This is a genomic window from Paraburkholderia sp. GAS41, assembly GCF_050436545.1.
Lineage (GTDB): Bacteria > Pseudomonadota > Gammaproteobacteria > Burkholderiales > Burkholderiaceae > Paraburkholderia.
Genome location: NZ_JBNDMK010000011.1, coordinates 1 through 57,671 on the forward strand (window position 1 = coordinate 1; position 57,671 = coordinate 57,671).

General features: G+C 62.9%; 51 protein-coding genes (1 of these 51 running past the window's edge). 30 read left to right on the top strand and 21 right to left on the bottom strand.

The window, feature by feature from the left end; all coding sequences use genetic code 11:
• Positions 1-205 precede the first annotated feature (205 nt).
• Both P3T43_RS16630 and P3T43_RS16635 read left to right on the top strand, forming a co-directional pair.
• A complete protein-coding gene (locus tag P3T43_RS16630; RefSeq protein WP_429282135.1) occupies positions 206-910 on the top strand; it encodes a pseudouridine synthase in 705 nt (234 codons plus the stop codon).
• A 167-nt stretch (positions 911-1,077) separates the two neighbouring features.
• Entirely contained in the window at positions 1,078-1,266 is a 189-nt protein-coding gene (locus P3T43_RS16635; protein ID WP_429282136.1) for a hypothetical protein, read from the top strand.
• Positions 1,267-1,304: 38 nt separating this feature from the next.
• Here P3T43_RS16635 and P3T43_RS16640 read toward each other — a convergent pair whose 3' ends face one another.
• Positions 1,305-2,318, bottom strand: coding sequence for an NAD-binding protein (locus tag P3T43_RS16640; protein ID WP_429282137.1), 1,014 nt, complete (start codon positions 2,316-2,318; stop codon positions 1,305-1,307).
• A gap of 67 nt (positions 2,319-2,385) precedes the next feature.
• On the opposite strand from P3T43_RS16640, the gene P3T43_RS16645 reads away from it, so the two are divergent.
• The 3 genes from P3T43_RS16645 (at position 2,386) to P3T43_RS16655 (ending at position 5,463) form a co-directional block, all read left to right on the top strand.
• The gene (locus tag P3T43_RS16645; protein ID WP_429282138.1) at positions 2,386-3,417 is read left to right on the top strand and encodes a CDP-6-deoxy-delta-3,4-glucoseen reductase; all 1,032 of its coding nucleotides are present in this window, start codon (positions 2,386-2,388) and stop codon (positions 3,415-3,417) included.
• Positions 3,418-3,737: 320 nt separating this feature from the next.
• Entirely contained in the window at positions 3,738-4,922 is a 1,185-nt protein-coding gene (locus tag P3T43_RS16650; protein WP_429282139.1) for an acetylornithine transaminase, read from the top strand.
• Between the two features lie 22 nt (positions 4,923-4,944).
• On the top strand, positions 4,945-5,463 hold the full coding sequence (locus P3T43_RS16655) for a GNAT family acetyltransferase (RefSeq protein ID WP_429282316.1): 519 nt from the start codon (positions 4,945-4,947) through the stop codon (positions 5,461-5,463).
• 156 nt (positions 5,464-5,619) lie between these two features.
• On the opposite strand, the gene P3T43_RS16660 is transcribed toward P3T43_RS16655, so the two are convergent.
• From P3T43_RS16660 to P3T43_RS16690, 7 genes are all read right to left on the bottom strand, one after another.
• The gene (locus P3T43_RS16660) at positions 5,620-6,336 is read right to left on the bottom strand and encodes an ABC transporter ATP-binding protein (protein ID WP_429282140.1); all 717 of its coding nucleotides are present in this window, start codon (positions 6,334-6,336) and stop codon (positions 5,620-5,622) included.
• On the bottom strand, positions 6,336-7,112 hold the full coding sequence (locus P3T43_RS16665; RefSeq protein ID WP_429282141.1) for an ABC transporter ATP-binding protein: 777 nt from the start codon (positions 7,110-7,112) through the stop codon (positions 6,336-6,338). Before P3T43_RS16665 ends, P3T43_RS16660 begins: the two co-directional genes overlap by 1 nt.
• Before the next feature lie 19 nt (positions 7,113-7,131).
• Positions 7,132-8,301: an ABC transporter permease subunit gene (locus P3T43_RS16670; protein ID WP_429282142.1), complete on the bottom strand. Its 1,170-nt coding sequence runs from the start codon at positions 8,299-8,301 to the stop codon at positions 7,132-7,134.
• 24 nt (positions 8,302-8,325) lie between these two features.
• Positions 8,326-9,276: a branched-chain amino acid ABC transporter permease gene (locus P3T43_RS16675; protein WP_429282143.1), complete on the bottom strand. Its 951-nt coding sequence runs from the start codon at positions 9,274-9,276 to the stop codon at positions 8,326-8,328.
• A 226-nt stretch (positions 9,277-9,502) separates the two neighbouring features.
• Positions 9,503-10,294: a hypothetical protein gene (locus tag P3T43_RS16680; RefSeq protein ID WP_429282144.1), complete on the bottom strand. Its 792-nt coding sequence runs from the start codon at positions 10,292-10,294 to the stop codon at positions 9,503-9,505.
• 541 nt (positions 10,295-10,835) lie between these two features.
• Positions 10,836-11,795, bottom strand: coding sequence for a 4-hydroxy-3-methylbut-2-enyl diphosphate reductase (gene ispH, locus P3T43_RS16685; RefSeq protein WP_429282145.1), 960 nt, complete (start codon positions 11,793-11,795; stop codon positions 10,836-10,838).
• Between the two features lie 2 nt (positions 11,796-11,797).
• On the bottom strand, positions 11,798-12,253 hold the full coding sequence (locus tag P3T43_RS16690) for an FKBP-type peptidyl-prolyl cis-trans isomerase (RefSeq protein ID WP_429282146.1): 456 nt from the start codon (positions 12,251-12,253) through the stop codon (positions 11,798-11,800).
• Positions 12,254-12,522: 269 nt separating this feature from the next.
• Here P3T43_RS16690 and radC point away from each other — a divergent pair, with 269 nt between their 5' ends.
• From radC to nadB, 4 genes are all read left to right on the top strand, one after another.
• Positions 12,523-13,356 (top strand): RadC family protein, encoded by an 834-nt coding sequence (gene radC / locus P3T43_RS16695; RefSeq protein ID WP_429282317.1) that lies wholly within the window; start codon positions 12,523-12,525, stop codon positions 13,354-13,356.
• Between the two features lie 278 nt (positions 13,357-13,634).
• The gene (gene rpmB / locus P3T43_RS16700; RefSeq protein ID WP_187637179.1) at positions 13,635-13,868 is read left to right on the top strand and encodes a 50S ribosomal protein L28; all 234 of its coding nucleotides are present in this window, start codon (positions 13,635-13,637) and stop codon (positions 13,866-13,868) included.
• 10 nt (positions 13,869-13,878) lie between these two features.
• Positions 13,879-14,046 carry a 50S ribosomal protein L33 gene (rpmG, locus tag P3T43_RS16705; RefSeq protein WP_074263557.1) on the top strand — a complete coding sequence of 56 codons (168 nt, stop codon included), beginning with the start codon at positions 13,879-13,881 and terminating at the stop codon, positions 14,044-14,046.
• A 269-nt stretch (positions 14,047-14,315) separates the two neighbouring features.
• Positions 14,316-15,914 carry an L-aspartate oxidase gene (nadB, locus tag P3T43_RS16710; RefSeq protein WP_429282147.1) on the top strand — a complete coding sequence of 533 codons (1,599 nt, stop codon included), beginning with the start codon at positions 14,316-14,318 and terminating at the stop codon, positions 15,912-15,914.
• A gap of 82 nt (positions 15,915-15,996) precedes the next feature.
• Here nadB and nadA read toward each other — a convergent pair whose 3' ends face one another.
• From nadA to purN, 5 genes are all read right to left on the bottom strand, one after another.
• The gene (nadA, locus tag P3T43_RS16715) at positions 15,997-17,136 is read right to left on the bottom strand and encodes a quinolinate synthase NadA (RefSeq protein ID WP_429282148.1); all 1,140 of its coding nucleotides are present in this window, start codon (positions 17,134-17,136) and stop codon (positions 15,997-15,999) included.
• Between the two features lie 153 nt (positions 17,137-17,289).
• Positions 17,290-18,486 carry a DesA family fatty acid desaturase gene (locus tag P3T43_RS16720; protein WP_429282149.1) on the bottom strand — a complete coding sequence of 399 codons (1,197 nt, stop codon included), beginning with the start codon at positions 18,484-18,486 and terminating at the stop codon, positions 17,290-17,292.
• A gap of 237 nt (positions 18,487-18,723) precedes the next feature.
• Positions 18,724-20,076 carry a mechanosensitive ion channel family protein gene (locus P3T43_RS16725; protein WP_429282150.1) on the bottom strand — a complete coding sequence of 451 codons (1,353 nt, stop codon included), beginning with the start codon at positions 20,074-20,076 and terminating at the stop codon, positions 18,724-18,726.
• A gap of 64 nt (positions 20,077-20,140) precedes the next feature.
• Positions 20,141-21,400 carry an RsmB/NOP family class I SAM-dependent RNA methyltransferase gene (locus tag P3T43_RS16730; protein ID WP_429282151.1) on the bottom strand — a complete coding sequence of 420 codons (1,260 nt, stop codon included), beginning with the start codon at positions 21,398-21,400 and terminating at the stop codon, positions 20,141-20,143.
• Positions 21,397-22,062: a phosphoribosylglycinamide formyltransferase gene (gene purN / locus P3T43_RS16735; RefSeq protein WP_429282152.1), complete on the bottom strand. Its 666-nt coding sequence runs from the start codon at positions 22,060-22,062 to the stop codon at positions 21,397-21,399. The genes P3T43_RS16730 and purN overlap by 4 nt, the downstream gene beginning before the upstream one ends.
• Before the next feature lie 219 nt (positions 22,063-22,281).
• On the opposite strand from purN, the gene P3T43_RS16740 reads away from it, so the two are divergent.
• The 6 genes from P3T43_RS16740 (at position 22,282) to dut (ending at position 29,596) form a co-directional block, all read left to right on the top strand.
• Entirely contained in the window at positions 22,282-23,277 is a 996-nt protein-coding gene (locus P3T43_RS16740; RefSeq protein ID WP_429282153.1) for a bifunctional riboflavin kinase/FAD synthetase, read from the top strand.
• A 175-nt stretch (positions 23,278-23,452) separates the two neighbouring features.
• Positions 23,453-26,290 (top strand): isoleucine--tRNA ligase, encoded by a 2,838-nt coding sequence (ileS, locus tag P3T43_RS16745; protein WP_429282154.1) that lies wholly within the window; start codon positions 23,453-23,455, stop codon positions 26,288-26,290.
• Positions 26,290-26,793 (top strand): signal peptidase II, encoded by a 504-nt coding sequence (lspA, locus tag P3T43_RS16750; RefSeq protein WP_429282155.1) that lies wholly within the window; start codon positions 26,290-26,292, stop codon positions 26,791-26,793. Before ileS ends, lspA begins: the two co-directional genes overlap by 1 nt.
• 28 nt (positions 26,794-26,821) lie before the next feature.
• Complete coding sequence (coaBC, locus tag P3T43_RS16755) at positions 26,822-28,036, top strand: bifunctional phosphopantothenoylcysteine decarboxylase/phosphopantothenate--cysteine ligase CoaBC (protein WP_429282156.1); 1,215 nt, start codon at positions 26,822-26,824, stop codon at positions 28,034-28,036.
• Positions 28,037-28,097: 61 nt separating this feature from the next.
• Positions 28,098-29,099, top strand: coding sequence for an LLM class flavin-dependent oxidoreductase (locus tag P3T43_RS16760; protein WP_429282157.1), 1,002 nt, complete (start codon positions 28,098-28,100; stop codon positions 29,097-29,099).
• A 50-nt stretch (positions 29,100-29,149) separates the two neighbouring features.
• Positions 29,150-29,596 carry a dUTP diphosphatase gene (dut, locus tag P3T43_RS16765; RefSeq protein WP_429282158.1) on the top strand — a complete coding sequence of 149 codons (447 nt, stop codon included), beginning with the start codon at positions 29,150-29,152 and terminating at the stop codon, positions 29,594-29,596.
• A 179-nt stretch (positions 29,597-29,775) separates the two neighbouring features.
• Here the strand turns inward: dut and clpA are convergent, their stop codons facing one another.
• Positions 29,776-32,073, bottom strand: a complete 2,298-nt coding sequence (gene clpA, locus P3T43_RS16770) for an ATP-dependent Clp protease ATP-binding subunit ClpA (RefSeq protein WP_429282159.1) — start codon at positions 32,071-32,073, stop codon at positions 29,776-29,778.
• Positions 32,070-32,384: an ATP-dependent Clp protease adapter ClpS gene (gene clpS, locus P3T43_RS16775; protein WP_144163064.1), complete on the bottom strand. Its 315-nt coding sequence runs from the start codon at positions 32,382-32,384 to the stop codon at positions 32,070-32,072. The genes clpA and clpS overlap by 4 nt, the downstream gene beginning before the upstream one ends.
• Before the next feature lie 648 nt (positions 32,385-33,032).
• Between clpS and cspD the strand changes: the two genes are divergently transcribed.
• Positions 33,033-33,239: a cold shock domain-containing protein CspD gene (cspD, locus tag P3T43_RS16780; protein ID WP_091011243.1), complete on the top strand. Its 207-nt coding sequence runs from the start codon at positions 33,033-33,035 to the stop codon at positions 33,237-33,239.
• Positions 33,240-33,357: 118 nt separating this feature from the next.
• Here cspD and P3T43_RS16785 read toward each other — a convergent pair whose 3' ends face one another.
• The 3 genes from P3T43_RS16785 to icd form a co-directional block, all read right to left on the bottom strand.
• The gene (locus P3T43_RS16785; protein ID WP_429282160.1) at positions 33,358-35,049 is read right to left on the bottom strand and encodes a multicopper oxidase family protein; all 1,692 of its coding nucleotides are present in this window, start codon (positions 35,047-35,049) and stop codon (positions 33,358-33,360) included.
• A gap of 597 nt (positions 35,050-35,646) precedes the next feature.
• The gene (locus P3T43_RS16790) at positions 35,647-36,450 is read right to left on the bottom strand and encodes a hypothetical protein (RefSeq protein ID WP_429282161.1); all 804 of its coding nucleotides are present in this window, start codon (positions 36,448-36,450) and stop codon (positions 35,647-35,649) included.
• A gap of 502 nt (positions 36,451-36,952) precedes the next feature.
• Entirely contained in the window at positions 36,953-38,209 is a 1,257-nt protein-coding gene (icd, locus tag P3T43_RS16795; protein WP_429282162.1) for an NADP-dependent isocitrate dehydrogenase, read from the bottom strand.
• Positions 38,210-38,574: 365 nt separating this feature from the next.
• Here icd and P3T43_RS16800 point away from each other — a divergent pair, with 365 nt between their 5' ends.
• The 11 genes from P3T43_RS16800 to P3T43_RS16850 all read left to right on the top strand — a co-directional run bounded on the left by P3T43_RS16800 (position 38,575) and on the right by P3T43_RS16850 (position 51,553).
• Positions 38,575-39,144 (top strand): pseudouridine synthase, encoded by a 570-nt coding sequence (locus P3T43_RS16800; protein WP_429282163.1) that lies wholly within the window; start codon positions 38,575-38,577, stop codon positions 39,142-39,144.
• A gap of 384 nt (positions 39,145-39,528) precedes the next feature.
• Complete coding sequence (locus P3T43_RS16805; RefSeq protein ID WP_429282164.1) at positions 39,529-39,726, top strand: hypothetical protein; 198 nt, start codon at positions 39,529-39,531, stop codon at positions 39,724-39,726.
• Positions 39,727-39,882: 156 nt separating this feature from the next.
• Complete coding sequence (locus P3T43_RS16810) at positions 39,883-40,389, top strand: DUF192 domain-containing protein (protein WP_429282165.1); 507 nt, start codon at positions 39,883-39,885, stop codon at positions 40,387-40,389.
• A 305-nt stretch (positions 40,390-40,694) separates the two neighbouring features.
• Positions 40,695-42,800: an elongation factor G gene (gene fusA, locus P3T43_RS16815; RefSeq protein ID WP_429282166.1), complete on the top strand. Its 2,106-nt coding sequence runs from the start codon at positions 40,695-40,697 to the stop codon at positions 42,798-42,800.
• 74 nt (positions 42,801-42,874) lie between these two features.
• Entirely contained in the window at positions 42,875-43,411 is a 537-nt protein-coding gene (locus P3T43_RS16820) for a cupin domain-containing protein (protein WP_429282167.1), read from the top strand.
• 259 nt (positions 43,412-43,670) lie between these two features.
• Entirely contained in the window at positions 43,671-45,335 is a 1,665-nt protein-coding gene (locus tag P3T43_RS16825) for an ABC transporter substrate-binding protein (protein WP_429282168.1), read from the top strand.
• A gap of 25 nt (positions 45,336-45,360) precedes the next feature.
• Entirely contained in the window at positions 45,361-46,371 is a 1,011-nt protein-coding gene (locus tag P3T43_RS16830) for an ABC transporter permease (RefSeq protein WP_429282169.1), read from the top strand.
• Complete coding sequence (locus tag P3T43_RS16835; protein ID WP_429282170.1) at positions 46,368-47,231, top strand: ABC transporter permease; 864 nt, start codon at positions 46,368-46,370, stop codon at positions 47,229-47,231. The genes P3T43_RS16830 and P3T43_RS16835 overlap by 4 nt, the downstream gene beginning before the upstream one ends.
• Positions 47,228-49,333, top strand: coding sequence for an ABC transporter ATP-binding protein (locus P3T43_RS16840; RefSeq protein ID WP_429282171.1), 2,106 nt, complete (start codon positions 47,228-47,230; stop codon positions 49,331-49,333). Before P3T43_RS16835 ends, P3T43_RS16840 begins: the two co-directional genes overlap by 4 nt.
• 580 nt (positions 49,334-49,913) lie before the next feature.
• Positions 49,914-50,801 carry a hypothetical protein gene (locus tag P3T43_RS16845; RefSeq protein ID WP_429282172.1) on the top strand — a complete coding sequence of 296 codons (888 nt, stop codon included), beginning with the start codon at positions 49,914-49,916 and terminating at the stop codon, positions 50,799-50,801.
• 260 nt (positions 50,802-51,061) lie between these two features.
• Positions 51,062-51,553: a hypothetical protein gene (locus P3T43_RS16850; RefSeq protein WP_429282173.1), complete on the top strand. Its 492-nt coding sequence runs from the start codon at positions 51,062-51,064 to the stop codon at positions 51,551-51,553.
• A 13-nt stretch (positions 51,554-51,566) separates the two neighbouring features.
• Here the strand turns inward: P3T43_RS16850 and P3T43_RS16855 are convergent, their stop codons facing one another.
• Positions 51,567-52,412 (bottom strand): aldo/keto reductase, encoded by an 846-nt coding sequence (locus tag P3T43_RS16855; RefSeq protein ID WP_429282174.1) that lies wholly within the window; start codon positions 52,410-52,412, stop codon positions 51,567-51,569.
• 254 nt (positions 52,413-52,666) lie between these two features.
• Between P3T43_RS16855 and P3T43_RS16860 the strand changes: the two genes are divergently transcribed.
• A complete protein-coding gene (locus P3T43_RS16860) occupies positions 52,667-53,413 on the top strand; it encodes a GntR family transcriptional regulator (RefSeq protein WP_429267882.1) in 747 nt (248 codons plus the stop codon).
• 7 nt (positions 53,414-53,420) lie between these two features.
• On the opposite strand, the gene P3T43_RS16865 is transcribed toward P3T43_RS16860, so the two are convergent.
• Positions 53,421-54,815: a CoA transferase gene (locus P3T43_RS16865; RefSeq protein ID WP_429282175.1), complete on the bottom strand. Its 1,395-nt coding sequence runs from the start codon at positions 54,813-54,815 to the stop codon at positions 53,421-53,423.
• A 138-nt stretch (positions 54,816-54,953) separates the two neighbouring features.
• Here P3T43_RS16865 and P3T43_RS16870 point away from each other — a divergent pair, with 138 nt between their 5' ends.
• Entirely contained in the window at positions 54,954-56,198 is a 1,245-nt protein-coding gene (locus tag P3T43_RS16870) for a citrate/2-methylcitrate synthase (RefSeq protein ID WP_429282176.1), read from the top strand.
• A 3-nt stretch (positions 56,199-56,201) separates the two neighbouring features.
• On the opposite strand, the gene P3T43_RS16875 is transcribed toward P3T43_RS16870, so the two are convergent.
• Complete coding sequence (locus tag P3T43_RS16875; protein WP_429282177.1) at positions 56,202-56,540, bottom strand: DUF2917 domain-containing protein; 339 nt, start codon at positions 56,538-56,540, stop codon at positions 56,202-56,204.
• A gap of 183 nt (positions 56,541-56,723) precedes the next feature.
• On the opposite strand from P3T43_RS16875, the gene P3T43_RS16880 reads away from it, so the two are divergent.
• Positions 56,724-57,671: the 5' portion of a PLP-dependent aminotransferase family protein gene (locus P3T43_RS16880; RefSeq protein ID WP_429282178.1), read on the top strand. 465 nt of this gene lie beyond the right edge of the window; 948 of the gene's 1,413 nt are visible here — the first part of the coding sequence; it begins with the start codon at positions 56,724-56,726; the stop codon falls past the right edge of the window.

Below are 57,671 nucleotides of genomic sequence, written 5' to 3' on the forward strand. Positions count from 1 at the left end.
CAGGAAGGCACGCCCAATGAAATCCTCACGCGTCCGGCGGACGATTATGTGCGGCGTTTCGTGGAACGGCGCGCAGGCGTGCAGCACTGAGGCGCACGGGTCAGGCGAGGGAATGCGTGCAGCGCCGGGTAGAATGCACGCGAAGTGACGGATCGCAGACTGCGGTCCGTCACCTGCATTTCGCCCCGCCGTTCTCTCGCTCCCCATGAATCTCGAAAGCGTTCTCTTCACTCAGGGTTTCGGCTCACGACGTCAATGCCGCGCGCTGATCGCTGACCAGCGCCTGAGCATCGACGGCGCCGTCCACGCCGATCCCGACGCCGATGTCCCGACCGAGGCGCTCAATTTCACCGTCGACGGCGTGACGTGGCCGTATCGCGCGCAGGCCTATCTGCTGCTCAACAAACCCGCCGGCTACGAATGCTCGCGTGAGCCGCAACATCATCTGAGCGTCTTCAACCTGCTGCCGCCCCAGTTTGCGGTGCGCGGCGTGCAATGCGTCGGCCGCCTCGATCAGGATACGACCGGGCTCCTGCTGCTTTCCGACGATGGCAAGTTCGTCCATGCGTTCACCTCGCCGAAACGCAAGGTGCCGAAGGTCTACGTTGCCACCACCCGCCATCCGCTCGACGACGCGCAACTCAGCGCCTTGCGCGAGGGCGTGCTGCTGCATGGCGAGCCGAAACCGATTGCCGCCGTCGCAGCGCATGCACGCAGCGAGCACGCGCTCGAACTCACCGTGCTCGAAGGCAAATATCACCAGGTCAAGCGGATGGTCGCCGCGGCGGGCAACCGTGTGGAGGCACTGCATCGCGAGCGGATCGGCGGCTTGAGCTTGCCCGCGACGCTCGCCGAAGGCGCGTGGCAATGGCTCGACGAAACCGACCTCGGATCTTTACGGAGCGGGTAAACCGGTATTCGAGGCGCCGCGCCCTGTCCCATCGAGAACGCTGTGTGCCCCGCCCCACAAACGCTAGCGTTAAGGCCCCGATTGCGCTGCGTCGCAGCATGCTCTTCCTGACAAGTCGCCCTATACTCGATTAAACAACCATTACAAAGGTTTCTGGGAGGGGCGCCATGGTCATCAACAATTCGTTCGAGATCCCGGCCGCGATGATTGCGTTTGTCTGCCTTGCCGTGCTTTTCGTCGGTGCGCTGCTGATGGTGATGCACGTTCGGCACAAGTATCATCCGAGCCTGATTGGTGCGCTGATCGGCGCGGTGCTGTGCTTTCTGCTACTGGAAGCGCTGCCCGCTCTCACCTGACAAAAGCTCGCGGCGCCACGGCCTGGCGCCGCCGGATGTCAACGCGTTGCGCTGCGCAGGAAATCCGCCACCGTCGGATAGCGCAGTTGCACGCGCAATTCCCGCTTTATCCGTTCGTTCACAAGTCGCCGCGATTCGCGCATGAACGACATCATCATGGGCTCCATCTGCACCTCGGCCTCCGCACGCGTGATGCGCTGCGGACGTTCGAGCCCGTACGCATCGGCCACCGCGTCGAAGTACTCGCCCATTTTCAGCATCGTATCGTCCGACACGTGGACCACCCGCCCACGCCGTCCGAGCCGCATCATGCGCACCAAAATCGCGGCAAGGTCGTCGGCGTGGATATGGCTGGTGTAGACGTCATCCGCATCGAGCAGCGCCGGCGTGCGTTTTTCGAGCCGCGCGAGCGGCAAGCGGTTGCCCGCATAGATGCCGGGGATGCGGGCAATGCTTGCCTGCACGGCGCCGCGTGCGGTCGCGCGACGCAGTTGCCGTTCGGCCGAGACCCGCCGCGTCGCCCGCGGATTGGCCGGACGCACGGCGCGTGTCTCGTCGATCAGCGCCCCGCCGCAGTCGCCATAGACCCCCGTCGTGCTCGCGTAAACCATCCGCACCGGTGCCCGCGAACCCGCAGGGCGTCTTACCCCGTCGGGTACAATATCGGCTGTTTCCCGTTCCATCCATGCAGCGCGAAGGCGGCGCAACCGCGCGACCGGCGCAACGGCACTGCGTGAGGGCCGGATGCGGCGTGCGCTCAGGGTCGCGAGCAAGGCGCGTGTCCGGCGGTCGTCGTCGCCGGACTTTTGCGGCGGGGCCAGATGCAGCACGCGCGGGGCAAGTCCCGCGAGGCGCTTCAGGGTGCGGCGCGCATCAAGGTCGCCGATCAACGGCGTCACGCCCGCCGCGCGCAATTCGGCGCAACGGGCAGGCTGGGTTGTCAGCGCAAAGAGATGCGCGCGCGGCCGCAGCAATTCGACGCAACGCATGCCGACATCGCCGCAGCCCACAATGAGCACGCGCGGCCGGCGCAAGTTTCGTGTGGCTTTCATGGTGGACGCATTGTAGCCGTCAGGCACGGCTCGCACCGATTACCGACTCTTCGAACTCGAACAAGCTATGGCATTTAATGTAACCCTCCGGCAAAGCGGCCGGCAGTTTCAGGTAGAACCCGACGAACCCGTCCTGAGCGCGGCCCTGCGCCAGGGCATCGGCCTGCCGTACGGCTGCAAGAACGGCGCTTGCGGTTCGTGCAAGGGCAGCGTGGTGAGCGGCGAAGTCGAGCAGCGCCAGCATTCCTCGTCGGCGCTGTCGAACGACGAAAAGACGCGCGGCATGGCGCTCTTCTGCTGCGCGACACCGTGTACCGATCTCGAGATCGACATCCGTGAAGTGGCCGGGGTCGGCGACGTGCAGGTCAAGAAACTGCCGTGCCGTGTGAACGCCATCGAACGCAAAGCCGACGACGTCATCGTGCTGAAGCTGCAGTTGCCCGCCAACGAACGCCTTCAATACCTCGCCGGCCAATACCTCGAATTCATCCTGAAGGATGGCAAGCGCCGCAGCTATTCGATGGCGAATGCGCCGCATGTCGAAGGCCCGATCGAACTGCACATCCGCCATATGCCCGGCGGCGCGTTCACCGATCACGTCTTCACTGCCATGAAGGAGCGCGACATCCTGCGCTTCGAAGCGCCGCTTGGCACGTTCTTCCTGCGCGAAGATTCGGACAAGCCGATCGTGCTGCTGGCCTCCGGCACCGGCTTCGCGCCGCTGAAGGCCATCGTCGAACATGCGGTTTTCAAGAATCTCGAGCGGCCCATGACGCTGTACTGGGGCGCACGCCGCAAGAAAGACCTGTACCTGCTGGAGCTGGCCGAGCAATGGGCGCGCGAGATTCCGAACTTCCGGTTCGTGCCCGTGCTGTCCGAGCCGGACCCGAGCGACGCATGGACGGGCCGCACCGGCTTTGTTCATCGTAGCGTCATCGAAGACCTGCCAGACTTGTCGGGTTATCAGGTGTACGCCTGCGGCGCACCCGTGATGGTCGAATCGGCGCAGCGCGATTTCACCCAGCACCATGGCCTGCCGGAAGACGAGTTTTATGCGGATTCCTTCACGAGCGCAGCCGATCTCGCGAATCCGGTTTAACCCGCCCGTCCATCCCGTGAACGTGCCGTCGTCAGCCCTGAAAGCCTGCGCGGCGGACCCAGAAAATCCGCCGCGGACGAAATTCATGGTTTACACCGGCGCTCGCGTTGTCGTATTCTTTCGCGCATGAACCGCATCCAGTCCGAACTTCGACGTCGCCGCTCGCTGCTCCCTTAGGGACGCCGCCGGCTTTGTCACGGATTCGCGCCGATCAGGCGCATGTTGTTCGAATCACGAAAGCCACGGCATGCCGTGGCTTTTTTGTTTTCCCCGCCCCTTTTTACTGGTCCTTCACCCCGCAACGCCCGGAGCCTGTCGCCATGAATTTCAATGAGTACCCCGTCGAGTCGCTGATGTACATCACCAACCGGCCCGAAATCGTTTTCACGCACGGCAACGGTTCGTGGATCTACGACAACACCGGCAAGCGATACCTCGATTTCATCCAGGGGTGGGCGGTCAACAGCCTCGGGCATTGCAACGAAGGCATGATCGAAGCGCTGAACAAGCAGGCGCAATTGCTGATCAATCCGTCGCCGGCCTTCTACAACGCGCCGATGGCGCAACTCGCAGAGTTGCTCACGCAGCATAGCTGCTTCGATAAGGTGTTCTTTGCGAACAGCGGCGCCGAGGCGAACGAAGGCGCCATCAAGCTCGCGCGCAAGTGGGGCAAAAAGCACAAGGACGGCGCCTTCGAGATCATCACGTTCGATCACAGCTTCCACGGCCGCACGCTCGCCACGATGTCGGCGAGCGGCAAGCCGGGCTGGGACACCATCTACGCGCCGCAAGTACCGGGCTTCCCGAAGGCTGATCTGAACGACATCGCGTCGGTCGAAAAGCTCATCAACGGCAAGACCGTCGCGGTGATGCTCGAACCGATCCAGGGTGAAGGCGGCGTGATCCCGGCAACGCGTGAGTTCATGCAGGCGCTGCGCGCGCTGACGCAAAAGCACAACATCCTGCTGATCGTCGACGAAGTGCAAAGCGGTTGCGGCCGCGCCGGGACGCTGTTCGCGTATGAGCTGTCCGGTGTCGAGCCGGACATCATGACGCTCGGCAAGGGCATCGGCGGCGGTGTGCCGCTCGCGGCATTGCTGTGCAAGGCCGCGGTGGAGGTGTTCGAAGCCGGCGATCAGGGCGGCACCTACAACGGCAATCCGCTGATGACGGCCGTGGGGTACTCCGTGATCTCGCAACTGACCGCGCCGGGCTTCCTTGAAGGCGTGCGGGCACGTGGCGAGTATCTGCGCGCGAAACTGCTCGAACTGTCAGCAGAGCGCGGCTTCGAAGGCGAGCGCGGCGAAGGGCTGCTGCGCGCGCTGCTGCTCGGCAAGGACATTGGCAACCAGATCGTCGAAAAGGCCCGCAACCTGCAGCCGGACGGGTTGCTGCTGAACGCGGCGCGTCCGAACCTGCTGCGCTTTATGCCCGCCCTGAACGTGACGAACGAGGAAATCGACCAGATGATGGCCATGCTGCGCTCGATTCTCGACACCCTGTAATCCGCCTGGAACGCACATGACGATGACGACGGACACACCGCTCTCGATCCGCTGCTTCGAAGCCGGCGACACGGACACCGTCGTCGCGTTGTGGCAAGAGGCGTTTCCCGAGTACCGCGACGTCACGAGGCCGCAACGCAACCCGCATCTGTCGATCGCCAACAAGATGGCCACGCAGCCGGAGCTATTCTTTGTTGCCGAGCTGGATGGACATCTGGTGGGTACCGTGATGGCAGGCTACGACGGCCATCGCGGCTGGATGTATTCGCTCGCGGTGGACATGGCATATCGGCGGCATGGCCTCGGCACGCGGCTGGTCGCGCATGCAGAAGCGGCGCTGACTGCGCGTGGCTGTCCGAAGGTGAATCTGCAGGTGCTTTCGGGGAAAGACGATATCCGCGGATTCTATGAAGCACTCGGGTATCGCGCGGATGCCGTGATCAGCCTGGGCAAGCGGCTGGGCGAATTCGCCGACGCCGCGTCTTCCGGGCCTGATGCGGCTGGTGCGGTTGAAACGACAAGCTCACATTCCGCTGCGTAATGCAGGGCGTCTGACCAACCTCGCCGCCGTTTTCACGCAAGGCGCGCCGAAAAAGACAAAGGCCGCATGCTCGACTAACGCATGCGGCCTTTGTTCTTGCGCGGGTCGGAGCGGTTTTTTGAGCCGCCCGTTCCCGCTTAACGCTCATTCACCGACTCATTCACCGAGGTAAGCAGCCCGCACCTTCGGATCATCGAGCATCTGCTTCGCATCGCCGGACATCGTCACCAGACCTGAGTCCATCACGTAGCCGCGATTCGCCGCCTGCAGCGCCAGGCGCGCGTTCTGCTCGACCAGCAGCACGGTCATACCTTCGCCCGAGATCGCCCGCACCACTTCGAAGATCTTCTCGACCATGATCGGCGACAGACCCATCGACGGCTCGTCGAGCAACAACAGCTTCGGCTTGCTGATGATCGCGCGCGCCATGGCCAGCATCTGCTGCTCACCGCCCGACAACGTGCCCGCATACTGCGAGGCCCGTTCTTTCAGACGAGGAAAGAAGCCGAACATGCGATCCACGTCTGCCTTGATGGCGTCCGTGTCGTTGCGCAGATACGCGCCCATCTGCATGTTCTCGATGATCGACATGCGCGAGAAGATGCCACGGCCTTCCGGCACCATCGCCAGACCGCGCTTCAACAGCTCGTGCGCGGGCAGCCCTTTGATGGACTCGCCCATGTACTCGATGTCGCCCGCCGCGTACGCCTTCAGACCGGTGATCGCCTTCATCGTCGTGGTCTTGCCCGCGCCGTTCGCGCCGATCAGCGTGACCAGTTCGCCTTGCGCCACTTCCAGGTCGATACCCTTGACTGCCTGAATGCCGCCGTAATTGACCTGTAGGCCCTTGATTTTCAACATTGCCGTAGCCATCAGTGGACCCCCGCACCCAGATATGCCTCAATCACCTTCGGGTCTTTCTGCACGTCTTGCGGCAGCCCCTGGGCGATCACCTTGCCGTAATCGAGCACTGTCATGTTGTTGCACAGGCCCATCACCAGCTTCACGTCGTGCTCAATCAGCAGAATCGTCTTGCCATCGCTGCGGATCTTGTCGAGCAGCTTGGTGAGTTCGACCTTTTCCGTTGCGTTCATGCCGGCGGCCGGTTCGTCCAGTGCCAACAGCTTCGGATCGGTTGCCAGCGCACGGGCAATTTCCAGACGACGCTGGTGGCCATACGACAGGTTGCGCGAGGTGTAGTCCGCGTATTGCAGCACGCCGACATACTCCAGCAGTTCAAGCGCGCGTTCCTTGATCTCGCGCTCTTCCTTGCGCTCAGCCGGCGTCTGGAATACGGCGCCGAGCAGGCCGTGCTTCGTGCGCACGTGACGGCCCACCATCACGTTTTCCAGCGCGGTCATGCCGCCGAACAGACGGATGTTCTGGAAGGTACGGGCAATGCCGGCCTTCGCCACCTGGTACACCGCGGTCGGCGTGTAGGGCTCGCCATCAAGCCTGAAGTCGCCGGAGTCCGGCGTATAGAGGCCCGTAATCACGTTGAAGAACGTGGTCTTGCCGGCGCCGTTCGGACCGATCAGACCGTAGATTTCACCGGCCTTGATCTCCAGGCCGACTTCCGACAATGCCTGCAGGCCGCCGAAGCGCTTGTTCACGCCTTTAACGGACAGACGGATGTTGTTATCGCTCATTAGATTTCTCCTCCAGGCCTTAGGCGCGCACCGGCTTCTTGCTGTTGCGCTTCGCGATTTTCGCAATCTTGTCCTCGTGCTTCGGCGCCGGCCACAGGCCTTCCGAGCGGTACAGCATGATGAGGACCATCGCGAGACCGTACAGCAACTGGCGGATCACTTCGGTGTCGACAATTTCATGGCCGAAGATCATGTTCTGCAGCGGACCCATCGTCGAGCGCAGGAATTCCGGGAACACGGCGAGCAGCACCGCGCCGAGAATCACGCCCGGGATGTGGCCCATACCGCCCAGCACCACGCAGGCCAGCACCACGACCGATTCCCAGAAAGTGAACGATTCCGGCGACACGAAGCCCTGGAAGCCGCCGAACATCGCGCCCGACAGGCCGCCGAACGACGCGCCCATCGCAAACGCCAGCAGTTTCACGTTACGGGTGTTGATGCCCATCGCCTTGGCGGCGATTTCGTCTTCACGGATGGCGGCCCATGCACGGCCGATGCGCGAGTGTTGCAGGCGCGTACACACCCAGATCACCAGCAACGCACACAGCACGAACAGGTAGTAATACATGTACACCGTCGTGAACTGGAAGCCGAGGAAGTTGTGCGTCTGCGCGAGGCTGAAACCGCCCACCTGCACCGGATCGATCCCCGTGATCCCCTGCGGTCCGTTGGTGATGTTCACCGGACGGTCGAGGTTGTTCATGAAGATCCGCACGATTTCCCCGAAGCCCAACGTCACGATGGCGAGGTAATCGCCACGCAGACGCAGCGTCGGTGCGCCGAGCAGCACCCCGAACATCGCGGCCAGTGCCATGGCGATCGGCACGATGATCCAGAACGGCGTATGCAGGCCGTGCGGGAACATGGCGCCGATCCACGCGAATTGCGTGGACAGGTGCGGCGACGACAGCAGAGCCGTGGTGTAGGCGCCGATCGCGTAGAAGGCGATGTAGCCCAAATCCAGCAGGCCGGCAAAGCCGACCACCACGTTCAGGCCGAGCGCGAGCATCACGTACAGCATCGCGAAGTCGAGCACGCGCACCCAGTAGTTGCCGCCGACTGCGCCGATGATCATTGGCGCAGCGATGACGAAGATCGCGGTGATGATGCCGACCGTCAGGGTCTTGGTCTTGTTCTTTTCGGGGATGAGCGTCGTGGACGGCTCGATCGGTTGAATTGAGGTCATGTTATCTGCTCCTTATGGCCCTGGTCAGGCGCGATCTGCAACACGTTCGCCAAGCAGGCCGGACGGACGGAACACCAGCACGACGATCAGCACGATAAATGCGAACACGTCCTGGTAGTTACTGCCGAACACGCCACCCGTGAGATTGCCGATGTAGCCCGCACCCAACTGCTCGATCAGGCCGAGCACCACACCGCCGACCATGGCGCCGCCCAGGTTGCCGATACCGCCCAGCACTGCCGCGGTAAAGGCCTTCAGACCGGGGATGAAGCCCATGTAGAAGTGCGCATTGCCGTATTCCGACGCGATCATGACGCCGGCCAGCGCAGCGAGCGCCGAACCGATCATGAAGGTGGCCGAGATCACGAAGTTCGGATTCACGCCCATCAGGCTCGCCACGTTCGGATTTTCGGCAATCGCGCGCATGGCACGGCCGAGCTTCGTCTTGTGCACGAGCAGCAGCAGCCCACCCATCACGAGGAACGCCACCACGATGATGACGATTTCAGTCATCGAGATCACGGCACCCGGGTTGTTAGGACCGGCCTTGATCACGTTGAGCGGATCGGTAGGCAGCAGTTGCGGGAACGGCAGCGGATTGCGCGACCAGATCATCATCGCAAGCGTCTGCAGCAGGATCGACACGCCAATGGCGGTGATGAGCGGCGCCAGACGCGGTGCACGGCGCAACGGCCGGTAGGCCACGCGCTCGATCGTGTAGCCGACCACCGAGCAGACGACCGCTGCGATGATCAACGCGATGATGAGCGTCGGCACATGGCCTAGCCCAGGAAAGTGGTTCTGAAGCACGCCTATGGCTGAGAGCGCAACCATCGCGCCCACCATCAACACATCGCCGTGAGCGAAGTTGATGATGCCCAAGATGCCGTAAACCATCGTATAGCCCAGTGCGATGATGGCGTAAACGCTGCCAAGCACCAGTCCGTTGAGGATCTGCTGGATGAAGATATCCATTTAATGCTCCTTAGCCCGTGCGACTGGATTCGCGTCTGCATCGACCGGTGGGCGGTCATGTTGTACGGAATCGCAACGGCACTGCGGGTACTGATGTAAAAGACCGGTAAGGGTTATCCGCCGCCGACTCGTCATGCGACCGGGATGCAGTCGCCGCCTCGTCGGAACCGGATGCAAAAACGACACCATTGGGTGGGCCAGGTGCCGTCAGGCCGTACTCCCGTCATCACATCTCTACGGCGTCGAGGACCGCAGCTTCGCTGTCCCTGAAGTCGTAAAGCGTAATGGCGCCTTCTTTCAAATCACCCTCGTGGTCGAGTGCGATGTGGCCGGTTACCCCGTTGTAACCCGTGGACAGCATCGCAGCCAGCACCTTGGGCGTGTCGAATGAGTTGGCGCGCTTCATTGCATCGACAATCACGCACCAAGCGTCGTACGTGAGCGGCGCGTCAATCTGCACCGGCATGTGGGAACGGTCTTCGGCCAACTGGTCAAATTCCACTCCCGGGGCCATGGTCGAAAGCGCGACTTCCACCTTCGAACAGACCGGGTTATGCACGACGGACTTCGCCGGCTCCCCCACCTTGTCGGTACACACGCCATCGCCGCCAAGGATTTCTGCCCTGATTCCGGACGTGGCCGCCTGCTTCGCAAGCCGCCCGCCCGTCGTGTCCATTCCGCCCGACTTGCTGACGTCCGGCCGGACACGGTTGATCGTAGTGTGAATGGCGAGGCGTTCCCCGGCCTCGTGCAGCGCGTGACGCGGCGTGGCAGGCACGCACTGAATGTGCTGGCCTTCGTTCGCCTGCTTTTCGGTGGTGATGTCCTGAACCGCCAATCGCGTCCCGTTCTCGTTGTATTTGCCTAAACAGGCAATCCTTCCCATTAATGGGGCCGCATGGCTGGTCGCAGCGCTTGTTGCGTCACTGCCCGCCTCGCCGTCGTTCTTCTTGCCGCACGCGGTCAGCGTCTCAACCGCGGCCGTAGCGGACACGGCGTAAGCAAACTTGACTCGCATCAGGTAGGTCTCCGGCGCCTTGCTAAATTCATTGCTCGAGACCCAGAGGTCTTGAGAACGCGCGCATTGTAACTCCAATTATGCGATAGGCAATATTGTTGAAACGACAGGGTTTTCCTGCATTGCAACCGTATTTTATGAGCAATAGCGCACAAAAGGCGCAACCAGGTTGCGACACTTTCCCGTGCATCAGTTGCACCATCGTAGACCCCAACAGCATCAAGTGTTGCGGCAATTGCGGGCATTCCCTGATTTCATCGTGTTGAGCGATAGGTACTACGTTTCTATATCCGTTCGCTTGCACGCACAATGTTAGTGCATCAAAAATCGGCAGTGACGGATATCACTGTTTTAAATGGGGAACGACCACTGGTTGAACGATAAAATAAAATCGCAAAGCCGTAAAAATTTTGTGTGGCGAACACTGAAAACGACTCTGTTTTCATGATTTGACACTTATTAACAGAGCCGGCTTCTATTCGGATGAACATAAAAAAAGCGCGCCCAACGCGCGCTTTCTTACAGAAACGAAAGTGAAATGTCAGGCTGGCAAGCCCAACCCTCGCGGCAGCGGAAACGCGATGTTTTCCTCGATACCTTCGAGCGCTCGCACGTTACGGACACCCAGCTCACGCAAACGCGCAATCACGGCCTGTGCGAGCACCTCCGGTGCCGAAGCGCCGGCGGTCACGCCGATGCGGCGTTTGCCGACGATCCACGCCGGATCGATCTGGTCGGGCGAATCCACCATATAAGAAGGAATGCCGCGCTTCTCGGCGACTTCGCGCAAACGGTTCGAATTGGAACTGTTCGGGCTGCCCACCACGATCACCACGTCGCATTGAGGCGCCATGAACTTGACCGCGTCCTGGCGATTCTGCGTGGCGTAACAGATGTCCTGCTTTTTCGGCTCCTTGATGGCCGGATACTTGGCCTTGAGCGCAGCAATGATCTCGGCCGCGTCGTCCACCGACAGGGTGGTTTGCGTGACGAACGCAATCCGTTTCGCGTCCTCTAGCTGCAACGCCTGCACGTCCTCGATATCTTCGACGAGGTACATGCCCTCGGCCGCCTGACCCATCGTCCCTTCGACCTCGGGGTGCCCCTTGTGGCCGATCATGACAATGTCGAAGCCTTCCTGGCGCATCTTCGCCACTTCGATATGGACCTTGGTGACGAGCGGACAGGTGGCGTCGTACACCCGCAAACCGCGCAACTCCGCTTCCGCCCGCACGTCCTTCGAGACGCCGTGGGCACTGAAAATCACGGTATTGCCGGCCGGCACTTCTTCCAGCTGCTCGATGAAGATTGCGCCCTTCTTGCGCAGGTCTTCCACCACATAGGCGTTGTGAACAATTTCGTGACGCACGTAGATGGGCGAACCGTGCAGCTTGATCGCGCGTTCGACGATTTCGATGGCCCGATCGACACCCGCGCAGAAACCGCGCGGTTGCGCCAACAGGATCTCGGCTTCAGCCAGAGTCGTATCCGTGGTGCTCATGTTTACAGAATCCCGATGATTTTCACTTCGAACGCCAGCGCCTGGCCAGCGAGCGGATGATTGAAATCGAACAGGGCGGACGTTTCGCCCACTTCCTTCAATACGCCTGCGTAACGTCCACCACCCGGTGCGTTGAATTCGACGAGGTCGCCTGGCGAAAAATTCTCACCGATCATGCTGTTTTCGCGCAGCGTGGCGAGCGACACCCGCTGGATCAGCTCCGGATTGCGCGGGCCGAAAGCCTGCCCTGCCGCTAGCTGAAAGGTCGAATGGTGCCCGACCTTCAATCCCAGCAAAATATCTTCCAGCGGCGGCGCCAGATGACCGGCGCCCAGCAGGAGCGTGGCCGGCTTTTCGGTGAAGGTGTTGATGACTTCGGCGCCATCGGCAAGCGAAAGCCGGTAATGGAGCGTGACGTGCGAACCGGGTTTCACTTCAGAGATGTCGATGATGCTCATGCAGTAACTCGTTCAGTCGGGACGCGCTGCACGCGTGCGCCGAAGGCGCAGCCTGTGCGGGTGGCAAGCCGTCATGGCGCCGTGCGCAAAGGTTCTATTGTAAGCCACATATGGAGCATCGGCTTGGCTGCATCGCAGGCACCGCCGCCACGGGTTAGGAGTTCCCTGCCCATCAACCGGAGAACCATGAGATGGACTATCACGCCTGCGCGGAAGCAACGGCCACTCCAGACGTAGATGACGCCGCGGTGACGCCATCCGGACTGGCCATGCCCAAGGCGGCGACAGGCGGCCCGGCCACGCTCAACGGGCGGCCCAGAGCCCCTTCCGGGCCAGACAGGCGCCGGGCAAGCACTCTCGAGCCAGCCGATCCCGGATCGGACCTGTCTAACGCCATCACGCCGGATTCGGCCCCGCCTCGATACGCTCGACGCCGCCGCTCGCAAAACAAATGCGAGATGCCTCGCGAGCGCTTACTCGACTTCGGACCGGCCACCCTCACCGATGCCGAACTGGTCGCACTGGTGCTCGGTTCGGGACTGCCGGGACATAATGTATTTGGCATCGCCCACGCCTTGTTGACGCGCTTCGGCTCGCTGCGCGCGATGCTCGAGGCTACCCCAGCGGATTTCACGGGGCTAGCGGGCGTCGGACCTGCGAAGACGGCGCAGTTGCTCGCCATCCTGGAACTGGCGCGGCGCTCGCTCGTCGAAAAAATGCGCGAAAAGCCGCTCATCGATTCGCCCGAAGCGGTCGAGGACTATTTGCGTCTGCTGATCGGCTCGCGGCCTCACGAAGTCTTCGTTTGCCTGTTCCTCGACGCCCACCATCGCCTGATCGCCACCGAAGAAAGCTCGCGCGGCTCGCTCACGCGCATGGCGGTGTATCCTCGCGAGATCGTCCGCCGTGCGTTGTCCGCCAATGCCGCCAGCATGATCGTGGCGCATAATCACCCCTCCGGCGCGGTCAAACCCAGCGCCAGCGACCGGCGCCTGACGCAAGTGCTGCGCGATACGCTTGCGTTGATCGACGTCCATCTGGTCGATCATCTTGTCATCGGCTCACACGAGACCTTCTCGTTTGCGCGCGCCGGCTGGTCGTGAATTCCCGCGTTGCCACGCGCTGAAACAAGCACCCGGGGCACGGCCACGCTCTCTGGATGTAGCGCGGTTATTCCGCCGTTGCGCCCCCTAGGCGATCGCAAATAAGGTTTGATTTATCGGCTTTTTTTCTGCTAGAATTCCGGTTTGCCTGTTTCCAACCCTGTTCCGAAGCCATTAAAGGCCTTCCGGGGGATAAGCGACTGAGTAATCATCGCAGCCTTCCCGGGAAACTTTCGCGGCGTCCGAACTCAGAATTAGCGTATTAGGAGTGCTCTCATATGGCACGCGTATGCCAAGTAACTGGGAAAGCGCCGATGAGCGGCAACAACGTTTCCCACGCGAACAACAAAACCAAGCGCCGGTTCCTGCCGAACCTGCAAAACCGCCGTATTTGGGTGGAAAGCGAAAACCGTTGGGTGCGTCTGCGCCTTTCGAACGCCGGCCTGCGCCTGATCGACAAGAACGGTATCGACGCTGTGCTCGCAGATCTGCGCGCACGCGGTGAAGCCTAAGGAGTAAATGATGGCAAAGGGCGCACGCGACAAGATCAAGCTGGAATCGACCGCAGGTACGGGTCACTTCTACACCACGACGAAAAACAAGCGCAACATGCCGGAAAAGATGGAGATCAGCAAGTTTGATCCCGTCGTCCGCAAGCATGTGCCGTACAAGGAAACCAAGATCAAATAAGATCTTGCTTCCTGTTTGTTGATGAAAACGAAAACCCCGCACCTGTGCGGGGTTTTTTGTTTTGGGCGAGCCGCTTCAACCCCACGCTTCTGCGTCCGCTTTCTTGCTGCTTGTTGGCTTCAGCCCAGAGTCCCGCGCGTTTCGTTTGCTGGCTACATCAGCCATCCGGTTAGCTTTCCCGAGAGTCGTGCGACGCGTATCCTCTCTCGTTTATCCGTGAGCGGCAATACAGGTCGCAACGGCGGGTCAAACGATGGAGACGCAGGAAGATGAATTTTGATGTGGCAATAGTCGGTAGCGGCCTGGCGGGTCTGAGCGTTGCACTGAATCTGGCGGAAACGCGGCGGGTCGTGATGATTGCCAAGGTTTCGATGACCGAAGGCGCGAGCGACTGGGCACAAGGCGGCATCGCCGCCGTGCTGGATTCGGCGGACAGCATCGAAAACCATGTCAGCGACACGCTGATTGCCGGCGGTGGGCTGTGCGACGAAGCAGCCACGCGTTTCATCGTGGAGCATGGCCGCGAGGCCATCGAATGGCTGATCGCCCAAGGCGTGCCGTTCACCAAAGACGATGCTGCCGAACTCGGCTTTCACCTCACGCGCGAAGGTGGCCACAGCCACAGGCGAATCATCCACGCCGCGGATGCAACCGGCCACGCGGTGGTCGCGACGCTCAGCGAACGCGTGCGCCGCCATCCCAACATCACGCTGCTGGAAAATCACTATGCGATCGACCTGATCACCTCGGACCGGCTAGGCCTGCCCGGGCGGCGCTGTCACGGGCTATACGCGCTGGACCTGGAAAGCGGCCGCACTGTCACCATCGAGGCGCCGCATACGGTGCTCGCTACCGGCGGCGCCGGCAAGGTGTATCTCTACACCACGAACCCCGACACCGCGACGGGCGACGGTATCGCCATGGCCTGGCGCGCCGGCTGCCGGGTCTCGAACATGGAATTCATCCAGTTCCACCCAACCTGCCTGTTCCATCCCTACGCCAAATCGTTCCTGATCTCGGAAGCGGTGCGCGGCGAGGGCGGCATTCTGAAGCTGCCGGACGGGACGCGCTTTATGCCCCAGCACGACGAGCGCGCCGAACTGGCGCCACGGGACATCGTCGCGCGCGCAATCGACTTCGAGATCAAGAAGCGCGGCATCGACTGCGTGTACCTCGATATCAGCCACCAGCCGGCAAGTTTCCTGCAAGAGCATTTTCCGACCATTCTCGCCCGGTGCCTCGAGTTCGGCATCGACATCACCAAAGAACCCATTCCGGTCGTACCGGCGGCGCATTACACCTGTGGTGGCGTCGTCACGGACCTGGCCGGCCGCAGCGATCTGGCAGGCCTGTATGCGGTCGGCGAGACTTCTTGCACCGGACTGCACGGCGCCAATCGACTCGCCAGCAATTCGCTGCTGGAATGTCTGGTGATTGGTCGCTCGGCCGCGGCAGCCATCGAAGCGGAAGGCCTCGGCGCCGCCGTTCACGCTCCGCTTCCCGACTGGGATGAGAGCCGCGTATCGGACCCGGACGAAGAGGTCGTAGTGGCGCATAACTGGGACGAACTGCGCCGCCTGATGTGGAATTACGTCGGCATCGTACGAACCGACAAGCGGCTGGCGCGAGCCCGGCATCGCCTCGCGCTACTACGTGACGAAATCCACGAGTATTACGCGAACTTCAAGGTCACTCGCGATCTACTCGAACTGCGCAATCTCGTGGATGTTGCGTCGCTGATTGTCGAGAGCGCCCGCTCGCGGCGCGAAAGCCGCGGGCTCCATTACAGCCGCGACTGGCCCACCGCGCTGCCCAAGGCGTTACCTACGGTGCTGTCACCGGAAAACGTGCGGAACCGTAACGTCTGACGCGCGGCTTAACGTTCCGGTTAACGCGCCGACCGGAACGAAACCATGCCCGTTTCCGCGCGCGTACGCGCCGCGTCGAGATTTACGCCGGCCCCACGTTAGAAAAGAGCGCCGCGTCTTTCGCAAGGTTGCCGCTCGTCTGCACTCGCTTCTTGTGACGCGCCGCGAAATCGAGCATCCGGTCGATCGGCACGCGGGCCCGCTCCCCCACCGCACGATCGACAAATATCTCGTTGTGACCACGCTCCAGCACATCGGCCAGATTCGCGAGCCCGTTCATGGCCATCCACGGACAATGCGCGCAACTCTTGCAGGTCGCGCTGCTACCGGCAGTAGGGGCTTCGATAAAAGTCTTGCCTGGCGCAGCGAGACGCATCTTGTACAGAATGCCCAGATCCGTGGCCACGATGAAGTGACTGGCATCGAGCCGTTGCGCGGCATCGATCAGTTGGGTGGTCGAACCCACGACGTCGGCCAGCGCGACGACACTCTCGGGCGACTCCGGGTGCACGAGGACCTTCGCGTCCGGATACTGCGCACGCAGGAGATCGAGTTCAATCCCCTTGAATTCGTCGTGCACGAGGCAAGAGCCCTGCCAGAGCAACATGTCCGCGCCGGTCTTCTTCTGGATGTAGCTACCGAGATGGCGGTCCGGCGCCCAGATTATTTTTTCGCCGCGCGCATGCAGATCGGCGACGATCTCCAGACCGATCGACGAAGTCACCATCCAGTCCGCCCGCGCTTTCACCGCTGCGCTGGTGTTCGCATAGACCACGACCGTGCGATCAGGATGCGCGTCACAGAATGCAGAAAACTCGTCGACGGGGCAGCCCAGATCGAGCGAGCAGGTCGCATCCAGATCCGGCATCAGCACGCGCTTGTCGGGACTGAGAATTTTCGAGGTCTCGCCCATAAAACGCACACCTGCGACGACCAACGTCTGCGCCTCGTGATCGCGACCGAAACGCGCCATCTCGAGCGAGTCCGCCACGCAGCCGCCGGTCTCGTCGGCGAGCTCCTGCAACTCCGCATCGACGTAATAGTGCGCAACAAGCACTGCCTTCTCACGCGCCAGCAAGGCGCGGATACGCGCTTTCAGCGCGAGCTTTTCTTCTGCCGACGGCGTGTCGGGCACTTTGGCCCACGCCTGTCCGATGCCGCAAGTCAAACCCTGCGCGTGCGGCTGGTCGTATTCGACGCTCCTGATCACCTGCTGATTCATGATCTCCTCTGCCCTGCTGATGCGCCGCTCATCGCCGTGGGTCGTGTACGTAGCGCCCGACGTTTTATGCGGCCTAGAAAAGCAAAACCCCGCCAAACGCGGGGTTTTGTGACGTACCTAAATCTTAATGGATTTCGTGCTCAGCTTCCTGGCTCAAGCATAGCGGCGCAGGCGCATCGCAAACTCCTGAAGTGCCTTGATGCCGCTTTGTTCGGCACGATGACACCAGTCCTGCAATTGCACGAGCAGTTGTTCGCGCGAGGCGTTGGAACGCTCCCACATGGCCGCAAGCTCATTGCGCAACTCGATGTAAGTGCGCAGCTTCTGGCTGTTCGCGAAGATCTGCGGCAACTGACGCTTCTGCGGTTCATCAAGGCCCGCTTCTTCCTTGTGGAACCAACTGCGTGCACCGCGCATGACCTGATACTTTTCACGCGCACCGACTTCCTTCAGATGCGCCAGCTCCTGGCGGTATGCGCGCTTGAGCGCCTTACCGTAGCGGGCCATGACTTCATAGCGGTTTGCCAGCACGGCCTGCAAGGTATCCTGGTCAAGCACCAGCTTGCCCGTGGTCAGGCGCGGCGTGGGTGCAATCTTCTTCACCTTGGCGAGGCGGAAGGCCGACATGATGCGGATATACATCCAGCCGATGTCGAACTCGTACCACTTGTTCGACAGCTTGGCCGATGTCGCATACGTATGGTGGTTGTTATGCAGTTCTTCGCCACCGATCAGGATGCCCCACGGGAAAATGTTGGTGCTCGCATCCGACGAGTTGAAGTTGCGATAGCCCCAGAAGTGCGCGAGACCATTGACGACGCCAGCCGCCCAGAACGGAATCCAGATCATCTGCACCGCCCACACCGTCAGACCGACGAGGCCGAACAGCGCGACGTTGAGCACCATCATCAGGCTCACGCCGAGAATCGGGTACTTCGTGTAGACGTTGCGTTCCATCCAGTCGTTCGGCGTGCCGTGACTGAACTTGCGCATCGTTTCTTCGTTCTTCGCTTCGGTGCGATAGAGCTCGGCGCCTTCCAGCAGCACCTTCCAGATACCGCGCGTTTGCGGGCTGTGCGGATCTTCTTCGGTCTCGCACTTGGCGTGGTGCTTACGGTGAATCGCGGCCCATTGGCCGGTCAGCATGCCTGTGGTCATCCACAGCCAGAAGCGGAAAAAATGACTGACCGCGGGATGCAGGTCGAGCGCACGGTGCGCCTGGCAGCGGTGCAGATAGACCGTCACGCCAATAATCGTGATGTGCGTCGCCACGAGCGTGTACACCACGAGTTGCCACCACGAGAAGCGCAGGAGGCCGTGGGCAAGGAAATCAAGCAAGGAATTCAACAAGGCAATTTACCTGTGGAACGAGAGAAACAGGGCAATAAAAGACAGCACGTACCGAGTAACCAGAAGGCAACCAAAAACGCGGCGTCAAGAAAGTGAAAGCATACGAACAGATTGGACGTCATTCTACTTGAACCGTTCCAAGTGTTTGTAACAATTGGGGATTTTTTGTAGCGCAGCAACCAGGGCAAACACGCTGATGCGGTATTTTTGGCGCGCCCGCCTCTCCGCGCCAGCATGTCAGGCGGCGCTGCCGGGCTCGTTGGCCGCCTCGCCGGTCACATTTACCGGACGCGACAGTATGTCGCCCGCGCCGACGATCCGTACCTCGCGTTGGGCATAGGGGATCGAAATGCCGTTCTCGCGGAACAGGCGCCAGATATTGCGATTAACCGCCGAACGCACGCCGGACGTGCCGGTCGCCGCGTCCTCGATCCAGAAACCGAGTTCGAAATTGATCCCGTCCGGTCCAAAGCCGATCAGATAAGGCGTCGGCGCGGGCTCCAGCAGTACCCGGTCCACGCCCTCCGCGGCTCGCGCGAGCAGTTCCATCACCTGGTCGACATCGGCGGTATAGGCCGCCTGAATCGCTAGCTTCGTATGCCCACGCGTCAGATAGGACGACTGGTTCTGCACGACATCGGTGATCAGCTTTTCGTTCGGAATCAGCGTTTCGATGCCGTCCAGACCCCGCACCACCGTATAACGGGTGCGAATCTGCGTGACCATGCCCTGCAGGCCACCGGTGTTGATCGTGTCGCCGATCCGCAACGAGCGATCGATCAGGATGATGAAGCCCGACACGTAGTTGCTCGCGATCTTCTGCAGGCCAAAGCCGAGCCCTACGCCCAACGCGCCGCCGAACACGCCCAGCACCGTGATATCGATCCCCACCAGCGACAGGCTCACCAGCACCGCGGCCAGCATGAGCAACGCGCGGCCGACCCGCGCCACCACCACTTTCAGGTTTGCATCGAGCGTACGGGCGCGCATCAGCCGCTCTTCGAACGCGGAGCCGAGCCACATCGCCACCACCATGGTCACGCAGACCCACAGCAGCCCCGTCGACAGGGACAGCAGCGTCAGATGGGCATTGGCCACGCGAACGTGCACGCTGGCCATCCAGGCGAGCACGTCGTCCTGAATGCCCATCACGGTCAGCACCATGCCGACCCAGACGATCAGCGAGACCACCTTTTCGACGAGGAACAGCAGCGTATGGGCTTCGCCATCGTTGCCAAAGACGCGGCGCGCGAAAAAGAACATCACGTAAATCAGGCCGATGCCGAATAACGGCACCAGTGCCAGATCCAGCAGCCCCGTATGCATGAAGGGCGCGGCGATCGCCTGCCCGATCCAGACCAGCGCGGCGCCGATCAACGGGAAAAACGCGCGGTTCAGGCTTTCCGCGCCAAAGCGCAGCGCCTGATAACGCGTCTGGCGCCGCAGGTCGAGCGTGCGACGCAGCAGCCAGGCAAGCACCCACGCAAGCACGAGCGTGCCGAGCAGCAGGCCCACCTGCCAAAGCATCACCGGCTGGCCGAAGTCGTGGGCGAAGTCGCCAAACAGGTGGGAGAAGATCCGGTTCTGCATGGTTGGGTCGGTGCATCCGGCGCGCCGCGCTTACGCCGCACGGCGGCCGGCGCGCCTGAGCCGCTTAGGCGCGGCGCTCCAGCACGGCAGCGAAGAAGCCGTCGGTGGCATGGCGATGCGGCCACAGCGACAGATAGTCGCCCATCTCCACTTCGATACGCTGCTCGGCCAGCACATCACGCGCCGGCACCAGGGCAAAGCCGGGATGATTGGCGAGAAACTGTTCGACGATGGTCTCGTTTTCGGCTTCCAGAATGCTGCAGGTTGCATAGATGAGCCGGCCGCCCACCTTCACGAGGCGCGCCGCGCTCGTCAGGATGGACAACTGCTTGGGCGCCAGTTCGGCGATGGATTCCGGCGACTGGCGCCATTTCAGGTCCGGATTGCGGCGCAGCGTGCCCAGCCCGCTGCACGGCGCGTCCACGAGCACGCGGTCGATCTTGCCCGCCAGACGCTTGATCTTGGCATCGTGCTCGCTGTCGATCAGTACCGGATTGACGTTCGACAGGCCGCTGCGCGCAAGGCGCGGCTTGAGCTTGGCGAGACGGCGCTCGGAGATGTCGAATGCGTACAGGCGGCCCGTGGAGCGCATCATCGCGCCCAGCGCGAGGGTTTTGCCGCCCGCGCCCGCGCAGAAATCGACGATCATCTCGCCGCGCTTTGGCGCCACCAGCGTACACAGCAACTGGCTGCCTTCATCCTGCACTTCGACCCAGCCGTTCTGGAACGCGTCGAGCTTGGTGAGCGGCGGCTTGCCGACCACCCGTACGCCAAACGGCGCAAACGGCGTGGCGCCGGCCTCGATGCCGGCCTTCGACAGCGCGTTGAGTACCTCGTCGCGGCTTGCCTTGATCGGATTGGCGCGCAGATCCAGCGGCGCCGGGTAGTTCAGCGCCGCTGCAAGCTGCGCCAGTTCTTCGGTTTCGAAGCGCTTCGACAGCGCCTGATAGATCCAGTCCGGCAGATTCATGCGAATCCGCAGCGGCAGGCTCTCCGGGTCGATCTTGGCCACGTGTTCCAGCCAGTTGGACTCGCTGTCCGAGACGAACGGCTTGAGCGCCGCGCGCCCTGCCGTCTGCATCAGGCCCAGCAAGGCCATCCGGCGCGCCGGGCTGCCGGTGCCGCTTTCGGCCAGATGGGCGAATTCCATCCGGCGCCGCAACACCGCGAACACCGCTTCGGCGATCACACCGCGCTCACCGTGTCCGAGCTTCGGGTGCGCGCGGAAGAAACGGCTCGTGGCGGCGTCGGCGGGGCCGGCGAGCTTCAGCACGTCCGCGAGCAGTGTTTCAGTTTGTCCAATCAGAAATCCATGCAGTCTCATACGCCCTCTCCGGCGATCTTCTTACTATTGATGTCGGCAAAGAGCCATTGCGGCTCCGGCGGCGTGAGCGTGACGCGCAGTCCGTCGAGCGCGAGGCGCCCTTCCACGAACCAGCGCACCGCGCGGGGATAAATAAGGTGTTCGGTTTCGAGTACGCGGGCGGCCAGCGCCGCGGCGTCGTCGCCGTCCAGCACCGGCACGGCGGCCTGGGCCACGATCGGGCCATGGTCCAGCTGCGGCGTGACAAAATGGACCGACGCGCCATGCAGCCGCACCCCGGCGTCAAGCGCTTGCTGGTGGGTTTTGAGGCCGGCAAAGCTCGGCAGCAGCGACGGATGAACGTTCAGCATGCGCCCCGCGTAGCGCTCGACGAAACCATCCGTCAGCACCCGCATGAAACCGGCAAGCACGACCAGATCGGGCGCGAAAGCGTCAATTTCGCGCGCCAGCGCCGCGTCGAAATGCGCCCGGTCGGGAAACTGGCGGTGGTCAACCACCGCCGTGGCAATACCATGCGACGCGGCGAACCCAAGGCCCGCAGCGTCTGGACGGCTGGCAATCACGGCGGCGACTTGCGCCGGCCACGCTTCGCGCGAACACGCGCGAACGATGGCTTCCATGTTGCTGCCCCGCCCGGAAATCAGGATGACAAGTTTTTTCATCCGCGGATTTTATCATTCGGGGCGAGCCCGAACGGCGCTGTGCCGCCGTGGCCCGCTCCGAGCGTTTATAATCGTGTGTTTTGCGCAGTCCGGTCGGTCCCTGCCGGCCGCCCTTGCAGGCCGGCGTGATAAGGTTGCCGTTAAGCCTCGTCGTTGCACGCCGCCGCTCGTTGTCGCCGTCATACGTCGTCCCCACTCAACGTCGCCCAACACGCTATTGTGAGAGTCTTCCGCGGTCTTCCCAATGCCGAGAGCCGTGCGCCCTGCGCACTGACCATCGGCAACTTCGACGGTGTCCACCGCGGCCATCAGGCTTTGCTCGCCCACGTGCGCGCCGCTGCCGACGCCCGCGGCCTGCCCGTTTGCGTGATGACCTTCGAGCCGCACCCGCGTGAATTCTTCAACCCGGCCAGCGCCCCGCCGCGGATCGCCATGCTGCGCGACAAGCTCGAGGCGCTGCGCACCAACGGTGTCGACCGGGTGGTGGTCGAGCATTTCAATCACACCTTTGCGGGCCAGTCGCCGGATGCCTTCGTCGAACGCATCATCGTCAACGGCCTGCATGCGCGCTGGGTGATGATCGGCGACGATTTCCGCTACGGCTCGAAGCGTGCCGGCGACTTCGCTTCGCTGCGGGCCGCGGGCCAGCAACACGGTTTTGAAGTCGAACAGATGGCCACGGTCGCGGATCCGTCCGGCGCGCGCATCTCCAGCTCCGGTGTGCGTACCGCGCTGATCGCCGGCGACCTCGACTCGGCGCGCGCCGCGCTCGGCCGCGATTACCTGATCAGCGGCCACGTGGTCCACGGCATGAAGCTGGGCCGCGATCTCGGCTTTCCCACGCTGAATCTGCCGATTTCCCACAAGCGCCCGGCGCTGGCGGGTATTTTCGTGGTGCGCGTGCACGGCATCGCCGAAGAGCCGTTGCCGGGTGTCGCCAGTCTCGGCTTGCGCCCCACTGTCGACGATTCCGGCCGCGTGCTGCTCGAGGTGCACCTGCTCGACTGGCATGGCGACGCGTATGGCAAACTCGTGCGCGTCGAATTCCTGAAGAAACTGCGCGACGAGGAGAAGTACGTCGACCTCGAAACGCTGACTGCCGCCATCGCGCGCGACGTCGCCAATGCGCGCGCGTGGTTCGCGGCCGTCGGCGTCGGCACGCCGGGCAGCCGCTCCACCGGTTTTGCCACTTCAGCCACCGACCGAATTAGATAGCCGCCGCGGTACGTGCGGGCGCTGTCACGAAAAAGCGCAACACGTACCCTCGCCGCGCGCATCGAAGGGCGTCCGTGGATTACGCGACATGCCTGCCGGGCGCGCCTAATGCCCTGCGCATCGTGCGCATATCGCGCCCTTACCGCGCATCGAACGAATTCACCGCGACTACATCATGAGCAACAAGAAAGCCGATTCGAAACCGCAGTCCCGCTACCCGGTCAACCTGCTCGACACGCCGTTCCCGATGCGTGGCGACCTGCCCAAACGCGAGCCGCAATGGGTCAAGGAATGGGAAGAACGCAAGGTCTACGAAACGATCCGCGCCGCCAGCAAGGGCCGCAAGAAGTTCATCCTGCACGACGGCCCCCCGTATGCCAACGGTGACATTCACCTCGGTCACGCGGTGAACAAGATCCTCAAGGACATGGTGGTCAAGGCGCGCAACATGGCCGGCTTCGACGCGGCCTATGTGCCGGGCTGGGACTGCCACGGCATGCCGATCGAAATCCAGATCGAAAAGCAGTTCGGCAAGTCACTGCCCGCTGCCGAGGTCATGCAGAAGGCGCGCGCCTACGCAACCGAACAGATCGAGAAGCAGAAGCTGGGCTTCCGGCGCCTGGGCGTGCTCGGCGAATGGGACAACCCCTACAAGACGATGAACTTCACGAACGAAGCCGGCGAAATCCGCGCGCTCGCGAAGATCATGGAGAAGGGCTACGTGTTCCGCGGCCTGAAGCCGGTGAACTGGTGCTTCGACTGCGGCTCGGCGCTGGCTGAAGCGGAAGTCGAGTACAAGGACAAGACCGATCCGACCATCGACGTGCTGTTCGCCTTCGCCGAGCCGGAAAAGACCGCGCAGGCGTTCGGTCTGGCAGCGTTGCCGGGCAGCGAAGGCGGCATCGTGATCTGGACCACGACGCCGTGGACTATCCCAGCCAACCAGGCGCTCAACGTCCATCCGGAGATCGTCTACGCGCTGGTGGATACGCCGCGTGGCCTGCTGATCCTGGCGGAAGAACGCGTCGAAGCCTGTCTGAAGCAATACGATCTCGAAGGTCGTGTCGTCGCCACCACCACCGGCGAGAAGCTTGCCAATCTGCGCTTCCATCACCCGCTCGCGTCCGCCCATCCGAGCTACAAGCGCACGGCGCCGGTGTATCTCGGCGACTACGTGACCACGGAAACCGGTACCGGCATCGTTCACTCGTCGCCGGCCTACGGCGTGGAAGACTTCGTGTCGTGCAAGGCGCACGGCATGGCCGATTCGGACATCATCAGTCCAGTGATGGGCGACGGCCGGTATATCGAATCGCTCGCGCTGTTCGGCGGCCTGTCCATCTGGGCAGCCAATCCGAAGATCGTCGAAGCGCTCGGCGCGGCCGGTTCGCTCCTGCGCACGGAAAAGTACACGCACAGCTACATGCACTGCTGGCGCCACAAGACGCCGATCATCTACCGCGCGACCTCGCAATGGTTCGCGGGCATGGACGTCAAGCCGAACGACACGGACAAGACGCTGCGCGAAACGGCGCTCGAAGGGATCGAGAACACCGCGTTCTATCCGTCGTGGGGCAAGCAGCGTCTGTTCAGCATGATCGCCAACCGCCCGGACTGGACGCTGTCGCGCCAGCGTCAATGGGGCGTGCCGATGGCCTTCTTCGTGCACAAGGAAACCGGCGAGCTGCATCCGCGCACGCTGGAGCTGCTCGAAGAAGTGGCGCAACGCGTCGAGCAGGCCGGCATCGAAGCGTGGCAGACGCTCGATCCGCGCGAGCTGCTTGGCGACGACGCCAACCTCTACGAAAAGAACCGCGACACGCTCGACGTGTGGTTCGATTCGGGCACCACGCACTGGCATGTGTTGCGCGGCTCGCACAAGGACCAACTGCAGTTCCCCGCCGACCTGTATCTGGAAGGCTCGGACCAGCATCGCGGCTGGTTCCACTCGTCGCTGCTGACGGCCTCGATGCTCGATGGCCGCCCGCCGTACAACGCGCTGCTGACGCACGGCTTCACCGTCGACGGTGAAGGCCGCAAGATGAGCAAGTCGCTCGGCAACGGCATCGATCCGCACGAAGTGGCGAACCGCCTCGGCGCCGAAATCATCCGTTTGTGGATCGCTTCGACCGATTACTCGGGCGAACTGGCAATCTCCGAGGAAATCCTGAAGCGCGTGACGGAAGGCTACCGCCGTATCCGTAATACGCTGCGCTTCCTGCTCGCGAACCTGTCGGACTTCGACTTCGAGAAGAACGCGCGTCCGGTGGAAGACTGGCTCGAGATCGACCGTTATGCGGTCGCCCTCTCGGCCAATCTGCAAACGGACATTCTCGCCCACTACGACCGCTACGAATTCCACCCGGTGGTCGCCAAGCTGCAGACGTTCTGCTCGGAAGACCTCGGCGGCTTCTATCTCGACGTTCTGAAGGACCGCTTGTACACCACGGCGCCGGATTCGGTCGCGCGCCGCGCCGCGCAGACCGCGCTGTATCACATCGCGCACGGCCTGCTGCGCGTCATGGCGCCGTTCCTGTCGTTCACTGCGGAAGAAGCGTGGAAGGTATTCCAGCCAAACAGAGAAACGATCTTCACGGAGACGTATCACGCGTATCCGGAAGTCGCGAATGCGGCTGCGCTGCTCGACAAGTGGACGCTGCTGCGCGCGGTGCGCAGCGACGTCACCAAGGCGCTTGAAGAAGCCCGCGTGGCAAACCTGATCGGCTCGTCGCTGCAGGCCGAAGTCGAAATCCGCGCGAGCGGTGCGCGTCACGATGCGCTTGCGAGCCTCGGCGCGGATCTGAAATTCGTGCTGATTACCTCGGCGGCGACGATCGTGAAGGTCGAGAGCGAAGCGGACGAAAGCGTCGAAGTGCTCGCCTCGAAATACCTCAAGTGCGAACGCTGCTGGCACTACCGCGCGGACGTTGGCGAGAACGCCGAACACCCGACACTCTGTGACCGGTGCTTCAGCAATCTGTTCGGAAGCGGCGAAGCGAGGAGCGCGGCATAATGGCAAGAACCCTGTCGAAACCCGCCAAGAGTGGATCGCTGGCACCGTGGCTTGGCGTAGCGTTGATCGTCATCCTGTTCGATCAGCTCACGAAAATCGCCGTGCAGAAGGTGTTTGCATACGGTGTCCCGCATATGGTTGCGCCGTTTTTCAACCTCATTCTGGTGTACAACCGCGGTGCCGCCTTCAGTTTCCTCGCCGCGGCGGGCGGCTGGCAGCGCTGGGCCTTCACGGGCCTTGGCGTGGTTGCCGCGTTGGTGATCTGCTACCTGCTCAAGCGGCACGGCGCGCAGAAGCTGTTCTGCACGGCGTTGGCGCTGATTCTGGGTGGCGCGCTCGGCAACGTGATCGACCGCCTCGCCTACGGCCACGTGATCGACTTCCTCGATTTCCACGTGGGCAACTGGCACTGGCCGGCGTTCAACCTCGCCGACAGCGCGATTACGATCGGCGCGATACTGCTCGTGCTCGACGAATTGTGGCGCGTGCGCGGCTCGCGATAACGCTGTGGCTTAGTGTCGGAGGCTTTCGTTGGCAACCGCAGAACTCGCAGGAAAACATCTCGTCCTCGGCCTCTCCGGCGGGATTGCCTGCTACAAGATCGCCGAACTCACGCGCCTGCTGACCAAGGCAGGTGCGAGCGTGCAGGTCGTCATGACCGAAGCGGCGACGCAATTCATCACGCCCGTCACGATGCAGGCGCTGTCGGGCCGTCCGGTCTACACGAGCCAGTGGGACGCGCGTGTGCCGAACAACATGGCGCACATCGATCTGTCGCGTGAAGCCGATGCGATCGTGATTGCGCCGGCGTCGACCGATTTCCTCGCCAAGCTGGCGCACGGCATGGCCGACGACCTGCTCTCAACGCTATGCGTCGCGCGCGATTGTCCGCTGCTGGTCGTGCCCGCGATGAACCGGCAGATGTGGCAAAACCCGGCCACGCAGCGCAACGTCGCGCAACTGCGCGCCGACGGCATCGAAGTGCTCGGGCCGGATTCCGGTCCGCAGGCGTGCGGTGAAGTCGGCGACGGCCGCATGCTTGAAGCCGCCGCCACCTACGAGGCGATCGCTTCGTTCTTCCAGCCGAAGATCCTTGCCGGTCGCCGCGTGCTGCTGACCGCCGGGCCGACCTTCGAACCGCTGGATCCGGTGCGCGGTCTCACCAACCGTTCGAGCGGCAAGATGGGCTTTGCGCTGGCGCGTGCCGCCCAGCAAGCAGGCGCTGACGTGCATCTGGTGGCCGGCCCGGTTGCGCTGGAGACGCCGTGGGGCGTGTTTCGCGAAGACGTGCAAACGGCGCAGCAGATGCACGACGCCGTGATGCGCGCGGTGCCCGATTACGACATCTTTATCGGCGTGGCGGCGGTGGCCGACTGGCGCATCGATCATGTGAGCGAACACAAGATCAAGAAGACCGCTGAGCGCGCCATACCCACGTTCAGCTTCGTCGAAAATCCGGACATTCTGGCTGCGGTCGCGAAACTGCCTCACCCGCCGTTCTGCGTCGGTTTTGCGGCGGAAAGCGGCGACCTCGAAGTCCACGGCGAAGAAAAACGCCTGCGCAAGAAGGTGCCGCTTCTGATCGGCAATCTGGGTCCGCTCACCTTTGGTCAGGACGACAACGAAGTCGTCCTGTTCGAAGCAGGCGGTGCCACCAGGCTGCCTCGGGCGGACAAGCAGGCGCTCGCGAGCGCATTGATTGCCGAAATCGCGAAGCGCTTGCCCGATGCTAGTTTGATCCGGTAACGAGCGCGCAACCAGGCGGCCGGCTTGCCGGAACCTTGAGTGACCCAGGAGCAGTACTGTCATGACGCTACTTTCCGTGCTCGATCAAACGCCCGTGATCGACGGGCACTCGGTGGCGGACGCGATCGCCGCCACCGTCGAACTCGCACAACTCGCCGACGATCTCGGCTACACCCGCTACTGGTGCGCCGAACATCACGGGCTGCGCGGCGTATCGAATCCCTGCCCCGAGGTCATGCTGGCGCGGCTCGGCAGCGTGACCCAGCGGATTCGTCTCGGCTCCGGCGGTGTGATGCTGCCGTACTACAGCCCATTCAAGGTCGCCGAGCAGTTCATGATGCTCGAAGCGCTGTTTCCGAATCGCATCGACCTCGGAGTCGGCCGCGCACCGGGCAGCGATATGCGGACCGCGCAGGCTGTCGCTGCCGGCGACTACAACCGCGGCGATATTTTCCCGCAGCAGGTCGCCGATCTGGTCGGACTGATGAACGGTACGCTGCCCGCCGATCACGTCGCGCAAGGCGTGCTGTTGCAGCCGCAGGTCGAGACCCGTCCACAGTTGTGGATGCTTGGTTCGAGCGAATTTGGCGGCCTGCTGGCCGCACAACTCGGAATCCGCTTCGCGTTCGCGCATTTCATCAACGCGCATTTCGGTCATACCGTAGCGCACGCGTATCGCGATCGCTTCAAAGCCGGCAACGAAGCGCAGCCCTATCTGGCCGCGGCAGTGTTCGTGATCTGCGCCGACACCGAACAGGAAGCAGCCGATCTGGAGAAAGCCGTCGATCTGCGCCGCGTGCAGATGGCCTATGGCCTGAATGCGCCGATTCCCACCATCGAGCAGGGCGTCGCCCAGGAGTACGGCGAGCGCGAGAAGCTCGTGATCGATCGCGAGAAGCCACGCAGTATCGTCGGCACGCCGGAGCGGGTCACCGAGCGCATGCTCGCGTTGCAGGAGCAATTCCAGGCTGACGAACTGGTGGTGCTGACCGTGGCCGGCAGCTACCGCGCACGGCTGCGTTCCTACGAACTCCTTGCCGACGCGTTCCAGCTTGGGCGCTAACGCCATGCTGGCTTTTTTACCTCTACTTATCCCTCATTGATTCGAACTGCATGAAACTCGACCTGAAGATTCTCGACGCGCGCATGCGCGAACAACTCCCGGCCTACGCCACGACCGGTAGCGCCGGCCTCGATCTGCGCGCATGCCTCGACGAACCGCTGACGCTTGCGCCCGGTCAAACGGCGCTGGTGCCGACGGGTCTGGCGATCCACGTGGGCGATCCGGGTTATGCGGCGTTGATCCTGCCGCGTTCGGGTCTGGGACACAAGCACGGCATCGTGCTGGGAAATCTGGTGGGGCTGATCGACTCGGATTACCAGGGGCAACTGATGATCTCGACATGGAATCGCGGCCAGACCACGTTCACGTTGAATCCGATGGAGCGGCTCGCGCAACTCGTGATCGTGCCGGTCGTGCAGGCGGAATTCAATATCGTCGACGATTTCGAGCAGAGCGAACGCGGCGCGGGTGGTTTCGGCAGCACCGGCAAGCACTAAAGAGGTTTTTGAAGCGCGTGTGCTTGGCGGTGGCTGTGGCAGTGGGTGCCACTGTTTTGCACTGACAGTACGACATATGCAACCGCGCGCTTGGTAGACGAAGCGCAATAAAAAACGGCGCGGACCTATAAGGCCCGTGCCGTTTTGTTTTGCCTGACCAGCTAGGAAGTGCTGAACGCTTACTCCACTTCAACCGCTTCCGGATTCGGATTGCGCGGTGCCGGCTGTTCGTCGAACGTCAGCTGCACCTTGTCTTCCGCATCCACGTCGACCGTGACGCGGCCGCCGCTCATCAGTTTGCCGAACAGCAGTTCATCCGCCAGCGCACGACGGATCGTGTCCTGGATCAGACGCTGCATCGGACGCGCGCCCATCAGCGGATCGAAACCGTGCTTCGCCAGATGCTTGCGCAGCGCGTCGGTGAAGAGTGCATCGACCTTCTTCTCATGCAACTGATCTTCCAGCTGCATCAGGAACTTGTCGACCACGCGCATGATGATCTCCTCATCGAGCGAGCGGAAGCTGATGGTTGCGTCCAGACGGTTACGGAACTCCGGCGTGAACATCCGCTTGATATCGACCATTTCGTCGCCGGTTTCGCGGCGCGTGGTGAAGCCGATAACCGATTTGCCCATGGCCTCGGCACCCGCGTTCGTCGTCATGATGATGATGACGTTGCGGAAATCTGCCTTGCGACCGTTGTTGTCCGTCAGCGTGCCGTGGTCCATCACCTGCAGCAGCACGTTGTAGATGTCCGGATGCGCTTTTTCGATTTCGTCGAGCAGCAGCACGCAATGCGGTTTCTTGGTCACGGCTTCGGTCAGCAGACCGCCCTGGTCGAAACCGACATAGCCCGGCGGCGCGCCGATCAACCGGCTCACCGCATGACGCTCCATATACTCCGACATGTCGAAGCGGATCAGCTCAATACCCAGCGTGAACGCCAGTTGCTTGGCCACTTCGGTCTTGCCGACACCGGTCGGACCGGAGAACAGGAATGCGCCGATCGGCTTGTCCAGCTTGCCGAGGCCTGCACGCGCCATCTTGATCGCGGCCGACAGCGCGTCGATGGCCGGGTCTTGCCCGAACACCACGCTCTTCAGGTCGCGGTCCAGCGTTTGCAGCTTGCTGCGATCGTCTTGCGACACGCTTTGCGGCGGCACACGCGCGATCTTCGAGATAATTTCCTCGATCTCGCCCTTGCCGATGGTCTTCTTCTGCTTCGACTTCGGCAGGATGCGTTGTGCTGCGCCAGCTTCGTCGATCACGTCGATTGCCTTGTCCGGCAAATGACGATCCGTGATGAAACGCGCCGACAGCTCAGCCGCCGCCGACAGCGCACCCGACGAGTACTTCACGCCATGGTGTTCTTCGAAACGCGACTTCAGGCCACGCAGGATCGCCACCGTCTGCTCGACGGTCGGCTCGGTCACATCCACTTTCTGGAAGCGGCGCGACAGGGCGGCATCTTTTTCGAAGATGCCGCGGTATTCCGTGAACGTGGTGGCGCCGATGCACTTGAGCGTACCCGACGACAGCGCCGGCTTCAGCAGGTTCGACGCGTCCAGCGTGCCGCCCGACGCAGCACCTGCGCCGATCAGCGTATGAATTTCGTCGATGAACAGGATCGCATGCGGACGCTCCTTCAGTTCCTTCAGAACCGTCTTCAGACGCTGTTCGAAATCGCCACGGTATTTGGTGCCGGCCAGCAACGCGCCCATGTCGAGCGAGTACACCTGAGCGTCAGCCAGAATATCCGGCACTTCGCCGCGCGTAATGCGCCAGGCGAGCCCTTCGGCGATGGCCGTCTTGCCGACGCCAGCCTCACCGACCAGTAGCGGATTGTTCTTGCGGCGGCGGCACAACACCTGGACCACGCGTTCGACTTCCGACTCGCGCCCGATCAACGGGTCGATGCGGCCGTCCTTCGCCATCTGGTTCAGGTTCTGCGTGAACTGCGCGAGCGGCGTTTCTTTCTGCGCGGCAGCTTCGTCGGACTCGGCGTTCGCATCGCTCGCCTTGGCGGCGTCGGTGCTGCTGGTCTTGGCAATGCCGTGCGAGATGAAGTTCACCACGTCCAGGCGCGTCACACCCTGCTGTTGCAGGTAGTAGACCGCGTGCGAATCCTTTTCGCCGAAGATCGCGACAAGCACATTCGCGCCGGTCACTTCCTTCTTGCCATTCGAGGTGGACTGCACATGCATGATGGCACGCTGGATCACGCGCTGGAAACCCAGCGTGGGCTGCGTGTCGACGTCGTCCGTGCCAGGCACGGTTGGCGTGTTGTCATGAATGAAGTTGCGCAGGTTCTGGCGCAGATCTTCAATGTTGGCCGCGCACGCGCGCAACACCTCAGCGGCCGTCGGATTGTCCAACAGGGCCAGTAAAAGATGCTCGACCGTAATGAACTCGTGCCGCGCCTGGCGTGCTTCCATAAACGCCATGTGCAAGCTGACTTCCAGTTCCTGGGCAATCATGCTTCCTCCATCACACACTGCAGCGGATGCCCGGCCTGCCGTGCGTGGGTAACGACTTGCTCGACTTTGGTCGACGCGATGTCCCGCGTATAGACCCCACAAACTCCCCTGCCCTCGCGATGCACCTTCAGCATAATCTGCGTTGCGGTTTCACGATCTTTATTGAAGTATTCCTGCACGACCATCACGACAAATTCCATTGGCGTGAAGTCGTCGTTCAACAGCACTACTTTGTACATGGCTGGCGGCTTCAGCTTTTTTTCCTGCCGCTCCAGTACGGTGCCGTCCTGCTTGTCCGGGATAATTGCCATACACCCATTCTAAACAACTCGGACAGGCCCGCAATCCTGTCAAAACCCGACCGGCCGGCCGGTGTTCCCATTCGCCTCCACATGACGGCACTGCCTGTCACGCGTGCGCCTTGCACGGAGCCGATTGCGGAGCCGGCCCTTCAGGAATCTCGTTGCTGCTGCTGTTGCAGTGCAGTTGGATCGAGTATCGCACAACCTGCCACAGCAAGCTGAGACGGTGCGCGACGCCTCCAGGGAAAATCCGGAACACCCCGAGTCCGCTGGCTTCCAGAGACTCGCTCGATGCGCCAGGTTCGGGCGTTCACGCGCCGTCTGATCCCGATACGTGAGACTCGCGGGAGTACCGGCCCGCTGAACACCATGTGAGTCGATTATGCGACTTTTCAAGACGCGACGCTTGCGCCACCGCACATAAGAAAAGCGGGAAAAACCCTGGAAATGTGCTGTTTGCAACGCCCGATTGCCCGTCTCAAAATTTTCTTGACACTCGAATTAAGAGCCTCAACAATCAAGCTGGCACTTTTTTCAGTCAGCCACAAATTCGAAAAAATGCCGATGGTGAGCTTGTGAGGAGGGGGCGGCTGCTATTGCGACCGCCAAGCTTTTCGAGGGCTCGTGGTGGTGTCATGAGTTACAGGGGAAGTAGGTATGTCAACTGGTACGGTCAAATGGTTCAATGACGCGAAAGGTTTCGGATTCATTACGCCCGACGAAGGCGGTGAGGATCTGTTTGCACACTTTTCGGCCATCCAGATGAATGGGTTCAAAACCCTGAAGGAAGGTCAGAAGGTCAGCTTTGAGGTCGTGCAAGGCCCCAAAGGCAAGCAGGCATCGAACATCCAGGCCGCCGCCTGAGTTTGCTCGATACCCGGACCCTGAAAACCCGGCTTCGTGCCGGGTTTTTTCGTTCTGGGACGCGCCGCGTGCGTACCGTAGCACCTGCCTCGCGCCTAACCCTGCGCACCAGCCGCCTTCACACCACTCTGAGCGTGCCCATCATGCCGAGATCCTCGTGCTCGAGGATGTGGCAGTGGAACATCCGGTCGCCGGCCTGCTGCTGAACCGTGGCGATACGCACCGTTTCCCCGGGCTCCACGTTGACGGTGTCGCGCCATGCCAGATAAGGCTCAGCGGTTCTCGCGCCGTTCTGCTCCCGCTCCAGTACCTGAAATTGCGTGCCGTGCAGATGGAACGGGTGATCCATGTCCGTGCGGTTTTCTATCGACCAGCGTTCGACCTCGCCATGGCGACTCGTCAGTGTGACGCGCCGCGGATCGAAGGTCGCGCCATTGATCATGAACACCATGCCGGCCGGCATGCCGCTGCGAGACTTCGCCTTGCTGTGCATCGCGGCCATGTCCATCTGCTCGGAGAACACCACGGACTGTTGCGCCACCGGCGCACCGAGCGGGTGGATTTCGCGCAGCGTGGCGGGAATCGCTCGGGCGGCAGTGGGCGCGTCGGGCGGTTCGAACTGGAGGTCGGCAAGCGGTTGGGCCGGATCGGGCGGCAGACTGCCGTGTGACATCGCCATTTTCCGGCGATCGTAGACCTCGGCGCTCAGAATCGCGCGCGCAGACGATGCAGGCCGCGTGGACGATCCGGATGACGCCGGCTGAGACGCCTGCGCCCCTGCCCCACTCGGCACAATCAACTCGGCCCGCTCGCCGGGCGCCAGCAACAACTCCGCCAGCCCGTCACGTGGCCGCTGCAGCAGGCCTCCGTCGGTGCCAACCTGAACGAAAGTGCGCCCGCCACCCAGCGACAACCGCAAATAGCGGGCGTTACAGGCGTTCCACACGCGCCAGCGTTCATCCTCAGCCACCACGATGAGCGGGCGACGCGCACCATTGACCAGCACGAACTGCCCCTCGCGGCCGTTCATCCAGTCCATCATGCCGCTCGGCGCAATCGCGCCGTCGCTCGCGAGCTTCAGATCGGAGAAGAACACGTGGCGCTCGGGCCAGCCGGCGAGCGGATCGGCGGGAGCGCGAACCACGATCGGACCCGCGAGTCCGCGAAATACCTGTTCGGCCGACATTCCGTGCGGATGCGGGTGATACCAGTAGGTGCCGGCACTGCCAGGTGGCAGGGTAAAGCGGTACACGCGCGAAGCCCCCGGCGCGACCGGATCGGAGGGATTGCCGTCCTGATCGGGCGGCACGGGCAGGCCGTGCCAGTGAATCGTCGACGGCTGCGGCAGGCGGTTCACGAAGCGGATCTCGACCGTCTCCCCCTCGCGCACGTCGATCAGCGGCCCCACCACCTGGCCTTGCAGTGCCGCTGGGTCGAGTGGATCACCGTCCTGTCCATATAGCCAGAAAGTCGTCGGGTGGCCGGGCAAGAGCGTATGTCGAACCGGTTGCGCGACCAGCGTGGCGCGGAACTGGCCGGGCTCGTGGCTTTCGTTGACAAGCGTGCGCAAGGCGGCAAGCGGTGCGCCGGACGGCAACGCATCGTCCGCGGCCAGTTCGGTGGCACCGGATGCACCGGCATCCGGTGCGCCGCTTTTCGCCATACCGGGCATCCCAGGCATGCCTGACATACCACTCATTCCGGACATGCCGTGCATTGCATGCGCACTGTCCTGCGCGAACGCCTGCCGGCCGAATAACGACGTTGCGGCCACACTCAGCGCGCGAACAAAAAATTCTCTGCGAAGCATCGATTGTTTCCTCTGCAGGACCGCGCAAAGAGCACACTGCCCGCTGCACGTGATCGTTCCAGGCCCGCGTCGCGGGCCATCCCAGTAAGCAAGCGTCGCGCACCGATGGCCAGGTACGAGCGAGGCCGGAAACGATCAGCCGATTGGCGGCCGCAACAGAGGCGCGTGAGTCAGGCCGTCACGCCGTGGCTCGGCGAGCGTCGGCGGGAGAGTGGCATTGAGCGAGCGCGGTTCGAAACGCCAGGCGGTCAACAGGACCGCGCAATGGACGCCGCAAGACGTCGTGCAGCAGGGACAATGTTCATGGTGGTCAGCGCAGGGTGGCTCGGCCGTGACCGTCGCGCCGCATCCGGACAGCTCACCGGACGCGATATGCGTCAGCTTCACACCACCTGCGACGCTCGCCACCGGCATAGCGATGCGCCCACCTGTTGCAGGCATAACGCGTTCATGCGCCCACGTGCCTTGCATGGTTAGCAAAGCAAGCGAAAGCACGACGAGGAATCGCCTGAGACAGATCATGAGGGAAGAGAGGGTGCGCCTCGCGTGCGCGGGTCGTCAGACGATCCATCATAGCGCAGAGCACACCGCACCCGTCTATCTCATCTTGCCGCCGCTCGCCGAGCGCTGCAGGTTCAGACTGCGCGCGAGATCGCCATGAAACACAGCCACGCCCTGATGCGAAAAATTCGAACGCGTATCCACTGCCGGCGTAATGCCGATACGCTCGATAAGCCGACAGAATGCATAGTCTTCAGATAGATACACACGTGTCTGCGGATCGATCATCGTGTCGAAAAACGAATAATGCAGGGACGCGGCTACGCTCTCGTCGTCGTGGCCTTGCATGCGAGTGCGGCAATGCAGTTCCGGAAAGCGCTCGATCAAGGCGCGAAACACCTCACGCCTGATCAACATGAAGCCAGTGGGTGCATAGAGAACATCGAGAAAACCGTCCGCATCGGGCTCCAGATTGCCGCTGCGCGCCACCGCTGGATAAGTTGCGAAACGTGCCTGAAAATCGGCCTTGGTGGTTCCGGCCGCCAACGGTTCGGACAAACCGGCGCGCGGCCAGCCGTCCGATTTGAGCGGATAAACGCCTGCCACTACTGGCCGGTCTGCCTTCAGAAGCCGCACCACGTCGGCGCCCTTGAAGCCGATGTCTCCGTCAATCCACATCAAATGCGTGAAACGGCTATCCGCAAGAAACTCGGCGACCATCGTGTTACGAGCGCGCGTGACGAGGCTATCGAAACTGTTGAAGTGGACCTGCAGGCCGAATCCGTGATGCGCAGCGCTCTCGTGCAAATCAAGGAGGCCAATTACATAGTCCGTTGCGACAACCGAGCCGTAGCTGGGTGTCGCGACATACACGTTCGCGCGAATCTGTTCATCCGTCATTTGCTCTCCTCGAATCCCCGGCGCCCAGTAGTCCGTCGCAAGCCGCGCAGACGACGCACCTGTCAAAGCCGCGAACTTATATCAGAGGGGACCATTCGAAACCACGCGAACCACGTCCAGCCGCCTATCCGCACATCTTTTCAAGACGACTGACAGCGTCGTAGTCCGCCTTATCAGACTCGACTGGAGAAATTCAGAATGCCGAATGATTTTTGTTTTGGTACAGGGTATTGAGACACGGGTCCGGACGCACGGGATGACGCCGAGAAACGGCCATCAGGCCCTCGGGGGCGTGTTTGCAAGATAGAGCGCCGAACCCTGCGTGCGACAACTTGCCGCACACACGATGGCCGCCTGAAACCTTCGCGCTAGCGCACGCTCCGCGCCTCCACGCTGGGTCGCTCAAGGCCAGACAACACCACATCACGGCCAACAAAAAACCCCGGCGACCATGAATCGACCGGGGTTTTCGAACGGGCCCGGCACGGGCCAACCTTCACGCTCACATGTTTTCGATCAGCACCTGACCAAAGCCCGAACACGACACTTGCGTCGCGCCTTCCATCAGACGCGCGAAGTCGTACGTGACGCGCTTTTGCAGAATCGACGCTTCCATCGACCTGATGATCGTGTCCGCCGCTTCGGTCCAGCCGAGGTGGCGCAGCATCATTTCCGCCGAGAGAATTTCCGAGCCCGGATTCACATAGTCCTTGCCCGCATACTTCGGCGCCGTACCGTGGGTGGCTTCGAACATCGCCACCGAATCCGACAGATTGGCACCCGGCGCAATACCGATACCGCCCACCTGCGCGGCCAGCGCATCCGAAATGTAGTCGCCGTTCAGGTTCAACGTGGCGATCACATCGTATTCAGCCGGACGCAACAGGATCTGCTGCAGGAACGCGTCGGCAATGACGTCCTTGACGACGATGTCGTTACCTGTCTTCGGATTCTTGAACTTCATCCACGGGCCGCCGTCCACCAGTTGCGCACCGAATTCCTTCTGCGCCAGCGCGTAACCCCAGTCGCGGAAAGCGCCTTCGGTGAACTTCATGATGTTGCCCTTGTGCACCAGCGTCAGCGAACGGCGGTCGTTGTCGATCGCATACTGCAGCGCCTTGCGCACGAGGCGTTCCGTGCCCTCTTGCGACACCGGCTTGACGCCGATAGCCGAGGTGTCCGGAAAGCGGATCTTCTTCACGCCCATTTCTTCGCGCAGGAACTTGATGACTTTCTTCGCCTGTTCCGATCCTGCCGCCCATTCGATGCCCGCGTAGATGTCTTCCGAGTTCTCGCGGAAGATCACCATGTTGGTCTTTTCCGGTTCACGCACCGGCGAAGGCACGCCCTTGAAGTACTGCACCGGGCGCAGGCAGACATACAGGTCGAGTTCCTGGCGCAGCGCCACGTTTAGCGAGCGGATGCCGCCGCCTACCGGGGTCGTCAACGGCCCCTTGATCGACACCACATATTCCTTCACCACGGCAAGCGTTTCTTCCGGCAACCACACGTCCGGACCATAGATCCTGGTCGCCTTCTCGCCGGCATAGACTTCCATCCAGTGGATCTTCTTCTTGCCTGCGTAGGCTTTCTCGACCGCCGCGTCCACCACCTTGATCATGACCGGCGTGATGTCGGTACCGGTACCGTCGCCTTCGATGTACGGAATGATCGGTTGGTCAGAAACATTGAGCGAGTAGTCTGCGTTGACAGTAATCTTGTCTCCGCCCGTCGGAACCTTAATGTGCTGATATGGCATGATCGGACTCCAGTGATGGTTCTGGTTGAAGCAGAAGGGAACTGCGGAACTGGGGGCGCTCCTCGCTACGCGCAATGCCGAACGCCTGCAAGCGGCCGAGCGGTTATTCTAGCCCACGCTGAAGCGCGCTGGCGGCAGCAAACCCGGCAGGGCTTCGAGGCGAAGCAAGGCAACGTCCGCAGCCTCGAATCACGCCGCATCAATACGCTCGTGTCTTATGTCTTATATAAGACATAAGATTTAATGCGGGGAATTATGCATTATTATCCCGCCATTTGCTACAGACCCTGGCCAGACGGGCGTTGAGCGGGCGCCAACCGGCGCCGTCTGATACGCCAAACAGGCCAGTGCCCGCCGGATTCCGCATGCGCCTCCTTGCTCTCAACAAACCGTTCGGCACCATCTGCCAGTTCTCACCGCACGAAACGCGCGCATCGCTCGCCGATTGGGTCAAGGTTCCCGGCGTGTATCCGGCCGGCCGCCTCGATTCGGATAGCGAAGGCCTGCTGCTGCTCACCGACGACGGTGCGCTGCAGGCACGTATTGCCGAACCTCGTCACAAGCTTGTCAAGCGCTATTGGGCGCAGGTCGAAGGCGCGCCCGATCAGACAGCGCTCGCGAAACTCGCAAGCGGTGTCGATCTCGGCGACTATGTGACGCGCCCGTGTCACGCGCAACTGATCGAGCCGCCCGCGACGCTGTGGCCGCGCCATCCGCCAATTCGTCATCGCGCGGCGATCCCCACCGCCTGGATCGAACTGTCCATCACCGAAGGCAAGAACCGCCAGGTGCGCCGCATGACGGCGGCAGTCGGCTTCCCCACCTTGCGTCTCGTCCGCGTGGGCATCGGCGCGCTGGATATTTTTGCGCTGGGTCTCGAACCCGGCGCCACGCTCGAGTTGCCTCAACGAGCACCATGGGACGGTATACGCTGATGCACAAAGTTTAGGCAAACGCCCACTAAACCGTTGTATCTGCATGAATTTTTTAAGCATCGAAAATCCATTCCGGCCATTCACCCGGTGCTTTTGATCTTTTCAAAAAGACCAGAATAAATATTCCCGAAAATTTACGTCAACCGCGTCGCAAGCTCACGCGTTATTCGACGCAGATGCCGCCCGAAGCTATCCGGCATTCAGCCTTGAAGTCCTTTGTACAAGCCGTTTTTGCGGTCGGTGCAGAGAGTCCGAGCGCTAGCAGACGCGTCACGAAAAATTATTGATGCGGCTGTCAACCGAAAGGTGGATGGCACGTTTACCGACATGACTCATATATAACCGGGTCATTTGGTTACTTTACTAAAGCTGAGGATTCACAAAATGAACAAACTGATCGCCGCTCTGGTCGCTGGCCTCTTCGCAACGGCAGCATTCGCACAAGCTTCGGCACCGGAAGCAGCTTCGGCAGCTCCGACGGCAGCTTCGTCGGCAAAGAAGACCACGAAGAAGGCAACGCACAAGAAGGCATCGAAGAAGAAGGCAGCAGCAGCTGCTGCAGCTTCGGGCGCTTCGGAATAAGTTTGTCGTAAAAACGCAGTCAAGAACAAGCAGCACTTGCCGTTCTTACGGCGTTGAAAGGCAGATCACCGCAAGGCGATCTGCCTTTTTGTTTTTGACGTGCTTTGACGCGCTCGCGTAACATGCGCGGGTTCATTTCCTGCCTGGAGTCCTGCCGTGCGAATTTCCCTGCGCTCATTGTTGGCGCGTTTTGCGTTTGCCGTTGCGTTGCCGCTCGCGGCTGCCTCGTTCACGCTTGCGCCCGTCCATAACGCCTACGCGCAAGAAATGCCGCCCGGCGCGAAGCAACCCGGCGACTTCCAGCGCACCAAGCTGACGGTCGGCATGTTCGTCATCGACGCCGCCGTGGCCAGCACCGACGCAGATCGCGAGCAAGGTCTGATGTATCGCACGAAGCTCGCGCCGAACGAAGGCATGCTGTTCGTGTTCCAGGAAAACGCGGTGCACTGTTTCTGGATGAAAAACACGCTGATCCCGCTGTCGATCGCCTTCATCCGCGCCGACGGCACGATCACCGACATCGACGAGATGGACGCCGAAACCACCAACAACCATTGCCCGCGCAACAACGGCGCCTATGCGCTGGAAATGAGCAAGAACTGGTTCGCGTCGAAGGGCATCAAGCCCGGCATGACGATGCAAGGGCTGCCGCCGGCGCAATAAGCGCGCACCTGCGGCGGGGCCGCGCCCGGCCATGCGCCGCCGGGTCGCCCGACACCGGAATCTCACCTTTCAGGCCCGCACGGGCCTCGAGCCGGCGCCCTTCCCGGGCTGCCGGCTTTTTCGCTCCTGTACACGCCGCCGCAACGCCCGCCGGCTGGCCGTCACGCCCGCCTGGCAAGATTCCTGCAAAAGCGGGTATCACGCGCTATGCTTATAGTCTTACAGCAGCACCGAGATCGTCCGGGCGGCTTCGCGCGCCGCGCGACGCCCATCACCGGCGAGAGAAACACTCCAAGGAGGTTCACGTGCCCCGCAAGACTCCCATCGAGCGCTACCGGAATATCGGCATCAGCGCTCACATCGATGCCGGCAAAACTACCACCACCGAACGCATCCTGTTCTACACCGGCGTGACTCACAAGATCGGTGAAGTTCACGACGGTGCGGCGACGATGGACTGGATGGAGCAGGAACAGGAGCGCGGCATCACGATCACATCGGCTGCCACGACCGCGTTCTGGAAGGGCATGGCCGGCAACTATCCGGAACACCGCATCAACATCATCGACACGCCGGGTCACGTCGACTTCACGATTGAAGTCGAACGTTCGATGCGCGTGCTCGACGGCGCGTGCATGGTGTACGACTCGGTCGGCGGCGTGCAGCCGCAGTCCGAAACCGTGTGGCGTCAGGCGAACAAGTACAAGGTGCCGCGCATTGCGTTCGTCAACAAGATGGACCGCGTCGGCGCCGACTTCTTCCGCGTGCAGCGGCAGATCGGCGAGCGCCTGAAGGGTGTCGCCGTACCTATCCAGATTCCGATCGGCGCGGAAGAGCATTTCCAGGGCGTGGTGGATCTGGTCAAGATGAAGGCCATCGTCTGGGACGAAGAGAACCAGGGCATCAAGTTCGAGTACAAGGACATCCCCGCCGAACTCGCGGCCACCGCGAAGGAATGGCACGACAAGATGGTCGAAGCCGCGGCTGAAGCCAGCGAGGAACTGCTCGAAAAGTATCTGGGCGGCGAAACGCTGACCGAAGAGGAAATCAAGCACGGCATCCGTGCGCGCTGCATCGCCAACGAAATCGTGCCGATGCTGTGCGGCAGCGCGTTCAAGAACAAGGGCGTGCAGGCCATGCTCGACGCGGTGATCGACTATCTGCCGTCGCCGATCGACGTGCCCGCCATCACGGGTCACGACGAGCACGACCAGGAAATCGAGCGTCATCCGAACGACACCGATCCGTTCTCGGCGCTCGCCTTCAAGATCATGACCGACCCGTTCGTCGGCCAGCTGATTTTCTTCCGCGTGTATTCGGGCGTGGTGAATTCGGGCGACACCGTCTACAACGCGGTCAAGGAGAAGAAGGAGCGCCTCGGCCGGATCCTGCAGATGCACGCGAACGAGCGCAAGGAAATCAAGGAAGTGTACGCGGGCGACATCGCCGCGGCCGTCGGCCTGAAGGAAGCCACCACGGGCGACACGCTGTGCGATCCGAACAACGTCATCATTCTCGAACGGATGATCTTCCCTGAGCCGGTGATTTCGCAGGCAGTCGAGCCGAAGACCAAGGTCGACCAGGAAAAGATGGGCATCGCCCTGAACCGCCTCGCTCAGGAAGATCCGTCGTTCCGCGTGCAGACCGACGAGGAATCCGGCCAGACCATCATCTCCGGGATGGGCGAGCTGCACCTGGAAATTCTCGTGGACCGCATGAAGCGCGAGTTCGGCGTCGAAGCGACGGTGGGCAAGCCGCAGGTGGCGTACCGCGAAACCGTGCGCATCAAGGTCGAAGACGTCGAAGGCAAGTTCGTCAAGCAGTCGGGCGGTCGCGGTCAGTACGGTCACGCGGTCATCACTCTGGAACCGGCGCCGCAGGGCAAGGGCTACGAGTTCGTCGACGCGATCAAGGGTGGCGTGATTCCGCGCGAATACATCCCGGCAGTTGACAAGGGCATTATCGAAACGCTTAAGGCCGGTGTGCTGGCAGGCTATCCGGTGGTGGACGTGAAGGTGACGCTGACCTTCGGTTCGTACCACGATGTCGACTCGAACGAAAACGCGTTCCGCATGGCCGGTTCGATTGCGTTCAAGGACGCCATGCGCAAGGCCAAGCCGGTGCTGCTCGAACCGATGATGGCCGTCGAGGTGGAAACGCCCGAAGACTTCATGGGTAACGTGATGGGCGATTTGTCGAGCCGTCGCGGGCTCGTGCAAGGCATGGAAGACATCGCCGGGGGTGGCGGCAAGCTGGTGCGCGCCGAAGTGCCGCTCGCGGAAATGTTCGGCTATTCCACGTCGCTGCGTTCGGCCACGCAAGGTCGCGCGACCTACACGATGGAGTTCAAGCACTACGCGGAAACGCCGAACAACGTCGCGGAAGCGGTCATCAATGCGAAGCAGAAATAAGCACTGAAGGTTGTTGTGGAAGAAGCCCGTTCGATGCGAGCGGGCTTTTTTTTGCCAGCGACAGGAGACACGCAATGAGCCACGACCACGATCACAGTCACGACCACTCGCATGAGCCTGACGCCACCGCACCCGATGCAAGCACACCGGTCGACTGGCGCGAGCATGGCGTCAAGGTCATCCGCGGCGATCAGCTCGATTCGAACACCGCGCAAACGCCGGGCATGAACCGCGCGGCAGCGATCAATGCCGCGCGTGTCGGCGCGCAGAAAATCTGGGCCGGCACCGTGACGATCCACCCGAACGCGAAGACCGGCGCACATCATCACGGCGCGCTCGAAAGCGTGATCTACGTGGTGCGTGGGCAGGCACGCATGCGCTGGGGCGAGCACCTCGAATTCACCGCCGAGGCCGGACCCGGCGATTTCATTTTCGTGCCGCCTTACGTCCCGCATCAGGAAATCAATGCCAGCACCGACGATCCGCTCGAATGCGTGCTGGTGCGCAGCGACAACGAAGCGGTCGTGGTGAATCTGAACATCGACGCCGTGGAAGCACCCGAAACCGTCTTCTGGGTCGATCCGATTCACAAGCATCCGCACGAGCACTGAGCCCACCGGCAAAAATGTCGCCGACGCAGCGGTTCTTCTGCCGCGGCATCGGCAAGTGTTATACGGTACCCGCCAGGCGTTGTCAGCGCGATACAGGTTGCCCCTGTCAAGCGCGCGAGGTCAGCCTGCGGCGGCCGCAAACATTCCGAATCGGTAGGCAATCGCTTACACTGAAACGGCTTTTCGCCATCGCAATACCGTCGCCCCTGCCGCGCGTCAATCACGCGGCACCCATCAGAACGGACTGGATACTCCATCGATGAAGACTCCCGCGGACCGACTCCTCGCGCTCGACACTGCACGCCGCAGCGCCGATCAATACGGCAATCACGCGATCGACGAATTCCTCGCCGGCCGTCTGTCGCGCCGCGAACTGCTGCGCTACGCCAGCGTCATTGGCCTGTCGCTGGCCGGCGGCGGCCTGTTCGCCACGCCGCAAGCACGCGCGCAAGGCACGTCTGGCGCCGCGAACGCGACCATCCGCGTGGCCCATCTGACGCCGGCCGGCGCGATCGACCCGCTCACCGTCACCGACGCCGGCGGCCTCGCGTTGCTGGTGCAGACCGGCGAATTCCTGATCAACGACGACGGCGCGCAACTGGTCCTGAAGCCGGCTCTCGCGCTGTCATGGAAGCCGAACGACAAGGGCGACGTCTGGACCTTCAAGCTGCGCCCGAACGTGAAATTCAGCGACGGCCAGCCGTTCACCGCCAAAGACGTGGTCGCTACCTTCGACCGCCTCGCCGACCCGGCGAGCGGCTCGGCGGCGCTCTCCGTGCTGAAGGGCGTGCTCTCCAAAGGCGGCATTCAGGCCGTGGACGATCACACCGTCGCCTTCCACCTCGACGCGCCGAACGGCAACTTCCCGTACTACGTTTCTTCGGACAATTACAACGCCATCGTGCTGCCCGCGAACTACGCCGGCAATTACGAAAAGAGTTTTATCGGCACCGGTCCCTTCAAGCTCGACAAGTACACGCCGAAGGTCGGCGCGTCGTTCGTACGTAACCCAGACTACTGGGGCGAAAAGGCGCTGCCGCAACGCGTGGAGTTTTCGTTCTACTCCGACGAGCAGGCGCAGATTCTCGCGCTCCAAGGACGTCAGGCCGACGTGATGGGCACGTTCACCGTGCAGGGCGGCGCGGGTCTGATGAACAACCCCGAGTTCAAGACGATCGGCGTGAAATCGAGCGCGCATCGTCAGATTCACATGCGCAACGACGATCCGCTTTTCAAGGACAAGCGCGTGCGCCAGGCGCTGGCGCTGTCACTGGATCGCGACGTGATCGTACGCGGCCTGTTTCGCGGCAAGGCGCAACTCGGCAACGACAGCCCCTTTGCGCCGGTGTTTCCGTCGTCGGATGCGGGCGTGCCGCAACGCAGGGTTGATGTTGCCAAGGCAAAGCAACTGCTCGCGCAAGCCGGTGTCGCCAATGGTTTCGACGTCACGCTCACCACTGAGAAGTACATGGAGATTCCCGATCTCGCAGTGGTCGTGCAGAACGCGGCGAAAGCGATCGGCGTGCGGATCAATCTCAAGGTGGAAAGCCAGTCGCTCTATTACGGCGCGGGCACGCCCGGCAAATCGGACTGGCTCGATTCGCCGCTCGGCATTACCGACTACGGCCATCGTGGCGTGCCGAACGTATTCCTGAATGCGCCGCTGACCAGCAACGGTACGTGGAACGCCGCGCATTTCAAGAATCCTCAGTATGACCAACTGGTTGCGCAGTTCGTCGCGGCGGTGGACATCGGTTCGCAGCGCAAGCTCTCCGGTCAGATCCAGACGCTGCTGCTCGACGAAACGCCGATCATCATTCCGTTCTTCTACGATCAACTGATCGCGATGCGCGCGGGCGTCAACGGAATGCGTTTTACCGCGCTTGCGCAGCTGTATTTCGATAAGGTCACGCTCAGCGCCTGAGCGGAACAGAAGCCACTTCGCCATCATGTCGACCGCGCTCACGCCCGCCCCCTCTCACGTCGCTTCCGGCAACGCGGGAAGGGTCGCGCGTTTTCTCGCGACCCGTCTGACGCTTTCGTTGATCACGCTGTGGCTGTTGTCGGTGATCGTGTTCGCGGGCGGCCAGTTGCTGCCTGGCGACATCGGCCGCTCGATTCTCGGGCCGCTCGCCGATGCGCGCGCGGTGGCCGCACTCAATCATCAGCTCGGCGCGGACCGGCCGCTTCTGACGCAATACGTCGAGTGGATCACGCATTTCGTGCGCGGCGATATGGGGCTGTCCTACGCGTATCGCGAGCCGGTCGGACCATTCATCGGCGATGCGCTCGCCCATTCCGCGAGGCTCGGCCTGCTCGCGTTCATCGTCGTCGTGCCGCTGGGGATTGCGGGCGGCGTGTGGGCCGCGATGCACGCGGGACGCTGGCTCGACCGCACCATCAGCATCGCCGGTTTGTCGGCCACCGTCGTGCCGGAATTCGTCTCGTCGATCGCGCTGATCCTGATCTTCGGCGTGTGGCTGCGCTGGCTGCCGATCGAAGCTACCTACCCGCCGGGCGCCGGCATGCTTGAACAACTGCAGCATCTGATCCTGCCGGTACTGCCGCTCGTGCTGGTGTTCTTCGGCTATATCGCGCGCATGGCGCGGGCCGGCACCGTCGAGGCGCTCGACGCCGATTACACCCGCACCGCCATTCTCAAGGGCTTGCCGCAGCACGTCGTGATCTGGCGGCACGTGTTGCGCAATGCGCTGCTGCCCACCATCACGGTCGCCGCGACGCAGCTCGGCTATATGATCGGCGGCCTCGTCGTGGTGGAGACGCTGTTTCACTATCAGGGCATCGGCTCGCTGATCTACAACGCCGCCAAGGCCAAGGACTTTCCCATGCTCGAAGCCGGCGTGCTGACGATCGGCGTGGTCTATACGGTCGCCAATCTGGTTGCCGACGCCTTGCAGGTGTTGCTCAATCCACGCCTGCGCGTAAGGAGCGGCGAGTGAGCACGATCGTTCCTGCCACGCCGCAAACGCGCGAGCCGCGCTTCGATCAGTTACGCGTGCTGCTGCGCTCGCCGACTTTCGTGGTTGGCGTGGTGATCGTGCTCTGGTGGGTCGTCTGCGCGATCGCCGGACGCTGGATCGCGCCGCTCGACGCGTATGCCTCCGACCCGCTCAATTCGCTGATGCCGCCCGATCACACACACTGGTTCGGCACCGATCAGCTCGGCCGCGATGTGTTCGCGCGCGTCATCGTCGGCGCGCGCGACATCCTTACCATTGCGCCGCTCGCCACCTTGCTCGGCACCCTGGCGGGCACCGCGCTCGGCCTTGTCGTCGGTTATTTCGAAGGCTGGGTCGACAACGTGGTCGGACGTGCGATCGACGCGGTGCTGGCGCTGCCGCTCGTGATCGTCGCGCTGCTCGCGCTGGCCGCGGTGGGCGCGTCGAACTTCACGGTGATCCTCGTGATCGGCATCACCTTCACGCCGATCACAGCGCGCACCGTGCGCGCCGCGGTGTTCGCCGAACGCCATCTCGACTACGTCGCCGCGGCTCAACTGCGCGGCGAACGTGCGCCGTACATCATGTTCGTGGAGATCCTGCCGAACGTCCTGCCGCCCATCATCGTCGAGGCCACCGTGCGCCTCGGTTATGCGATTTTCGCGGTAGCGACGCTCTCGTTTCTCGGCTTCGGCATCCAGCCGCCGTCCGCCGACTGGGGTCTCGCGTTGTCCGAGTCGTACACGCTGATGGCCGGCGGCGCGTGGTGGACCGTCGTCTTCGACGCGGTGGCGATCGCCTCGTTGGTAGTTGGCGTGAACCTGATTGCCGATAGCGTCCAGGGCGTCCTCGACCGATGAACGGCCCGCCAACCGCCTCGTTTCCCGCCTTCGACGTTTCGAAGAGCGACCGCACCGACGCGCTGACGGTGATTGGCCTCACGGTCACGTACCGGATTCGCGGACGCGACCGCGAAGTCCTGCACGACATTTCATTTCGCGTGCGACGAGGCGAAGCGTACGGACTCGTGGGTGAATCCGGTTGCGGCAAGTCGACCATGGCAATGGCGACGCTGCGGTATCTGCCGCGCAACGGCAAGGTCAAGGCGGGCAAGCTCCTGATCGCCGGACAGGACCTGCACGCGCTCGACGCCGACGCGCTGCGCACCCTGCGCGCCACCTCGATCTCGATGGTCTACCAGGACCCTGGGCGCGCACTGAATCCGTCGATGACGATTGCGCGCCAGGTTGCCGAAGCCTTCGAGGCAGCGGGCGCGAATCGCAGCGACGCGCTCACCCGCACGCTGGAAATGCTCAGGCGCGTGCGCATCGCGTCGCCTGAACGGGTGATGGATAGTTATCCCCATCAATTGTCGGGCGGCATGCAGCAACGTGTGGTGATCGCCATGGCGCTCGCTTCCAACCCCGCCCTGCTGATTCTCGACGAGCCCACCACCGGGCTCGACGCCACCGTCGAAGCCGAAGTACTGGACCTCGTCGCGCAACTGCGCAAGGAGCTTGGCACCGCGGTGCTGTTCATCAGCCATAACCTCGCGGTGATCGGACGCATGTGCGAGCGCGTCGGCGTGCTGTATGCCGGCAAGCTGGTCGAAGAAGGCGCCACGCAAGATGTGTTTGCGCGGCCGCGTCATCCGTACACCGTCGGGCTGCTGCGCTGCCTGCCGAGCTCGGGCCGCAGCAAGACCCTTGAGCGGCTCGACACGATTGCGGGTCAATTGCCTGCGCCCGGCTCGGTCACACAAGGCTGCATCTATGCAGACCGCTGCCGGCTGGCCGACGATCGCTGCCGCCGTGAGGCGCCGCCGCCGCATCGGGTCGCGGCTGCTCATGGCGATCAGATGTCGCGCTGTCACTATCACGAACGCGCGCTGCAATTGCCCCGCGCGAATGCCGACGCTCCCAGCCCACGCGCCCATGACGAGGACGCAGCGCAAGTGCAGAGCGTGGCTAACGGCGAACTCGTACTGCGCGCCGAGCGGGTCTCGAAGACGTTTCACGTTGGCGGCGTCGCGCTGAAGGCCGTCGACGACGTCTCGCTCGATCTCGCGACCGGCGAGACGCTGGGACTCGTCGGCGAATCGGGCAGCGGCAAGACGACGCTTGCCAAGCTGATGCTCGGCCTGCTCGCGCCCGACGCCGGCAGCGTCCTCGAACTCGACGGCATGCCTTTGCCGGCACGCGTCACGCGGCGCAACGACGAGCAGGTCAAGTCGCTGCAGATCGTGTTCCAGAACCCTGATTCGGCGCTCAACCGCTCGCACTCGGTGAAGCGTCTGATCGGCCGTGCGCTGTCGCGGCTCACCGCGTTGCGCGGCGCCGCTCAGGACAAACGGCTTGCCGCGCTCACTGCGGCAGTGCGTCTGCCGGATCGTTATCTCGGCGTACGCACGCGGCAATTGTCAGGCGGCCTCAAGCAGCGCGTCGCGATTGCGCGCGCGTTCGCGGGCGAACCGCGCGTGGTGGTCTGCGACGAGCCGACGTCCGCACTCGATGTCTCCGTGCAGGCGTCGATCCTCAACCTGCTCGCCGATCTGCAACGCGAGCGCGGCACGAGCTACGTGTTCATCTCGCACGATCTGCACGTGGTGCGCTATCTGTCCGATCGCATTGCCGTCCTCTACCTGGGACGCCTGCTCGAAATCGGACCGGCCGCAGCCGTCTTCGATGGACCCCATCATCCGTACACCGAAGCATTGTTGTCTTCGGCACCCGCGCTCAATGCCGGCCCGCACGGCGAACGCATCCGCCTGTCCGGCGAACTCCCGAGCGCGGCCGCACCGCCGTCGGGCTGTGTGTTTCAAACGCGCTGCCCGCGCAAGCTCGGTCCGGTTTGCGAACAGCAGGACCCGGCCTTCATCGATGCCGGCGATGGACACCGGATCCGCTGCCACATCCCCATTCAGGAGCTGCGCGCCCTGCAAAGCGTAGCGCGCGACACGTAGCGCGGCAGTAGTGTGGTGTCACGCGACGCATCCGTGCTCGCGTGCGGCGTCAGCAGCACAGCCATTTTCGGCCGCCGATTTAACAATCGATCCGGGCGCGTTTCACGTCCGAAACGTTTTCCGTCAATTCGCCCCACCCCGCGCCACACCCATCACATAGAGTCCACGACTGACGGGCCTCTGCGGGCAATGGCATGGATATCGCTATAGAACGGGCGGTATCCGGCCCGCGATGAACGATCAAGCCGCGTGCGCGAATCGTCGCGCTGAGCTCCATCCAGATGGATCAGCGCAGCGGCACGCCGCGCACGGTCGACATCGCGCGTGGCAAACGAACGGGCAACCGGCGTCTGCCAGACCGCGCGAGGGAGGGGGAATCACTCACACGAGCCGGAGCCGCTAACGATCGGCAGAACGCTGACAGCGTTCCGCGCACATCGCGTGTGTTATGCAGCGGCACGCGGCGCGCAAAGCGAACTCGGGGAGCGAAGAGGCCCGCAACACGACAGGCTATTCGCAGACGACACAGCTTGAGAGACGGCAGCGAGCGAGGAGCTGGCGGCTCCTCGGGAGAGAAGTAATGAAGACCACAAGACTCAATCAGTACTGCTACGGGATTGCCAGAGGAGTTGCTGTATTGGTCGCTGGCACGGGGTTACTTGCATCGCACGCGGCGTTCGCGGACTCGTCCGCGAACGGCGTGCAGCAGGCAGTTGCAGCGGGCGCTCCGTTGCCTGCCAGCGGTGGAGCCGCTACGACTCAACTCGCACAGGACGATCCGTCCGCGACGGGCGAAGCGGCCTATGCAGCCACCATGGCCGATGATGTCGCAACGATCTTCTCGGTTCAGGAGTGTCGTGGCACCCAGTCGGGAAGCTGCAAACAGCCGTCACGCGGCGGTGCAAGTTCGGGCGCCGCAAGTGCGGGGGCGAATGCCGGCGCGGGTAGCTCGGGGCCCAATACCGGCGCAGGGCCGAGCGGTGCTGGAGCCAGCGCTGGCGACGGCCCAAGTGGCAGCAGTAAGGGTGGCGGTAGTGGTCCTTCCGGTGGCGGTCCTTCCGGTAGTGGTCCTTCCGGTGGCGGTCCTTCCGGCGGTGGTCCTTCCGGTGGCGGTCCTTCCGGTGGCGGTCCTTCCGGTGGCGGTCCTTCCGGTGGCGGTCCTTCCGGTGGCGGTCCTTCCGGTGGTGGTCCTTCCGGCGGTGGTCCTTCCGGCGGTGGTCCTTCGGGTGGTGGTCCTTCCGGCGGCGGCCCCGGTCACGGCGGCAACCCCGGTGGAGGCTTCGGCGGCGGGTTTGGCGGTGGCATGGGCAGCGGTTGCGGTTGTGGCAGCGGCCCTGCAGGGGGTTTTGGCGGTGGCTTCGGTGGCGGTCCTGGCGGCTTTGGCGGAGGCTTCGGCAGCGGCGGTCATGGAGGCAAGGGTGGGAGCGGCAATGGCGGTGGCAACGGTGGTGGCGGGAACGGACATTAGATCCCTGGGAACGGCGCCCCCGAGCCGTTCCCGGTCCCCCACGCCGTGCTCCGTCGCGGCAGCCTCTCCCGGCAAGTGCGGGCGGTGGCGTCTCGATCCCCCGGTCGAGCGTCACCGCCGCGGCCGGGACGGAAGGTGACGACATACTCAGCAAGTGCATCCGGAGCGACGCCAGCCGGATGGGGTCCGAAAGCCGCTGGAACCAAACAACGGCCACGCCCTCATACCAGATTCAACGTTCGATATGAGGGCACCCCAACATGCAACCAAACGTCCCCCACACCGCAGCGCGAGCAGCCGCTGGGCTGCTGATGGCAGCAACACTCGGCTTCGCCACGTTGGCCCACGCGCAGACGCCTGACCAACAGGCACAACAGGCGCAGCAAACGCAACAGGCACAACAGGCAGCGCAGCAACAAGCCGCCCCTCCCGTCGATCCATCCTTCTCAGCCTGGTCGCTCATGCAGGTCTGCAGGCAGAAGACCGACAACGTGGCCGAGGGTCAATGCGTCGGTGCAGTGCGCGGCATCATCCGTGGCTATCAATACGGCGTGCTGTTCCTTGGTCAGCGCGCCTCGCTACCGCCCAATGAAACCCAACGCGTGTCCTTGTGTTTGCGTAACGTGCAGGTTTCGTCGATCGTCGACGATTTCATCGGCGACGCAACTCAGGTCAGCGAAGATTCGTTGAAGCGCACGCCCGCCGAAGTCGCCGTACTCGGCTCGGTCCATCTGCACCACGCCTGCACTTGAGCGCGGTCCGCACTCACAGCATTTCGAGCGGCCGCTTGCTGCGCGGCGGCCGGAAGTAAGCATCGATCGCCGCGCGTTCGTCGGCCCCCAGTTGCAAGGCGAGCGCGCGATGATTGTCGTGCACATGCTCGACGCGCCCTGCTTTCGGAATCGCAAACACACCCGGCTGCTCCAGCGCCCACGCCAGCGCCACCTGAAACACCGAGACGCCACGCGCATCGGCGATGTCGTCGAGCGGCGAGCGCTTAGGCAAGCGCGCGTGATCCACCGGGCTATAGGCCATGGTCGGCATATTGCGTGCCGCAAGCCAGGGCAACAGATCGAACTCGGCACCGCGCCGCGCGACGTTATAGAGAATCTGGTTGGTCGCACAGGCGTCGCCGCCCGGCACCGCGATCAACTCTTCCATGTCGTCGGTGTCGAAATTACTGACGCCCCAGTGGCGGATTTTGCCGGCGCGGCGCAACGCCTCGAAGCCTTCGACCGTCTCCGCCAGCGGCACCGAACCACGCCAATGCAATAAATACAGATCGAGCCGGTCGGTCTTCAGGCGTTTCAGGCTCTGCTCGCAAGCCGCCTGCACACCGCGCCGGCTGGCATTGTGCGGATAGACCTTGCTGACGAGAAAAACACGCTCGCGCAGTCCCGCGAGCGCCTCGCCGAGCAGACTTTCGGTCGCGCCGTCGCCGTACATCTCGGCGGTATCGATCAGCGTCATGCCTAGCTCGACGCCCGCACGCAACGCCGCGATTTCGCCGGCGCGGCGCGCGGGCTGCTCGCCCATTTCCCAGGTGCCCTGGCCGAGCTTCGGAATCCGCTCGCCGTCGGGCAAGCTCACAGTGGCGATGGCCGTCGTCATGGTTTCTCCTTGGATTGCTGAGGGTGGATCGAGCGCCGAACGTGCGTAGCCGAACGTGCGTGGCTGATTTTGCGCCGCCGATAGTGGACTCCTAAAGCCAGCAGTCAATCACGCTTCGCCGATCACCCGCTGCCCGCATCGCCTGACGAGTTTATCCGCTCGCGAATTGTCAAATCGCCCCCCAGGCAAAAGCCCGCTATAACACCGCGCGCCAATGTCATAGAATTGCCGCTTGCCCTTCTTGCGTCTGCCACATGAACTCTGCCTCGGAAGACCGCTGGCGCGACCTGCGTCCGGACCCGGAAAACGATACACCGCTTTATCTGCAACTCGCTCGCAAGCTTGGCAACGCGATTCATGAAAACCGCTGGAACGCAGGCGAGGCGCTGCCGTCCGAACGCGTGCTGTCGGACGCGCTCGGCGTTTCGCGGATCACCGCGCGCAAGGCGATCGCCCTGCTCGTCGAACAGGGTTTGATCCGCCGTACCCAGGGCGCGGGCAGCTTTATCACGCCGCGCTACGAAGACCCGCTCTCACGCCTGTCGAGCTTCAGCGAGATGCTGCGGCGGCGCGGCTTCAGTCCAAGTTCGCAATGGATCTCGCGTGAGATCGTGCCGGCCAATCGCGATGAAGTCATTCAACTCGGTTTGTCGCCGGCCGCGGCGGTGACGCGCCTGCGGCGCCTGCGTCTTGCCGACGGCATCGTGATGGCGGTTGAAAATTCCACCTTCCCGGCAGCGGTGATTCCCGATCCGCAGGCAATCGGCGATTCGCTGTACAGCTACCTGGAACAGCGCGGCCTCGGAATCGTGCGCGCATTGCAGCATTTTCGCGCCGTCAACGCGAGCGACGAGATCGCGCAGCAGATGAGCATTGCGCCCAACGAGGCGCTGCTGCTGATCACGCGCGTCGGTTATACCGCCGAGCAACGCGCAATCGAACTGACCGACACCTATTGCCGCAACGACTACTACGATTTCGTCGCGGAGTTGCGCAAGTAGGCCGCGCCTAGTCGATCCACGCGGCGGAGTCGGTGCCAATCGGCACGGGCGGCCGGCCGAAAAACGCCGGCGTCCCGGTGAGACGTTCGGCGGGCAAGGTCCCACGAATCCGGCCGAACGGCGAATCGACGCTCTCCATGCAGTCCTGCACGTCCTCTGACGTGACCTCGGGCCAGCGCCAGCCATCCTCGATCTGCCCCATCGATTGCAGCCAGCGCCCGGTCTGCGCCAGCGATACACGCACATGCCAGCTACCGCCTTCCGTGGCCCGGCGCGCAAGCGCGACCATCGCGCCGAACGCCGCGAGATAGCCGGTGGCGTGATCGAGCGCCTGACACGGCAGATGCTTCGGCTCGTCGCTGTGGGCCGCGCGGCTCTCGGTCCACGCAATGCCGCTCGCGGACTGCACGAGGCTGTCGAAGCCGCGGCGTTGTGCCCACGGCCCGGTATGTCCATACGCAGAAATCGACACATGGACGATTCCCGGCCGCACCTGCGCCAGCGCCTCCGGCGCGAAACCGCGCGCGGCGAGTGCGCCCGGACGGTAGGCTTGCAGGAACACATCGGCGTCATCCACCAGACCGAGTAACGCATCCCGGCCCGCGGCCTCGCGCAGATCGAGCGTGGCCGAGCGCTTGCCGCGGCCGTTGTCGATCACGAGCGGCTCGATGTTCGGCAAATGCGGCCCATTGATCATCAGCACCTGAGCGCCATGCTGCGCGAGCGCGCGCCCGGCTACCGGCCCCGCAATGATGCGCGACAGGTCGAGTACCCTGACCCCGGCCAGCGCCCAGTCGGCACCTCCGCGCCCGGCCGGTTCGGGCGGCGCATCGCCGATCCGCATGATTTCGAAGAGCGGCAGATTGGCAATTGCGTGCGCCTGCTCGTGGGCGGACCACTCGCGCGGTGAGCGGATCAGCGCGGCGCACAGGCCCGCGTCGGCGAGTGTCTGATCGAGCACCGCACCGTCCCAGCCACGGATCGCCTCGGCTACCGCTGCGCGATCGTTGCGGCAACCGAGCACTGTCAGGATGCCCGCCAGGTGATGCGAGAAATTGGTGTGCAACTGAATCCAGCGGCCGTCGCGTGTCGCATAGAAACCCATCACGGGATTGCGCAACGCCGCCGGCGGCCCGTCGTTCACCCGCAGATAGCGCTCGCTGCGAAACGCCACCAGTGCGCGCCGCATCTCCACCTCGACGCGTTGCCGTTGTCCCGTGCGCAGGCGGAAGCATTCGGCGGCGGCGAGCGCCGACGCGGCGATCGTGGCGCTGGCGAGCGTGCCGACGCGATAGATCGAGGGCAGGCCCGGGTCCTCGCCGGTCAGCGAAACGGCGTCGAGCGCGGCGGCGTCGCAACCGGCCGCAGTCCATAGATGATCGAGCGCGAGATGAGGTGTCATGGCAATTCGCAGTAGAGGTGGAGAGAAACTGGCTGTTGTCCTGGCAAGCCAGTCTAAAATTCCGCCCTCTCTCAATCAATCTTGATTAAGATAATCAATATATATTGATTTCTCCGGTTTTCTCGCGCGCTTATATTCATGTCGACCCAACTCACCGCAACCGAAGCCGCCTCCGTGCTCGGCATCACCGTGCCGACGCTCTATGCCTATGTGAGCCGCGGCATGCTGCGTTCGACGCCGGATGCGTACGGCAAGCACCGCCTCTACGACGCCGCGGAAGTGCGACGGCTCGCGCGCCGCAAGGCAGACGGCAAGCGCGCCGGCAAGGTGGCGCAGAAGGTGCTCGACTGGGGCGTGCCGGTGCTCGAGTCGTCCATCACGCTGATCGCCGACGGGCGCCTGCTCTATCGTGGCCACGATGCAGTCGAGCTGGCGCGCTCGGCATCGCTCGAGGAAGTGGCGGCGCTGTTGTGGGAATGCAGCCCGCGGCGCCTGGCTGAGGCGGCGCCGGCGCCGCTCGGCGCGGCGCAATGGTCCGCATGGCTCAAGCTGTGGGGCGACAGCGCCCCGCTCGACCGCGCGCTGGTGCTGCTGCCGGCCGCCGCCGCCCAAATGCCGCGGGTCTGGGCCCAGGGCCGCGACGCGCAACTCGACACGGCCTGCGCGGTGATGCGTTTGCTGGCAGCGGCGCTGATCTCGGCGGCGCCGTCGAACGAGCCGCTGCACCGGCAACTTGCCGCCGCGTGGGGCATCCGCAACCAGAAGCAGATCGGCGTGCTGCGCGCGGCGCTGGTCGCCTGCGCGGACCATGAACTGAATGCGTCGACCTTCACCGTGCGCTGCATTACGTCGACCGGCGCGCATCTGTTCGGTGCCGTGGCCGGCGGTCTCGCGGCACTATCGGGCCCGCGTCACGGCGGCGAGTCAATTCGCGCCGCCGCGATACTCGACGAAGCCGCCCGCGCGCCTGATCTCGACCGCTTCCTGGCAACCCGTCTCAATCCTGGCGAGCATGGCATCTACGGCGCGGTGCTATCCGGCTTCGGGCATCCGTTGTATCCCAATGGCGATCCGCGTGCGCGCGTCTTGCTGGACTTGCTGACGCAAGCCGCGCCGGCGCGCTCGCCGATTGCGGAAGTCCATGCTCTGGCCAACGGGGTGCGTGACACCACCGGCACGGAACCGAATCTGGACTACGCGCTGGCAGCGATCGAACGCGTATTGGGCCTGCCCGCAGGCGCCGCGTTCACGCTGTTCGCGGTCGGCCGGGTGGTGGGCTGGATCGCGCACGCCATGGAACAGAGCGCGGACGGTCGTCTGATCCGGCCGCGCGCACGCTACATTGGGGATTACGAAACGCCACCGTCCCTGCCTGTCCGATAAGCGTCAGATAGTCTGCAGCCAACGCGGCACCAGGCTGCGGGCCGAACGCGGCGCAGTGTTCGCGGCAGGGCGGACCTGGGCGGCGTACGTGGGATGTGTGGGATGCGTGGCGGTCGCGAATGCCAGTGCGAGCCTGGCACCGCCCGGCCCTGCACTCACCCACGCCCGCTCGCCGCCATGCAGTTCGAAGGTTTCGCCCGCGGACAACCAGTAATCGCGCAGGTCGCCCTGCACGGTCAGCCAGACCTCGCCCGCCATCACCTGCAACGTCAGCGCCTGCGTGATACGCCAGGCGGTTGCGGGTTCGCCATGATCGAGTTCGAAAGTACGGATTTCACGCATCGCATTGCTCCTTGAACGACTTTTCTGGATGACTGATTATTGCCGTGCGATCATGGAAGTCCCATGCACAGTTACGAACAGTTTGCGCGAAACTGTGCAGTTGAAAAACCTGACAGTTGCTCGCACTGCGATTCATGGCTATGGTTCACAGGCGCGCTTACCGGCTTTTAGGCATCACACCTCATGAAGCTCGACATCGAACTCAACCGCGAAAACGGCGTCCCGTTGACTGAGCAGATCGTCACCGGCGTCACTGCGTGGATCCGCTCGCGCGCCGCCCATCCGGGCGCCAAGCTGCCATCGATCCGCCAGTTTTCCGCCGACTACGGCGTGAGCCGCTTTCCGGTGATCGAGGCGTACGACCGCCTGGTCTCGCTCGGTTACCTCGATTCACGCCACGGCTCGGGGTTTTTCGTCGCCGAGCGGCTGCGTGGTCTCAACGGCGCCCAAGGCACCTCGGACCCGCGCCGGGCCGAAGAAGAAGCGGTCCATATCCTGCAGCAGTTCAACCATCCTGGTGAAACGCTCAAGCTCGGCAGCGGCTTCATCCCGGAAGCATGGCGCGACATGGATGGACTCGGCCAGGCGATCCGCCACGTGTCGCGGATCGATCCGACCAGTCTCGTCGACTACACGACGCCGTTCGGCAACCCGCTCCTGCGCGAGCATCTGCAGAGCCGCCTCGGACAACTCGGCATTGGCGCCGACACCTCTCAGATCCTGATCACCAACGGCGCGAGCCAGGGGCTCGATCTGCTGATGCGCTACATGCTCAAAGCCGGCGACACGATGTTTGTCGAAGATCCCGGCTACTACAACCTGTTCGGTCTCCTGAAATTGCACGGCGTAAAGCTGGTCGGCATTCCACGCACCCGCAACGGGCCGGATCTCGAAGTGCTGCAGGCGCAATTGCGTCTGCATCGGCCGAAGCTGTTCTTCATCAACACGCTGTTTCACAACCCGACCGGCACGAGCGTTTCGCCGCCCGTTGCGTTCCGGCTGCTGCAACTGGCCCGTGAACACCAGTTCAAGATCATCGAAGACGACATCTATGCCGACTTCCAGACCGAAGTCACCGATCGCCTCGCGACCCTCGACCAGCTCGAACACGTGATTTATGTGGGCGGTTTG

What these genes read in the sequence shown, in the direction of transcription:
- rpmB (WP_187637179.1), top strand. Translation starts at nt 13,635, where the DNA reads ATGGCACGCGTATGCCAAGTAACTGGGAAAGCGCCGATGAGCGGCAAC.
- P3T43_RS16730 (WP_429282151.1), bottom strand. Translation starts at nt 21,400, where the DNA reads ATGAGACTGCATGGATTTCTGATTGGACAAACTGAAACACTGCTCGCG.
- ispH (WP_429282145.1), bottom strand. Translation starts at nt 11,795, where the DNA reads ATGAGCACCACGGATACGACTCTGGCTGAAGCCGAGATCCTGTTGGCG.
- clpA (WP_429282159.1), bottom strand. Translation starts at nt 32,073, where the DNA reads ATGATTGCCCAGGAACTGGAAGTCAGCTTGCACATGGCGTTTATGGAA.
- lspA (WP_429282155.1), top strand. Translation starts at nt 26,290, where the DNA reads ATGGCAAGAACCCTGTCGAAACCCGCCAAGAGTGGATCGCTGGCACCG.
- cspD (WP_091011243.1), top strand. Translation starts at nt 33,033, where the DNA reads ATGTCAACTGGTACGGTCAAATGGTTCAATGACGCGAAAGGTTTCGGA.
- P3T43_RS16660 (WP_429282140.1), bottom strand. Translation starts at nt 6,336, where the DNA reads ATGGCTACGGCAATGTTGAAAATCAAGGGCCTACAGGTCAATTACGGC.
- P3T43_RS16850 (WP_429282173.1), top strand. Translation starts at nt 51,062, where the DNA reads ATGCAACCAAACGTCCCCCACACCGCAGCGCGAGCAGCCGCTGGGCTG.
- clpS (WP_144163064.1), bottom strand. Translation starts at nt 32,384, where the DNA reads ATGGCAATTATCCCGGACAAGCAGGACGGCACCGTACTGGAGCGGCAG.
- P3T43_RS16865 (WP_429282175.1), bottom strand. Translation starts at nt 54,815, where the DNA reads ATGACACCTCATCTCGCGCTCGATCATCTATGGACTGCGGCCGGTTGC.
- nadB (WP_429282147.1), top strand. Translation starts at nt 14,316, where the DNA reads ATGAATTTTGATGTGGCAATAGTCGGTAGCGGCCTGGCGGGTCTGAGC.
- dut (WP_429282158.1), top strand. Translation starts at nt 29,150, where the DNA reads ATGAAACTCGACCTGAAGATTCTCGACGCGCGCATGCGCGAACAACTC.
- P3T43_RS16760 (WP_429282157.1), top strand. Translation starts at nt 28,098, where the DNA reads ATGACGCTACTTTCCGTGCTCGATCAAACGCCCGTGATCGACGGGCAC.
- P3T43_RS16805 (WP_429282164.1), top strand. Translation starts at nt 39,529, where the DNA reads ATGAACAAACTGATCGCCGCTCTGGTCGCTGGCCTCTTCGCAACGGCA.
- P3T43_RS16830 (WP_429282169.1), top strand. Translation starts at nt 45,361, where the DNA reads ATGTCGACCGCGCTCACGCCCGCCCCCTCTCACGTCGCTTCCGGCAAC.
- radC (WP_429282317.1), top strand. Translation starts at nt 12,523, where the DNA reads ATGCCCAAGGCGGCGACAGGCGGCCCGGCCACGCTCAACGGGCGGCCC.
- P3T43_RS16855 (WP_429282174.1), bottom strand. Translation starts at nt 52,412, where the DNA reads ATGACGACGGCCATCGCCACTGTGAGCTTGCCCGACGGCGAGCGGATT.
- P3T43_RS16875 (WP_429282177.1), bottom strand. Translation starts at nt 56,540, where the DNA reads ATGCGTGAAATCCGTACTTTCGAACTCGATCATGGCGAACCCGCAACC.
- P3T43_RS16630 (WP_429282135.1), top strand. Translation starts at nt 206, where the DNA reads ATGAATCTCGAAAGCGTTCTCTTCACTCAGGGTTTCGGCTCACGACGT.
- P3T43_RS16845 (WP_429282172.1), top strand. Translation starts at nt 49,914, where the DNA reads ATGAAGACCACAAGACTCAATCAGTACTGCTACGGGATTGCCAGAGGA.
- P3T43_RS16680 (WP_429282144.1), bottom strand. Translation starts at nt 10,294, where the DNA reads ATGCGAGTCAAGTTTGCTTACGCCGTGTCCGCTACGGCCGCGGTTGAG.
- ileS (WP_429282154.1), top strand. Translation starts at nt 23,453, where the DNA reads ATGAGCAACAAGAAAGCCGATTCGAAACCGCAGTCCCGCTACCCGGTC.
- P3T43_RS16690 (WP_429282146.1), bottom strand. Translation starts at nt 12,253, where the DNA reads ATGAGCATCATCGACATCTCTGAAGTGAAACCCGGTTCGCACGTCACG.
- P3T43_RS16635 (WP_429282136.1), top strand. Translation starts at nt 1,078, where the DNA reads ATGGTCATCAACAATTCGTTCGAGATCCCGGCCGCGATGATTGCGTTT.
- P3T43_RS16675 (WP_429282143.1), bottom strand. Translation starts at nt 9,276, where the DNA reads ATGGATATCTTCATCCAGCAGATCCTCAACGGACTGGTGCTTGGCAGC.
- P3T43_RS16840 (WP_429282171.1), top strand. Translation starts at nt 47,228, where the DNA reads ATGAACGGCCCGCCAACCGCCTCGTTTCCCGCCTTCGACGTTTCGAAG.
- P3T43_RS16785 (WP_429282160.1), bottom strand. Translation starts at nt 35,049, where the DNA reads ATGCTTCGCAGAGAATTTTTTGTTCGCGCGCTGAGTGTGGCCGCAACG.
- P3T43_RS16800 (WP_429282163.1), top strand. Translation starts at nt 38,575, where the DNA reads ATGCGCCTCCTTGCTCTCAACAAACCGTTCGGCACCATCTGCCAGTTC.
- P3T43_RS16645 (WP_429282138.1), top strand. Translation starts at nt 2,386, where the DNA reads ATGGCATTTAATGTAACCCTCCGGCAAAGCGGCCGGCAGTTTCAGGTA.
- P3T43_RS16860 (WP_429267882.1), top strand. Translation starts at nt 52,667, where the DNA reads ATGAACTCTGCCTCGGAAGACCGCTGGCGCGACCTGCGTCCGGACCCG.
- P3T43_RS16790 (WP_429282161.1), bottom strand. Translation starts at nt 36,450, where the DNA reads ATGACGGATGAACAGATTCGCGCGAACGTGTATGTCGCGACACCCAGC.
- P3T43_RS16870 (WP_429282176.1), top strand. Translation starts at nt 54,954, where the DNA reads ATGTCGACCCAACTCACCGCAACCGAAGCCGCCTCCGTGCTCGGCATC.
- P3T43_RS16825 (WP_429282168.1), top strand. Translation starts at nt 43,671, where the DNA reads ATGAAGACTCCCGCGGACCGACTCCTCGCGCTCGACACTGCACGCCGC.
- P3T43_RS16640 (WP_429282137.1), bottom strand. Translation starts at nt 2,318, where the DNA reads ATGAAAGCCACACGAAACTTGCGCCGGCCGCGCGTGCTCATTGTGGGC.
- P3T43_RS16655 (WP_429282316.1), top strand. Translation starts at nt 4,945, where the DNA reads ATGACGACGGACACACCGCTCTCGATCCGCTGCTTCGAAGCCGGCGAC.
- P3T43_RS16670 (WP_429282142.1), bottom strand. Translation starts at nt 8,301, where the DNA reads ATGACCTCAATTCAACCGATCGAGCCGTCCACGACGCTCATCCCCGAA.
- purN (WP_429282152.1), bottom strand. Translation starts at nt 22,062, where the DNA reads ATGAAAAAACTTGTCATCCTGATTTCCGGGCGGGGCAGCAACATGGAA.
- P3T43_RS16820 (WP_429282167.1), top strand. Translation starts at nt 42,875, where the DNA reads ATGAGCCACGACCACGATCACAGTCACGACCACTCGCATGAGCCTGAC.
- rpmG (WP_074263557.1), top strand. Translation starts at nt 13,879, where the DNA reads ATGGCAAAGGGCGCACGCGACAAGATCAAGCTGGAATCGACCGCAGGT.
- nadA (WP_429282148.1), bottom strand. Translation starts at nt 17,136, where the DNA reads ATGAATCAGCAGGTGATCAGGAGCGTCGAATACGACCAGCCGCACGCG.
- P3T43_RS16665 (WP_429282141.1), bottom strand. Translation starts at nt 7,112, where the DNA reads ATGAGCGATAACAACATCCGTCTGTCCGTTAAAGGCGTGAACAAGCGC.
- P3T43_RS16725 (WP_429282150.1), bottom strand. Translation starts at nt 20,076, where the DNA reads ATGCAGAACCGGATCTTCTCCCACCTGTTTGGCGACTTCGCCCACGAC.
- P3T43_RS16650 (WP_429282139.1), top strand. Translation starts at nt 3,738, where the DNA reads ATGAATTTCAATGAGTACCCCGTCGAGTCGCTGATGTACATCACCAAC.
- icd (WP_429282162.1), bottom strand. Translation starts at nt 38,209, where the DNA reads ATGCCATATCAGCACATTAAGGTTCCGACGGGCGGAGACAAGATTACT.